A 55,210-nucleotide genomic window follows, 5' to 3' on the forward strand; every position below is an offset into this window, starting at 1 on the left:
CGCGCGGCAAGCTCGCCAAACAGATCGCCAAGCTGGATCAGGAGATCGAGGCCTACGGGAAGGCTTGCGAGGAGAACGATGCCGCGGAAGCCAAGCAGCGCCCCGAGGGATCGGGGGGCGGCCCCAAGGGCGGCGGCGATGTCGGCGACAAGATGAAGGAGCTGATGGCCCGGCGGGCGCGCGCGCAGGCCGATCTTGAGGCGATCGAGAGCGGTGACAAGGGGCAGGTGTCGACGACTGATTCCGATGCGCGGCTATTGAGCAAGGGCGACCAGACCATCGCCGGCTACAACGTCCAGAGCGTCGTCGACGACAAGCACAAGCTGATCGTCGCCAGCGAAGTCGTCAACCGCAGCGATGCTGGGCATCTCCACATGATGGCACAGGCGGCCAAGGAGATCCTCGAAGTCGACACCCTGCAGATCCTGGCCGATACCGGCTATTACAGCAGCGCAGACATCAAAGCCTGCGAGGATGACGGCATCACGGCCTATGTGCCGCTGAACGACACCAACGGCAAGGTCGAGAAGGAGGGTCGCTTCCCCCGCAAGGATTTCCGCTATGATGCCGCGACCGATACCTACCGGTGTCCGGCCGGCCAATCGCTGCATCCGACGAAGAAGCCATGGACTAACGTCAGTGGCCGGATCGAATACCGCTATTTCGGCTCAACCAAGATCTGCGGCAGTTGTCCATTGAAGGCATCCTGCCTCTCCCCAAAGGCAACGTCCCGCAGCGTCAGCCGCTGGGAGCACGAGGATGTTCTCGACCGTCATCGCGAGAGAATGGCAGGCGAAGCCGCCGCTGACCTGATGCGTCGTCGCTCCGCCATTGTCGAGCACCCCTTCGGGACACTGAAGTCTCGCGCCGGCTATCAGCACTTCCTGGTTCGCGGCTTCGACAAGGTCCGCGGGGAATGGAGCCTGATGGCGCTCTGCTACAACTTCACGCGCCTGCTCAACATTCTAGGCCTCGACCGGTTCTTGGTCTGCCTCGCAGACAAGCTGCGCATGACTCACGACCGATGCTTCGTCGCCCTTGCGGCCGCTCTGCACGCGATTCAGCTCGTCTCCCCGCGATTTCAGGCTAGATTCTCGCTATCGCTCGTGATCACGCCGGTGCGGGCGGTCCCAGACCCATAATCAGGATTCTTGCCCAGCCTCGTCGGGCAAATCGGGGCGATCGTCTCGCTCAACCCGCCTCATGCAGAGGGACGTACGCGTCGTCACGATACGTGGAGGTGGGCCGCGGTGGACGTGATGGCTGCGCCCGACGAGCGCCGGCCGTCACGTACGGTGAAGTCGTGATGTCCTGACACCCCGAAGCTGGTGTCACGCGCGTACTGATGCGAAAGCGCAGCGCGCGCAATGGTGGCCAACAAGCCGGCGCGCCAGGGAGACCACGTATAAGCCGTCAAACCATGCGCGCAGGGAAGGCCGGGATGTCTCCGCCGAACCTGTGGTTCTGCCGCGTGCTTTTTTGTTGCACGCGGACCATGGGAGCGGCGAGCTCCCGGCCTTTCCTGCCCCTCTCGATATCAGACGGGGCTCTCACGATGCATCCCTCGCGCACGCCGTGCGGCGAGACCGTGGAGTCATGAGCAGGAGATAGACAATGTCTGGCTGGACGATTGCCGCCGAAACCACTGTCATCGCCCGACTCCGCGGGCGACGACGACTGTTGTGAATGATCGACACCGGTCGACCAATCCAGCAGCTACCGCATCGAGATCGCCAGCCCCGACAGGTCGACATTGGCCAACAGGCCGATCTGCTCGCCCGACAGCTCCAGCACCGCGCCCTTCTGGTTGGTCAGCACGATGCCGCGCACGCCGCGGCCGACCGCGAGACCGGCACCGGCGGCGCCATAGACACCCTCGACGTCGGACGGGCGCCAGATGTTGCTGACGCGGCCGCGCAGCACCGTGCGCGAGCCGCCGAACACCAGGCCCCAGTCGAGGCCGCCGGTCGACAGCGGATAGGCGCGGCCGTGGAAGTTCAGCACGCCGCTGCCGCCGGAGCCGCCGATGATCCATCCCGCCTTGTAGATGGTCAGCGTGATGAAGCCGCCATCCGCATGCGCCGTAGCCGGCAGGACGGCGCCGCAAGCGGCCGTCAATGCCACCAGCAGACCGCGAAGCGAGGATGCAATTTTCATGGATGAACTCTCCAGCGACGTGAATGTGGGATGCGCGAACCTGAGGTCATTCGATGGCCACGCATGATGATCGTGTCCCACCAAGCGAATCGATCGGGCCGAATTTAGCCCTTTGCGCGGCAGCACGCATGCGCCGCCGCTTCTGTGTCGGAAATGCCCGCCATCGCCCTCGCCCCGCGGCCGGCACGCCATCGGCCGACCGGCGCCGTTGCGAAATGGGTCGAGACATCAGCGAAACCAAGGCCATTTCGGGGTATTCGCCGTCCGCGCCGCGGCCGGCAGCCGATGTTAAGGCGCCATTAACCTTGTCCGACCACGGTGATTTACGGGCTGGGTGTTCAGTTGGTCTCCGATGTTTTCGCGTCGCCTTCAGGGCCGGCGCGGGCGTTGATCGGGAGGAGTTATGTCTCAAGAGTTGTCAGCCGATACCGCAAGTCCCACACTCGTTCCCCTCGTCATGCCGCCTTCGCCCTCTGCGGCGGAGGTTCTGCCGCTGTTGATCGGCACGCCATTGTCCGAGATCGAGCGCGAGCTCATCGTTCAGACCCTGGCGCGCTGCAACGGCAATCGCACCCATGCCGCGCGGCTGCTCGGCATGCCCGTGCGCACCCTGCGCAACAAGATCCGCGGCTACACGGCCGACGGCATCGCTGTGCCGGCCTATACGGCCTGATCCAACGACGGCCGCGCGATATCCCATCGCGTGGAACTCATCAGGATGCGGCGCCGATTGATGTTGATCAATCGGCCTCGCAGCCCTGCTGCAATTGCTGCCATTGTCGCGGCTCTGTTAGGCTTCGTCGCGAATCAGCGATATGTAGCGGAGTTGCGGTAGTGGCGAGGAATCCGGCCGGACGCGGCCTGCAGGGCCCCGTGGGTCCACGTGGCCCGCAAGGGCAGCCCGGACGGCGCGGACCGGACGGCCAGCGCGGCAAGCCGGGTCCGGACGGCAAGGCCGGTTCGCCGGGCAAGCCGGGTCCGCAAGGCCCGCGCGGCGAAGCGGGGCCGCAGGGCAAGCCCGGGCCGCAGGGACCGGCAGGCCCCCAGGGGCCGCGCGGCGAAGCCGGTCCGCCGGGCACGCTGCCGACCATCGACCAGCTGATGCCCTGGCTGGAGCAGATCTTCGCGGCCTATGACGACTACAAGCGCACCCGCGATCGCGAGGCGCACGAGCGCGAGGAGGCCCTGGTCGCGGTGCGCGACATCTTCGCCGCCACCACCCATGACGATGCGCTCGACGAGGCGTTCGAAGACGACGATCCACACGAGATCGACGTCCCGAAGAAGAAGAAAAAGAAGCACAAGAAAAAGAAGAAGAAGCACGCCATCGAGGACGACGAGGGGTTCTGATCGTCCCGCGGCGGTGCGTGCAGCGCCGACCGGCGACGGCCGGCCTCAGCGCGGGCCGAACCTGACGGCCGATCGCTCGCGCGCCTTGGCCGCCTCGATCTCGCGGTCGCGTGGCGGCGCCTGGGTCTGCAGCGAGGTCAACAGCCGCCGCGCGGCGTCGGCGACCTCCTCGACCGCACGGGCGAAGGCGGCCTCGTTGGCCTGCGACGGCGCGCTGAAGCCGGAGAGCTTGCGCACGAATTGCAGCGCCGATGCCTGGATTTCCGCCTCGGTGGCCGGCGGCTCGAAATTGAACAGCGTCTTGATGTTGCGGCACATGGCGGGGCCAATCCGGTGCTGAACCAAATCATCGAACGTGCTATCATGCCCCCGACGCGGCCGGAAGAGCCGCGCATCAGCAGGGGAAACACATGCTTCGACCGTTTGCCGCCGTCCTCGTCGCCTTGGTTGTTTTTTACGCTCCGGCCCGCGCCGCCGACTATCCCGCCCCGAAGCAGGGCGATGTCGTCATCAAGGATTTCAAGTTTCACACCGGCGAGACGCTGCCGGAGCTGAAGCTGCACTACACCACCGTCGGCGAGCCGACCGGCCAGCCGGTGCTGGTGCTGCACGGCACCGGCGGCTCGGGCGCCAGCATGCTGGGGGCGACGTTCGCCGGCGAATTGTTCGGCAAGGACCAGCCGCTCGACGCCGCCAAGTACTACATGATCATTCCCGACAGCATCGGCCACGGCCAATCCTCGAAACCGTCGGACGGGCTGAAGACCAAGTTTCCCGCCTATGACTATGCCGACATGGTCGATGCGCAGTACCGGCTTTTGACCGAGGCGCTGGGCATCAAGCACGTCCGGCTCATCATCGGCAATTCCATGGGCGGCATGCACAGCTGGGTGTGGGCGACGCGCTATCCCGACTTCATGGACGTGGCGGTGCCGATGGCCTCGCAGCCGACCGAGATGGCGGCCCGCAACTGGATGCTGCGCCGGATCATGCTGGAGACGATCCGCAACGACCCGGACTACAATGGCGGCAACTACACGGCGCAGCCGCGGATGATGAAATACGCGGTCACCGCCTACGGGACGGCCACCGCCGGCGGCACGATCGCCTACCAGACCGCGGCGCCGACGGCGGCCAAGGCCGACAAGATGGTCGAGGAGCGGCTGGCTGCGCCGATTCCCACCGACGCCAATGACTTCATCTACCAATGGGACTCCTCGCACGACTACAATCCGTCGGCCGATCTCGACAAGATCAAGGCGACCGTGCTGCTGATCAATTCGGCCGACGACGAGCGCAATCCGCCGGAAACCGGCCTCACCACCGAGGCGATGACACGGGTTGCGAACGGCAAGGTTCTGCTCATCCCGGCCTCGGCCGAGACGCGCGGTCACCTCACCACCGGACAAGCGAAGTTCTACGTCCAGGCGCTGCGCGAATTGCTCGCCACCGCGCCGCAGCGTGGCATGTAGATCCCCTGAAGGAAGCAGACGATGCGCAGGATGGTGCTGGCCGCCCTCACGATGGGCTCACTCGCCTGCGCAAGCGTCGCGTTCGCCGTCGACAATGGCCAGTTCGAGAACGTCCCGCCCGATGTGCGCGCCTGGTTCAAGAGCGTGATCGCGCCCAATGGCGTGCCGTGCTGCGACATCTCCGACGGTCATCGCACGACCTACGACGTGCGCGACGGCACCTATTGGGTGCCGATCGAGGGACGCTGGATGGCGGTGCCGGAGCGCGCGATCATCCGCGACCGCGGCAACCCGATCGGCGAAGCCGTCGTGTGGTACGTCCATCACCGCGGCGACATCGTCATCAGCTGCTTCGTGCCAGCCGATGCCGTTTGAGATGAGCCCCGCGAGGCCAGCTCTTGGTCCGATGCCATGACGACAGCGCTTCACGACGACAATGTGCGCGCGATCATGCGCTGGCTGATGGCTGCGTTCTACGCGGCCGCGGGCATCGCCCACCTCGCGATCCCCGAACCGTTCCTGCTGATAACACCGTCCTTCGTTCCGTTTGCCCCACAGGTCATCCTGCTCACCGGCCTGTGCGAACTCGCCGGCTCGGTTGCGCTGGTGACGAAGCCGATGCGTCGCTGGGCGGGGATCGGACTTGCGGCCTACGCCGTCTGCGTCTGGCCCGCGAATTTCAAGCATGCGATCGACGCGATCGACCTGCCCTATCTCGGCAGCAGCTGGCTCTATCACGGCCCGCGCCTGGCGTTTCAACCCGTGCTCGTCTGGTGGGCGCTCTACAGCGCAGGGCTGACCGACTGGCCATGGCATCGGAAGGCCTAGCGCGTGCCGCGGCCGGCTGCGAACATATGACGGCGAGAGACGCTCTCGAGGGAGGACAGCCATGACCCATTCTGCCAGTGCCGATCTCGATGCGATCTATCCGAAGCCGCAGGAGCGCGTGATCGCCAAGGTCCGCCCCGCGCTCGACGTCCACAGCCGGAAGTTCATCGCGATGTCGCCCTTCTGCGTGATGGCGACGTCAGGCCGGGACGGCAGCGTCGATGCGTCACCGCGTGGCGGCCATCCCGGGTTCGTCCACATCGACGGCGATCAGCGCCTGCTGCTGCCGGACCGTCCCGGCAACAACCGGCTCGACAGCCTCCGCAACGTCTCCGAGGGCTCGGCGCTGGTGCAGCTGATCTTCTTCGTGCCCGGCATCAACGAGACCTTGCGCGTCAGCGGCACGGCAGCACTGTCCACCGATCCAGACCTGCTCGCGCGAATGGAGGAGTTCGGCAAGCCGCCGCGCATCGTCATCAGCATCGGCGTGCAGGAGGCCTATTTTCACTGCGGCAAGGCGATCATGCGCTCGAAACTGTGGTCGCAGGAGGCGCAGGTTCCGCGCTCGGCCATGCCGAGCATCGGCGAGATCATCCACGATCAGACCAGCCTCGGCGCGCCCGAGCCTCAGGACATCACCGACGCGCGCTGGCGCGAGCAGCTTTGAGATGCGACCCCTTCGCAGCTGAACGTCAGCCAGGAGTCATCGGTGTCCCTGTACATCCGGCATCGACGCGCTCGATTCGTGAGCGCGCCCGTCCTCGCGCCTTGATGCAGGTCAACAGCGGCGGAGACGGCAACACCTAGTTGTCAATGTGTCGATCTCAAAACCTTAGGACGACATCGGTCAATGTCCGCGCCCGTTAAGGCCGCCCCTCATTGCTGGCCCGCTCGCTTCGCCGGCGCAGTCGTGCTGCTGGCCCTGGCCACCGCGCCGGTCGCGGCCTCGGCCGAAGATGTCAAGCTCTCGGCCGAGCAGGCCCGCAATCTCGGCGTCCGCGTCGCCCATCCGGTGTCGAGCCGGACCGACAGGACGCTGCCCTATCCGGCGCAGATCGTGATTCCGACACCGCAATTGTGGGTCGTCAGCGCGCCCGTTTCCGGCATGGTCACCAATCTGGCCGTCGCGCGGGGCGATCGCGTGACGATCGGACAGCCGCTGCTGACCCTGGAGAGTCCGAGCTACGTGTCGCTGCAGCGCGACTATCTGCATGCCGTCGCACAGGAGATTCTCGCCGCTCAGCAGCTGAAACGGAATGCCGATTTGTTCGAGGGCAAGGCCGTCCCGCAGCGCGTGCTGGAATCCAGCCAGGCCGAAGCACGCCAGGCCAGCATCCTGGCCGCCGAGCGACGCCAGATGCTGCATCTCAGCGGCCTCTCCGACGATGCGATTGCGCGCCTGACCAATGAGGCCGCGATCAGCGCAACGCTGACGGTCAACGCGCCGCAGGCCGCCTCCGTGGTCGAGATCGCGGTGTCGCCGGGGCAGCGGCTGGAGCAGGCGGCGCCGCTGGTGAAGCTCGCGCGCCTCTCGCCGCTCTGGGCAGAGATCGCCATTCCAGCCACCAGTATCGGCGCCATCAAGACCGGCGCGACCGTCGACATCGACGGCTACGCGACGCCGGGCCGCGTCATCCTGGTGTCCGAGACGACCGACGCCGCGACCCAGACCATCCTCGTCCGTGCCGAGTTTCCCAACAATGGCGACCTGCATTCCGGACAGACCGCCGCCGCCCGCATCGGCTTCATCTCGGCGGGAGAGAGCGCCTGGGAGATTCCTTACAGCGGCCTGGTCAGGCGCGGCGAGCAGACCTCGATCTTCGTCGCGATCGACGGCGGCTTCCGCCAAGTCCCGGTGAAACTGCTCGCAGAAGACCAGGATCACGTCGTCGTGTCCGGACCGATCACGGACAAGGACGAGGTCGCCATCGGCGGCATCTCGGCGCTCCGCGGCATTGTCTCGCGGTTCGGACAATGATGCTGCAGCGGCTGGTCGCATTCGCGCTGTCGCAGCGGCTGTTCGTCGTCCTGAGCGTGCTGTCGCTGATCGGCGCTGCGGCCGTGTTTCTGCCGAGCCTGCCGATCGACGCCTTTCCGGATGTCTCGCCGGTCCAGGTCAAGGTCATCATGAAGGCGCCGGGGCTCACGCCCGAGGAGGTCGAGCAGCGCATCACGGTCCCGATCGAGCTCGAGCTGCTCGGTCTTCCCAACAAGAAGATCCTGCGCTCCACCACCAAATATACGCTGGCCGACATCACGGTCGATTTCGAGGACGGCACCGACATCTACTGGGCGCGCAATCAGGTATCGGAGCGGCTGTCGAACATCTCCCGCGACTTCCCCGACGGCGTGAGCGGCGGCCTCGCCCCGATCACGAGTCCACTCGGCGAGATGTTCATGTTCACGATCGAGAGCCCCGAGCTTTCGCTCGCCGAGCGGCGCAGCCTGCTCGATTGGGTGATCCGCCCGGCGCTGCGCACGGTTCCGGGCGTCGCCGACGTCAACGCACTGGGCGGCCATGTGCGCGCGTTCGAGATCGTGCCGCGCACCGACGCGCTGGCGGCCCGCGGCATTTCCTACGATCTGTTTCGCAAGGCGATCGAGGCCAACAGCCGCAACGACGGCGCCGGCCGCGTCAACCAGGGCGAGGACAGCGCGCTGGTGCGGATCGAGGGCAGCATTCGCAGCATCGACGACATCAGAGCGATCGTCGTTGACACGCGCGACGGCATCCCCATCCGGGTGAGCGACGTCGCGCGGGTCAGGATCGGGGCGCTGACGCGCTACGGCGCGGTCACGGCCGACGGCAAGGGCGAGACGGTCGAGGGACTCGTGCTCGGGCTGCGCGGCGCCAATGCCGGCCAGCTCGTGCGCGACGTCCGCACGCGGCTGGAGCAGCTGAAGCCGGCCCTGCCCGCCAGCGTCAGCATCAACGTGTTCTATGACCGCAGCAGGCTCGTCAATCGCGCCGTCGGCACGGTGGTGCGGGCGCTCGGCGAAGCGACGGTGCTAGTCGTGGTGCTTTTGCTTCTGTTCCTCGGCAATTGGCGCGCCTCGCTGGTGATCGCACTCAGCCTTCCGCTTGCGATCATGATCGCATTGCTGGTGATGCGCGCCGCCGGCATGTCGGCCAACCTGATGAGCCTCGGCGGGCTTGCGATCGCGATCGGAATGCTGATCGATGCGCTCGTGGTCGTGGTCGAGAACATCGTCGGCAATCTCGGCAAGCACGATCCGGGACGGACGACGCCGCTGATCCACATCGTGTTCCGTTCGGTCTGCGAGGTGCTGCAGCCGGTCGCCTCGGGCGTGCTGATCATCATCATCGTGTTCGTGCCGCTGCTGACACTCCAGGGACTGGAGGGCAAGCTCTTCATTCCCGTCGCGCTCGCCATCATCTTCGCGCTGGCCGCCTCGCTGCTGCTCGCGCTGACGGTGATCCCGGTCGCGACATCGTTCGCGCTCAAATCCGCGTCGCACGAAGATCCGCTGCTGATCCGCGCGGCGCAGCGGGTCTACGCCCCCGCACTGGCATGGGCGCTCGGCAACGAGCGCAAGGTCATGCTCGCCGCCATGCTGGGCCTGGTCGCGGCCGGCTATGGCTACAGCCAGCTCGGCAAGACCTTCATGCCGACCATGGATGAAGGCGACGTCATCGTCAGCGTGGAGACACTCCCGTCCGTCAATCTCGATGAATCGCTGGCCATCAATGCACGGCTGCAGACGGCCTTGATGAAGGTGCCCGACATCGCCGGCACCATCGCGCGCACCGGCTCCGACGAACTCGGTCTCGACCCCATGGGCCTCAACCAGACCGACACGTTCCTGGTGCTCAAACCCGCGGATCAACGGCAAAGCGAGAACCGCGAAGCCCTGCTGCAGAAGCTTCGCGACGTGCTGACCGGCTTTCCCGGAATATCGCTGAGCTTCACTCAACCCATCGACATGCGCGTGCAGGAGATGATCAGCGGCGTGCGCGGCGACGTCGCCGTGAAGATCTTCGGTCCGGACATCGCGACGCTCAACGACATCGCTGCAAAGCTTTCAGCAATCCTGGCGAGGATCGATGGCGCGGAGGACGTCTACACGACGCTGAACGAAGGCGCGCAATACTATACCGTCGCGGTCGACCGGCTGGAGGCAGGCCGCCTCGGCCTCACCGTCGATTCCATCGCGGCCTCGCTGCGCACCCAGATCGAAGGACGCACGATCGGCACCGCGCTCGAAACCGGGCGGCGGACGCCGATCCTGATCCGCGGCAGCGAGACCACGCGCGAGGCGCCGACCCTGCTGGCGATGCTGCCGCTGACACTGGCCGGCGGCCAACACGTGGCGCTGTCGCAGGTCGCGCACATCCAGCGCATCGATGGCCCGGTGAAGATCGACCGCGAGGACGGCAATCGCATGAGCGTGGTCCGCAGCAACGTACGGGGGCGCGACATGGTGGGCTTCGTGCAGGCGGCCCAGCAGAAAGTCGCGGCCGAGCTGAAGCTCCCGGCCGGCTATCGGCTGACCTGGGGCGGGCAGTTCGAAAACCAGCAGCGGGCCGCAGCCCGCCTCTCGATCGTGGTCCCGGTCGCGATCGGCCTGATCTTCGTGCTGCTGTTCACCACCTTTGGCTCCATCCGCCAGGCCCTGCTGGTGCTGGTGAACATTCCCTTTGCTCTGATCGGCGGCGTCTTCGCACTGGTGTCCACAGGCGAATATCTGTCGGTCCCGGCATCCGTCGGCTTCATCGCGCTGCTCGGCATTGCCGTCCTGAATGGCGTCGTGCTGGTGTCCCATTTCAACCAGCTCCGTGCGCACGGCCTGTCCGAGCAGCGCATCGTCGTCGAAGGCGCGCGGCGCAGGCTGCGTCCCGTGCTGATGACGGCCAGCATCACCGCGCTCGGACTAATTCCGCTGCTGTTTGCCTCCGGGCCCGGCTCGGAAGTCCAGCGTCCCCTGGCGATCGTCGTGATCGGCGGCCTGTTGTCGTCGACGCTGCTGACCTTGATCCTGCTGCCGATCCTGTATCGCCGCTACGGCGCAGCCGCAAAGGAGCCGACATGACGAGCCGGACGGCGTGCATGACGCTGATTGCTCCGCGCGCGCTCCGCGAGGAGCTGTTCGACTACGTCAACGAGCAGACGGATGTCGTCACGGGCTTCACGGCCTCGGATGCCGCCGGACACGGCGCGCGCGTTCGGCTGCGCACCGCCGCGGAGCAGGTCAAGGGACATGCCGACGAGGTCGTGGTGCGGATCGTGCTGCAGGAAGAGGACGTCGAGCGGCTGCTGGAGCGGCTCCGGCGCGCGTTCGCCGGAACCAAGCTGGTCTATTGGGTCGTGCCCGTGACGGCCTTCGGCACTATCGACTGAGCGCACAGGACCCTGGGGCGGTCTTGGCCGATCAGGCGAAGGCACGCGATTCGAGGCTCGCAAGGGAGCCTTGAACCGACTTTGCTCGACGCCGCCCGACGGGAAGCCGTCAGTGCTCGCTCTCGAGCCCGCCGACGTGCTTCTGGGTGTAGAGTTCCAGGCCGATGCGGCCGATCAGGTCGAGCTGGGTCTCGAGGAAATCGATGTGATGTTCCTCGTCCTTCATCAGCCGTTCGAACAGATCGCGCGACACGTAGTCCTTAACGCCGTGGCAATAGGTTGCGGCCTCCTGATACAGCGTCCGCGCGCCGATCTCGGCGGCGAGGTCACACTCGATGATCTCCTTGACGTTCTGGCCGATGCGCAGGGGATCGAGCACCTGCATGTTCGGGAAGCCGTCGAGGAAGAGGATGCGGTCGGTGAACTTGTCGGCGTGCTCCATCTCCTCGATGGACTCCTTGCGCCAGACCTTGGCCATTTCCAGAAGGCCCCAGTTGTTCAACAGGCGATAGTGCAGCCAATACTGGTTGATGGCAGTCAGCTCGCTGCGCAATCCCTTGTTGAGATATTCGATGACCTTGGGGTCGCCCTGCATGGATAAGCTCCGAAAAAGTTAGAGGCCGCAGGGGCTCAATAACAGGTTCGAAGTGCGGAGACGACCCCGTTCCGATCCATTTTTGGGGCAAAACAGGCGAGAATGAAGGCAAGAGCGCTTCAGCAGGCGGCCAGCGCAAACCGGCTCTGCAGATCATCCTCGGCCGCCTGGACGGGCGGATGACCGTGGGCATGGGCGTGCGCGCAGCCGGCCTTGCAGGCACGCGCACAGGGACCGAGGGCCTCATCGATGATCGTCTTGATCGTGCGGGCGCAACGACCGCATTCCGCGCTGCAGCCAAGGCAGCCGTAGACCTGCTTGGGGCTCCGCGGCAACTCGTCCGCGGATTTCACCGCGTTGCGGATGTCGTGATCGCTGATGACGTTGCAGGAACAAACAATCATGAGAAACCGGCCAATCGTCCTTGGTCAGCTATCGATAGTCATCCGCACCTACCCGCGCAAAGGGAAAACGGCGCTTTTGAAGCTATTCCAATCTCCTGATCCATCTAGAACGGATCCAACAATGCGATGTTGTCGCAGATCAAGGCCGCGGCCGAACGGCATTCGACGAGTAGCAACTCAGTCGCCGCCGCCCCCGTCACCTCCTCCACCGTCGCCACCGCCATCGCTCCCGCCGCCCATCGGATTACCCATTACGTCGATCGAGGTATCCGAAAACCAACTTGTAAAACCGAAGCCCTGGCCGGAACTCGATGAGCTGCCGAAATCGGCGCCGGTGCCATCCGGGGACCAGCGACGGCGGCTCCGGCGCCGATCGGCACGAACCAGCAGCGCGTAACAGACCGCCGAGGTCAAACCGACGGCGACGACGATCGTCATCGTACTCGTCATGACCGGTCAAGTTTTGTGCATTGCAGCATTAGACGCGATCTCGACATGGGTCGTCCAGGGGGGCGAGCCCGTTCATTGATCATTCAAGCGGGATATGGGAACGTGCCGCATGGCGCGACACGCCATCTGCCGACCCGGAGTGAGTGAGAGGTTAAGGTCATGAAGAAGACTCTTGCGGCCCTTGCCGCCGTCGCAACGCTGTCGACCGCAGCGCTGGCCCCTGCTCCTGCGGAAGCGCGCGGTGGTCGTGTGGCTGCCGGCGTCGCAGCCGGATTGCTCGGCGGCGCTCTCATTGGTGGCGCGATCGCTGCGGGGAGCAATCCCTACTACTACGGGCCCGGCTACTCCTATTCCCCCGGCTACGCCTATGGACCCGGATATTCCTATTACGGTGGGCCGGCCTATGTCGCCGATCCGGGCTATGCCTGCTATTGGCAGCGCCAGCGTTTCTGGGACGGCTATGGCTGGCGAATTCGCCGCGTTCGGGTGTGCGAGTGATCGTTCACCTTCATTAATTCCATGACCTTGCACCGGAATTTTGGGAACGGGCGGTCGTCATGGCCCTAAAAAACCGTTTTTCCGTCGCATCAGGTCGGACAGAGTTTACGAAGGGTTGACGGATTCTCGTGTTTTCTCACGGTGCTGACGGCCCTCGATCGTGCGTTCAAATCACCCACCCGGCGCCCCCGCGGGCGCTTTCCAGGAGATCTCGGAACATGAAGAAGATCCTGACCGCAGTGCTTGCGGTTGCGACAATCGCAGGTTCGCTGAGCGTGACGTCACCGGCCGCAAAGGCCGGTGACGTTGGTGCAGGCGTGGCTGCCGGTCTGATCGGCGGCGCACTGCTCGGCGGCGCGATCGCCTCCAGCCGTCCCGCCTATGGCGGCCCGGTCTATGTCGAAGCCCCCCCGCCGGGCCCGCCGCCGTGCGTGTGGCGCCGTGAGCGCTATTGGGACGGTTATGGCTGGGTGTCCCGCCCGGTTCGCGTCTGCTACTGATCCAGACGACGCATCTCGATGCAACAAGCCCGGCCAAGCGGCCGGGCTTTTTGCTTTAGTCCCTCTTCCTTGGAGATGAGCGCGTCAGCGAGCGGCGTCGATGGCCCGCAGCACCGCTTCGCTGGGCCAGCAATCCACCTTCAAGCCGGCCTTTTTCTGAAAGGCGCCCAGCGCGGCGCGGGTCTGCATGCCGGCCTTGCCGTCCAGCTTGTCGCCGTACAGGCCGAGACGCGCCAGGCCTTTTTGCATTGCCTCGACGGCCTTGCTGCGAAGCTGTTTCGACGCCGACCAGGGCGTGGCGAACGAGGCCGGGCTCGTCATGCGATCGGCGAGATGGCCGACGAACAGCACGTAGAGATCGGAAAAATTGTATTCCTTGATGACGAAATAGTTCGCCGTCGTCAGGAAGGCCGGGCCGTAGATGCCTTCGGGCTGCAGCAGCGAGGCCGGCTGCTTTTGCTCGGCCGCGCTGAGGCGCTGGCCACGCACCGGGACGAAGCCGGCCCGCAGCCATTCGCCGATCGGCTTCTTGACCTCCGGCACGCCCATCGTGCAATCGACGTTCGCCGGCGGCGTGACCTCGTAGGCCCAGCGCACCCCGCTCTGCCAGCCCTTGTTGGCGAGCTGCTGTGCCGCCGAGCCCAGCGCGTCGGGCACGGAATGCCAGAGATCGACCTTGCCGTCGCCATCGAGATCGACACCGTGCTTGTAGTACTCCGACGGCAGGAACTGGGTCAGGCCGACCGCGCCGCCCCATGACGCCCGGAGATCGCGGCGCGCAACGACGCCGTCGCTCAGCATCTTCAGCGCCATGATGAACTCGGTGCGGTACTGGTCCTTGCGCCGGCCGACATAGGCCTGGGTCGCCAGCACGCGCAACGCATCATACGGCAGCGCATAGCGGCCGAAATCGGTCTCGCGGCCCCAGATCGCGAGCACGATCGGACCGGGAACGCCGAAGCGGCGCTCGATCTCGGCGAGCGCCGGACGATATTGCCGGATCAGCTTCTCGCCATGCGCAGCCAGCCGCGCGATCGAGGCTTCCTTGATGTAGTCGGCCGGCACCTGCACGAATTCGGCCTGGGCCGGTGCGCCTGTCGCAGGGCGGCCTGGCAGCAGGAGGTCGGGGAGCTTGGTGTCGGGCTCGAGGCCGGCCGTCTCGGTCTCGAACACCGCGCGCGAGACGCCCTGCTCCTTGGCCTCGGGCCAGAGCGAAGCGACGAATTGTGTGAAGGCGGCGTCCGCGGCGTACGCGACCGATAGGAACGGTGAAACTGCGAGCAGAAGCAAAGCCACGAGCGAGCGCAACAACACTGCGGCGTCCGCCTAAGCTTCTGTCAATTCGAGGCGCTTCTCCACACGCTCCAAACGTCCCGCAACACGATCAACGCGCTCCGAAAGCTCGGCGATCCGAACGTGAACCTGCCCAAGCTCGACGTGAACGTGGGCAACTTCGCGTTCAAGTCCACCGACGCGCAGCTTCACCTCGCGGACATCCTCGCGAAGCAAGTCAAGCGTCCCTCGGATGAGACGCAAATGTTCAAGGACGATGTTTTCCACCTCGGTCATCGGATAAGCCTACCACACCGCGAACAGAATGTGAACGGCTTACTTGCGCTCCCCTTCTCAATGCCCCGCCGCCTGCTTGGCATCCTCGATCGCGGCATTCGACAGCTTGTCGACCATGGCGATGCCGATCGCGGAGAGGATGAACACCGTATGGATGATGGTCTGCCACATCACCCCCGTCTCGGTGTAGTTCGACTTGCCCGATGACAGCGCGCCGGCCTCGATGAACGTCCGCAACAGGTGGATCGACGAGATGCCGATGATCGCCATCGCCAGCTTGATCTTCAGCACGCTGGCATTGACGTGGCTGAGCCATTCGGGCTCGTCGGGATGGCCCTGCAGATTGAGCCGCGAGACGAAGGTCTCGTAGCCGCCGACGATCACCATGACGAGCAGGTTCGAGATCATGACCACGTCGATCAGGCCCAGCACGGCCAGCATGATCTGCTGCTCGGAGAAGTCGAAGGCGTGCGCGAACAGATGCCAGAGCTCCTTCAGGAACAGCACGACATAGACGCCCTGTGCGATGATCAATCCGACATAGAGCGGCAACTGCAGCCAGCGCGACCCGAAGATCAGCATGGGAATGGGGCGCAGCGCTCCGCCCTTGGGGGACAGGCGCACGTCGGGAGAGGACATGATGGAATTTCTCGCGGCAGGGTTTCGATTGCGGAACGACTATCTACGCACTCGCACCGCGCATGGAAGCGACAACTGGCCGCAGCCTGGGCGCGACGCTTTGTCCCGGACGAGGGATTGCATCGCGCCTCAGGCGCATCAGCGCGTCAGCTTCTTGTACTTGACCCGGTGCGGGATGACGCTGTCCTGGCCGAGACGCCGCATCTTGTCCTTCTCGTAGTCCTGGAAGTTGCCCTCGAACCATTCGACATGGCTGTCGCCCTCGAAGGCCAGCATATGGGTCGCGATACGGTCGAGGAACCAGCGATCATGGCTGATGATGACGGCGCAGCCGGCGAAATCCTCCAGCGCCTCTTCGAGCGCACGCAGGGTGTCGACGTCGAGATCGTTGGTCGGCTCGTCGAGCAGCAGCACGTTGGAGCCGGATTTGAGCATCTTGGCGAGATGCACGCGGTTGCGCTCACCGCCGGAGAGCGCACCGACCTTCTTCTGCTGATCGGCGCCCTTGAAGTTGAACGACGAGCAATAGCCGCGCGAGTTCACTTCCTTCTTGCCGAGCAGGATCAGCTCGTTGCCGCCGGAGATCTCCTCCCAAACGGTCTTGTTGCCGTCGAGCGCGTCGCGCGACTGGTCGACATAGCCGAGATGCACGGTCTCGCCGACGGTGATGGAGCCGGCGTCCGGCTTCTCCTGCCCGGTGATCATGCGGAACAGCGTGGTCTTGCCGGCGCCGTTCGGACCGATCACGCCGACGATGCCGCCCGGCGGCAGCTTGAAGGTGAGGTTGTCGATCAGCAGGCGGTCGCCGAAGCTCTTCGACAGGCCCTCGAAATCGACGACGTTGTTGCCGAGCCGCTCGGCCACCGGAATGATGATCTGCGCGGTCTGGGTCTGCTTCTCACTGGCCTTCTTGAGCAGCTCCTCGTAGCGCTGGTAGCGCGCCTTGGACTTGGCCTGGCGGGCCTTCGGCGAGGCCGCGATCCACTCCTGCTCGCGCGACAGCGTGCGCTGATGCGCGGCGTCCTCGCGGCCTTCCTGCTCGAGCCGCTTCTGCTTCTGCTGCAGCCAGGACGAGTAGTTGCCCTCGTAGGGAATGCCGCGGCCGCGGTCGAGCTCCAGGATCCAGCTGGTGACGTTGTCGAGGAAGTAGCGGTCGTGGGTGACGATCAGGATCGCGCCGGGATAATTGCGCAGGTGGCCTTCGAGCCAGGACACCGATTCGGCGTCGAGATGGTTGGTCGGTTCGTCCAGCAACAGCAGCTCGGGCTGATCGAGCAGCAGCTTGCACAGCGCGACGCGGCGGCGCTCGCCGCCGGACAGCTTGGCAACGTCGGCATCGTCGGGCGGACAGCGCAGCGCATCCATCGCCTGGTCGACCTTGCTGTCGAGATCCCACAGGCCCTGCGCCTCGATCTCGTCCTGCAGCTTGGTCATCTCATCGGCGGTTTCCTCTGAATAGTTCATCGCCAGCTCGTTGTAGCGATCGAGGATCGCCTTCTGCTTGGCGACGCCGAGCATGACGTTCTCGCGCACCGTGAGCTTGGGATCGAGCTGCGGCTCCTGCTCGAGATAGCCGACGCGGGCGCCCTCGGCGACCCACGCCTCGCCCGTGTAGTCCTTGTCGATGCCTGCCATGATCTTGAGCAGGGTCGATTTGCCCGAGCCGTTGACACCGAGCACGCCGATCTTGGCGTCGGGATAGAACGACAAATGGATGTTATCGAGCACCTTGCGGGTCGGATAGGCCTTGGACAGACCCTGCATGAAGTAGACGAACTGGCGCGCCATCGCGTGTCCCTCGAAACCGGCCGGAATTTTCGGAAAATGGTTGCCGCTGATGTAACCGCGCGGTCCCCAAAGGGCAACCGGCGAGGCAGGCCGGGCTGCGACATTCACCGGGAGAACGCGGTCCGAGAGCCGCCGCTTGCCCGGTCCCTGGGCCCTAGCGGACGATGACGGGTGAACAGCTTGTGTGCGGCTGATCACGACAATTGCAACCATCTTTTAATTAATTCGGCGGGACACTCGGTCTCGGCGCGCAAGAACCGTGCGCCCAAGCGGCGACAAGCCGAGACGACAACAGCGAGAGCCCGTCATGGCCACCTTTACGTCAGCCTCCCTGCCCGCTCCCGCGGCAGACCGCCGAAACCGCACCGGCCTCCTCGATGAGGTCAGGGGATTCTGGCGCGAATTCGTGACGCGGGCCTTCAACCCGTACCGGCCGGAATTGCACTACATGCGTGGCCCGGGACCGGCCTGGCGCGCCAAATATGGCAGCGACGCCGCGTTCCGCCTCAAGGCCGACCTCGACTGAGCTTCGGCGCCCGGCGCTTGCGCAACCGCCGCTTGGCGCGCAACGATGTCATCCATTCGCCAAGGCGACCTCGCGCGTCGCCGTTCCCGACCGAATGGAATCCAACCGATGACGCGGCTGCGCTGTGCTATCCTCGACGATTATTACGATACGGTCCTGTCGTTGGCCGATTGGCCGCGGCTGGCCGACAAGGTGGATGTGACCGCCTTCACGCATCCGTTCACGGATGAGGACGCGGCGGCCGCCGCCCTGGCCGACACCGACATCATCTGCGCGATGCGCGAGCGGACACCGTTTCCGCGGACCCTGATCGAACGGCTGCCGAATCTGAAGCTCCTGATCACCTCGGGCATGCGCAACGCCGCGATCGACATCGAGGCCGCCAAAGCGCGCGGCATCATCGTCTGCGGCACGCAATATGCCCGCGATCCCACCGCGCCGCTGGCCATGGGCCTGATCCTGGAGCTGACCCGCAGGATCGGCCAGGAGAACGCCCGCATGCATGCCGGCCAGCCCTGGCAGGCGCTGGGCGGCGTCGAGATCGAGGGCAAGACGTTGGGCATCATCGGCCTCGGCAAGCTCGGCACCAAGGTCGCAGGCCTCGCCAAGGCCTTCGGCATGCATGTGATCGCCTGGAGTCCCAATCTGACGCCGGAGCACTGCCGGGAGGCGGGCGTCGGCTACGCCAGCAAGGAGGAACTGTTCGCGACCGCGGACGTGATCACGATTCATGTCGTGCTCAGCGACCGCTCGCGCGGGCTGGTCGGCGCGGCCGACCTCGCCCGGATGAAGCCTTCGGCCTACCTCGTCAACACCTCGCGCGCGCCGATCGTGGACGAGGCGGCGCTGCTGCAGGCGCTGCGCGAGAAGCGCATCGCCGGCGCTGCCCTCGACGTGTTCTCGGTCGAGCCGCTGCCGGTGGCGCATCCGCTGCGCGGGCTCGACAACGTCGTGCTGACGCCGCATCTCGGCTACGTCACCGAGGAAAGCTTCCGCGCCCATTACGGCCAGATGGTCGACTGCATCGCCGCCTGGCTCGGCGGCGCCGAGCCGCCGCGACGGCTGGCGTAGGGCGGACTGCCACGGCTGCAAAGCAAAACACCCTCCGCAAGGAGGGTGTTTTGATCGATCGCGAAGATATCAGCGGATGGTCACCGGCGGCGGCAGCGGCTGCACCGTCGTCGGCTGGGCGGCCGGCACGGTGGCCTGGGCCTGAACCGGAGCCTGGGCTGGCGCTGCAGCGCCGGCGGCCGCCATGTTCTTGGGCGCTGAACCGCCCGGCATCACGACGACACGGGTGCCGACCTTGACGCGTTCGAACAGGTCCGCGACGTCGTCGTTCAGCATGCCGATGCAGCCCGAGGAGACGAACTTGCCGATCGTCGACGGCTGATTCGTGCCGTGGATGCGGTACACGGTCGAGCCGAGATACATCGCACGGGCGCCGAGCGGATTGCCGGGGCCACCGGCCATGAACCGCGGCAGATAAGGCTGACGCTCGATCATCTCGCTCGGCGGATACCAGTCGGGCCACTCGGTCTTCTTCGTGATCTTCTGCACGCCGGTCCAGGTGAAGCCTTCGCGACCGACGCGGACGCCGTAGCGCATTGCCCGGCCATTGCCGAGCACCAGGTAGAGATAGGTGTTGGGCGTATCGACGACGATCGTTCCCGCCGGCTCCTTGGTGACGAAGTCCACTTCCTGGCGACGCAGGTTGGCCGGCAGCGGCGCAGGTGCCGCGTCCGGCTGCTCCTCCGGCGGCAGCGCCGCCACCGTCATCGGCCGGTCGCCGGCCAGCGCCTGCGCAGTCCCCGCAGCGACGGCACCCGGCGGACGCGGCGCACCGGCGTCGCCACCGGGAGCGCCACTGCCATACGTGCCATAAGCCTGCTGACCCGACGCCGGGCGATCGGCATAGATCACCGCCGGCGGTCCCGCCGGACGGCCATAACGCGGATCATCCGGAGACATCACCGGGCCAGTCGGGGCGGCACCGTAGACCTGAGCATTCGCCGGGCGTCCGTAGCGCGGATCGTCGGGCGACAAAATCGGACCGGTCGGCGCGGCGCTATAGACCGGAGCATTGGTCGGACGGCCATAGCGCGGATCATCGGGCGAGATCACCGGTCCGGGCGGCGGCAAGGCCGCCGAGGTGCCGGGCGCATCCTCGTCATCGAGCGCGTCGAAATCGGGCCCCTGCCCGCGTGCATCGGCCGGGTACGGCGTCGGCGCCGGTGAATATGCGCCGGGGGCCGTCTGATAGACCTGCTGTGCCTCAACAGACGAAGTTGCCGCCACGCCCGCTGCCGCGACCGCGCAAACCGTCAGGATTTGTCTGATCATCATTGCCCTTGCAATATCCCCAAGCCGCCGATTGGGACCTTTGCCATGCCAGATGGCCGAAGATAGCGGCGCATTCAAGACAATTCCGGCCAGAGCGGTCCGACTTCGGCAATTTGTGATCATGTCTCCGTCGTTGCACGGAAGTCTCACGCTGCCGAAAAAGTGCAGCAGAGCCGTCCAGGACCGCATTGATGCCGCGATTTGACGAGCGGGCGGGAACGCTTGCGGTATTCTGACTTCAGCCTGATTCGCGATGCACGGCAGAAGCCGGCCTCGTCGCGAACGCGGCCATTCCCTGTGATCACCGCGTTCCCTACTGGCTCTTGAGGTCTCGGCAGTCCCGCTGCCGCGGCGAGAGTTCCGTCAATGCTTCCCGGCTTTCGTTTTCTGGTCGCCGCGATCGTCTTCTCCATCTCTCTCACCATCTTCGGCATGGGCGCTGCGGCCCTGTTGCGCGCCGCCCATGAGCAGTTCGCCAGCAACTCGTCCTGGCGCTCGACTCAGGCATCGGGCTTCACGACGTTCCTGCCACCGGCCGACCCCGCGCCGGTGCTCGCCGTGCTGCGGGTCGAGCCGATCCCGGCACCGCCGCCGACGGTGCTCGTCGAGGTCCCTGCGGCCGAATCGCAGGGCACGACGACGGCCGCCATCGCGGAGCAGGCCGAGGCCTCCCCTGTCGCCGATGCCACGGCAGTGCCGACACCTTCGCTGCCGGCCGACACCGTCGACACCGCCAAGCTGTCGATGTTGCCCCGCACGGCCGCTGCAGCGGACGACCGCATCGAGAATGTGAGACCGGATCGCAGCACGGCAGAGGCAACCGCCGCCGCCGTCGACAAGGCGACGGACAAGCCCAGCATGGACACCACGTCGGAGCCCGCAGCCCCCGCCGCACCACCGGTCTCGAGCGACGTGGCGGTGGCCCCGGTCAGAGCCACGCCGCCGGCCCCTCAGGTCCTCGCCAGCGCGGACCCGATGCTGACCACGGCGCCCCCTCCGCCACCCGCGCCGATGCCGACTGTGGCCGCGCTCGATCCCATCGCCGCCAAACTCGCTGCTTTGGCCGAACAGCCGCTCCACCAGGACCGGCACGTCGCCAGCGAGCACCGCGCGTCGGTGAAGGTCGCGAGCGTGCAGTTGCGCCGGAGCATCCTCAAGAAGCGCCAGGCCCGCGAAAAGCAGATCGCGGCGCGCCGGGCGAAGCAGCGGCGCATCGCGCAGCGGGCCCGGTCGGCGCAGCAGGCTGCGGCTGCTCAGCAGCAACAGCAGGCCTTCCCCGATCCGTTCGCACAGCAGCCGTTTGGTCAGCCCCAGGCCGTCGGCCAGCAGGCCGCCGGGCCGCGCACGCGATAGAGGCGTCGACGATCAGGCCGGCCCGGTCGCAACCGGCGGGCCGTTCTCGACGCCCCATTCCGACCAGGAGCCGTCGTAGAGCGCGGTGTCGCGGATGCCGAGGCGGTAGAGCGCCAGCGTCAGAACGGCTGCCGACACGCCGGAGCCGCAGGATGTGACGACGGGCTTGGCGAGATCGACACCTGCAACGGCGAACGCCCTGCGCAGATCGTCCAGCGGCTTCATCACGCCGGTCGCGGCGTCGAACAGCTCGGCATAGGGCAGATTGCGGCTGCCGGGAATGTGACCCGACCGCAGTCCGGCCCTGGGCTCGGCGACCTCGCCGGCGAAGCGCGGCGCCTGGCGGGCGTCGACCACCTGCTCCGCGCGAACGGTGAGATTGGCGACCATCTGCTCGACGTTGCGCACCCGCGCTGCGTCGAAGCTCGCGGTGTAGGTTCCCGCGGAAGGTGTGACCTCGCCGCCATCGACCGGCCGCCCTTCGGCCATCCACTTCTTCAGCCCGCCATCGAGCACGCGCACGTCGGCGTGTCCGAACGACAGGAACATCCACCACGCGCGCGGCGCGGCAACCCAGCCGCCGGCATCGTAGACCACCACGGTATCGCCATTGCTGATACCGAGCCGGCCCGCATCGCGACCGAACTGCCCGGCGCTCGGATACATATGCGGCAGCGGACTGGAATGGTCAGAGACCGCGTCGACATCGAAGAACACCGCGCCGGGAATGTGCGCCTTGAGATAGTCATCCTTCGGCAGCGGCAGCACGCCGGGCATCTTGAAGGTCGCATCGAGCACCTTGACCTTGGGATCGCCGAGATGCGCCGCAAGCCAGTCGGTCGAGACGAGAGGGTCGGTGGGGGTGGTCATGCGCAAGAGCTCCAGGCCGCCAATTCGGTCGTCATCGCCGGACTTGATCCGGCGATCCATCTTCTTCAAGCGATGGACACGCGGGTCAAGCCCGCGTGTGACGCTCAGGTTCAATCCTTCGTCTTCGGCGCCCAGGCCTCGACCGGCCCGCCGGCCTCGCGCCATGCCGCAAAGCCGCCGCCGATATGGGCGACCGGTTTCAGGCCCATGTCCTGCGCGGTCTTGGCGGCGAGCGCCGAGCGCAGGCCGCCGGCGCAGTGGAAGACGAAGGTCTTGTCCTGCTGAAACACCGGTTTGGCGTAAGGACTCTGCGGATCGATCCAGAACTCCAGCATGCCGCGCGTACAGGAGAATGCGCCGGGAATCTTGCCTTCGCGCTCGATCTCGCGCGGATCTCTGATATCGACGATCACGACATCGTCACGCTTTGCCGCCTCGATCGCGTCAGCCGCCGAAAGCGTTTCGATCGCGGCATTGGCTTCGTCGAGCAGCGCCTTGATGCCGCGGCTGATGGTCTGGGGCATTCTCGAACCTCCCTGCTCCGTCGTTTCGAAGCGCCGTCTAGGCTCCTCGTCATTCCGGGGCGGTCCGCAGGACCGAACCCGGAATCCAGAGCTGATCAACCAACGTCGAGATTCCGGGTTCGGTCGCTGGCGCGACCGCCCCGGAATGACTGGACGGCTCTACCGCACCAACTCCTTCATCGCCGCTTCCAGCCCCTCGATCGTGATCGGATACATGCGCTCGGAGAAGATGCGGCGGATCAGCGTGGTGGATTCTGAATAGTCCCAGTGCTTCTGCGCGACCGGATTTAACCACACCGCGTGCGGATAGGTGCGGATGACGCGATCGAGCCACACCGAGCCCGGCTCTTCGTTGACGTGCTCGACCGAGCCGCCGGGGACCATGATCTCGTAAGGCGACATCGAGGCGTCGCCGACGAACACCACCTTGTAGTCATGAGGATATTTGTGCAGCACGTCCCAGGTCGGCGTGCGATCGGTGAAACGTCGCTTGTTCTGCTTCCAGACGCCCTCATAGAGGCAGTTGTGGAAGTAGAAATATTCCATGTGCTTGAATTCGGTCTTGGCGGCAGAGAACAATTCCTCGACCTGCGCAACGTGGGAGTCCATCGAGCCGCCGATGTCGAAGAACACGAGCACCTTGACCGCATTGCGCCGCTCGGGCCGCATGTGAACGTCGAGATAGCCGTGGTTGGCGGTTTCGCGGATCGTGGTGTCGAGATCGAGTTCGTCCGGCGCGCCCGTGCGGGCGAATTTGCGCAGGCGGCGCAGCGCCACCTTGATGTTGCGAATGCCGAGTTCAACATTGCCGTCGAGGTCCTTGAACTCGCGGCGGTCCCAAACCTTGACGGCGCGGTTGTTGCGGTTCTTGTCCTGGCCGATGCGGACGCCTTCGGGGTTGTAGCCATAGGCGCCGAACGGCGAGGTGCCGGCGGTACCGATCCACTTGTTGCCGCCCTGGTGACGCCCCTTTTGCTCTTCCAAGCGCTTCTTCAACGTCTCCATGAGCTTGTCCCAGCCCATCGCCTCGATCTCTTTCTTCTCCTCCTCGGTGAGGTACTTCTCGGCCAGCTTCTTCAGCCACTCCTCGGGAATCTCGGCCTTCTCCATCGCGTCGAGCAGGCTTTCCAGCCCCTTGAACACGGTGCCGAACACGCGATCGAATTTGTCGAGATTGCGCTCGTCCTTCACCAGCGCCGTGCGCGACAGATAGTAGAAGTTCTCGACCGAATGCTCGGCGAGGTCGGCATCGACGGCCTCCATCAGCGTGAGATATTCACGCAAGGAGACCGGGACCTGCGCGTCGCGCAGCGCTGTGAAGAATTGCAGGAACATGGCCATTAGATCGCGCGGCCGGAACGGCGCGTCAAGGGCCGCCCCGCGTGGTCCGGCTGGACCGGCTCGCTTTTTGCTCTACAATCCCGGGAACGATTGATGGAATGGGGGCTTTCATGGGTATCATTGCGGCACTGATCATCGGCGCGATCGCGGGCTGGCTGGCCGGCCTGATCGTGCGCGGTGCCGGTTTCGGCCTGATCGGCAACATGGTCATCGGCATCATCGGCGCGCTGGTCGCGAGCTACGTGCTGCCGGCGCTGCACATTGCGCTCGCCAGCGGCACGCTGGGGGCCATCCTGGACGCCACGATCGGTGCCGTCATCGTGCTCGTGATCCTCGCGCTGATCCGGCGCGCTTGATTATTTCCCCTTCCAATGGCAGCCATCATCTCAAAGCCGCAGTGGCGGTCGCCGCTGCGTAGCCACTCAACACAAGTTCGAACGATGAGCGAGACGCAATGAAATTTACCGGCACCCAGGACTACGTCGCCACCGATGACCTGAAAGTGGCCGTCAACGCGGCGATCGTGCTTGAACGCCCGCTGCTGGTGAAGGGCGAGCCGGGGACCGGCAAGACCGTGCTGGCCGAGGAAGTCGCGAAAGCCGTCAACGCGCCGCTGCTCACCTGGCACATCAAGTCGACCACCAAGGCGCAGCAAGGTCTCTACGAATACGACGCCGTATCGCGGCTGCGCGACAGCCAGCTCGGCGACAGCAAAGTGTCCGACATCAAGAACTACATCAAGCGCGGCAAGCTGTGGGAGGCGTTCACCGCCCCGCAGCGCCCGGTGCTGCTGATCGACGAGATCGACAAGGCCGACATCGAATTCCCGAACGATCTGCTGCTCGAACTCGACCGGATGGAATTCCACGTTTACGAGACCAACGAGACCATCAAGGCGAGCTTGCGCCCGATCGTCATCATCACCTCCAACAACGAGAAGGAACTGCCGGACGCGTTCCTGCGCCGCTGCTTCTTCCACTACATCAAATTCCCCGACCCGGACACGATGGGCCGCATCGTCGACGTGCACTTCCCGAACATCAAGAAGCGCATGGTCGAGGAAGCCTTGCGCATCTTCTTCGAGGTCCGCGACGTGCCGGGCCTGAAGAAGAAGCCATCCACGTCCGAGTTGCTCGACTGGCTCAAGCTGCTGCTCAACGAGGACATCGGCCCCGAGCAGTTGCGCGAGCGCGATCCGCGCAAGCTGATTCCGCCGCTGCACGGCGCGCTGCTCAAGAACGAGCAGGACGTGCACCTGTTCGAGCGATTGGCTTTCCTCAGCCGGCGAGAGGTCTGACGATCGTGGCCTGATCGGACGGCCCCGGCGGGCACGCTCCCCCGGTCAGTTTCTGACCATCCGCCCGAGCGCACGCATGATCCTAAAGACCGCGATCGGCTTCTCGCAACGAAGGATGTTCGAGAACCGATCCGGAATGATGGACTCGTCGTAGCCGGTCGTGAACACGAAGGGGACGCCGCGTTCGACCAGCCGGTCCGCCACCGGAAATGCCATCTCGCCGCGCAGATTGACGTCGAGAACGGCGCCTTCGATCCGCCGCTCGCGCGCGATCAGGGCAAGCGCATCGGGGACGGTTCCGACCGGGCCCAACACCATCCCGCCGATACCGCCGAATGCGCAGCGCAACTCGTCGGCAAGCATGTATTCGTCCTCGACGATGAGGATATGGCGGTCGCGAAGCGCGCGCTCAGGCATGCTCATCGAGCTCCGGCATCGTGAGTGGGACGGCGATTCCAATCGTGCAACTGCAACGTCGGCTGCGAACGTTGATGAGGGTCTCACTGCCGAACTGAGGGGGCAAGGCCTGCTCGATCACTCGCTCACTCGCTGCCCTTTTCCACCACATCGTAGCGTGAGACGTGAGGATGCGCCAAGCACCAACCTTGCATTGTCGACAGCGGCGGCGTGGACAGCTGCAATTTCGAGTTCCACGGGTCGGGAACCATCCACAGCCGATCCGGAACACGGGACAAGCCGGCACGAATGCTCGACGCGCCGGCTCCGGCTTGTTAAGCGCCAGCCTCTGCGGCAAGCGGGTTTGAGTCGGGGCACATGACGGTTGCAATCGAGATGGGGCAGACGGCGGCGGGATCGCCTGCGGCCCTGGACCTCGAGGAACTCCTAGCGACCCGCCTCCTCGTGCAGGGCAATTCCGGCTCCGGCAAGTCGCATCTGTTGCGCCGGCTGCTTGAGCAGAGCGCGCCCTGGGTGCAGCAGACGATCATCGATCCCGAAGGCGATTTCGTCACCTTGGCCGAACGCTTCGGCCATCTCGTGATCGAGGCCGAGGACCACACCGAGCGCGCCCTGCAGGTCGCCGGCGAGCGCGCGCGCATCCATCGCGTCTCGACCGTACTCAATCTCGAAGGCCTCGACGCCGAGAACCAGATGCGGCGTGCCGCCGCCTTTCTCAACGGCCTGTTCGAGATTTCGCGCGACCATTGGTACCCGATGCTGGTCGTGGTCGACGAGGCCCAGCTGTTCGCGCCCGCCGTCGCCGGCGAGGTCTCCGACGAGGCGCGCAAGGCCTCGCTCGGCGCGATGACCAACCTGATGTGCCGCGGCCGCAAGCGGGGGTTGGCGGGGGTGATCGCGACGCAGCGGCTGGCGAAGCTTGCCAAGAACGTCGCGGCCGAGGCCTCGAACTTCCTGATGGGCCGCACCTTCCTCGACATCGACATGGCCCGCGCCGCCGACCTGCTCGGCATGGAGCGGCGCCAGGCCGAGGCGTTCCGCGACCTCGAACGCGGCCAGTTCATGGCGCTCGGCCCCGCGCTGTCGCGCCGGCCGCTCGGCCTGCGCATCGGCCCCACCGATACCAAGCCGCGCAATGCGACGCCGCGGCTGACGCCGCTGCCGGAGGCCTCGCTGGAGGACGCCCGGGCCGTCATCCTTGCCGCGCCGCCGCCCGAGACCACCGCGCGGCCGCAGCGCAAGCCGCAGCCCGAGCTGCTCGACCAGTTGATGGCGGCGAAGTCCGCCGCGCTCGAATTCCGCCCGGAGCCGCCTCCGCCCGAGGTCAGCGAGGAGGAGCTCGCCGAGCGCCGCGCCCGCGTCGAACGCGTGCTGCGCGCGGTGCTGGCCGAGCCCGACGCCGGCTTCCGCGCCGTCGGCGTGCTGTACCAGGAATTCGTCGTCCGCTGCCGCATCGAGGGGCTCGGCACCGCGGTGCCCGATCTCAACGAGTTCCGCCGCATGCTGACCCGCGCCCGCGCCGGCCTCGGCGGCGATGAGGCGGCCGACGACGCCGGCTGGCAGGACGTCACCTTGCGCGCCTCGCTGCTCCCTGAGGACATGCAAGGCGTGTTCATGATGATCGCCCGCGCCGCCAAGGACGGCCGCCCCTGCCCGAGCGACGCCGCCATCGCCCGCGCCTACGGCTCGCATTCGCTGCGCCGCGCGCAGCGCCTGCTGACCTATATCGAAGACCAGGGCCTCATCGTCTGCCAGCTCGACGGCGCCGGCCGCCGCATCGTCACCCTGGTCGAGCTCGCCTGGGCCACGGCGCCCGGCGATCCCAACGCCGACGACGCTGCACCCGAAGGCCTCGTCGCTTCGTCGTGAGGATGCGCCCGGATCGCTCCGGGCGCCTCCCGATGTCGTCCGCGATCAGGTCGCGGCGATCCTGCCCATCGCCGGATCGCTGATGCTGGGCCGGCCGTTCTCGACGTGCCCAGCGAGCTGCCAGTTGAAATTGGCATCGCTATCCGCCGTGACCGTCAGGTCGTACCAGCCATGGGTCTGACGCAGGCGAACCTTGGTCTCCAGCCGCTGGCCGCGCTGCAGGCGATGCCGCTCGCTGCGTCCCGAGTAGTTGTCGGTCAGCGTGACCACGCAGCTCGCGCCCTTGTTGGTGAGCGCCACCGCGAGGCTGCGGGCGTCGTCGCCTTCATCCCAGTCGCACATGTGGATGGTGTCGACGTCGACCAGCGCCGAGGTCGAGACGACGCCGCCCTTGAAGTGCCGGAAGAAGCCGTTCGGGCCATGGACCGACAGATCATACTGGCCGGCGCTGGCCGCGAGATCCCACACGCCGTTCAGCGACTTGCCGGCCTCGACGGTGTAGCTCCACGGGCCGGTCGCGGTGTTGCCGGACCGGACGTGGAAGCAGACACCCGCCTGCCCCGGGTTGACGAAGCGGATGCCGAACTTCTTGTGAGCCGCGTCGGCATCGCCGTCAACGCGCAGATCGTAGGGCAGCGCGCGCGCCGGTCGGATGCCCGGCTCCTGCTGCGGCATCACCTGCTTCGCCGGCGGCACCGGGTGATAGTCGTCGAAGCGTGCGCCCGAGGTGATGTCGGCGACCGGCGGCTTGTAGCCGGCCGTGCTCGGCAGCGGCGCCATGCCTTCGTTCGGCGAGGTGAAGTTGAACGCCGAAGTGAGATCGCCGCACACCGCCCGCCGCCAGGCCGGGATGTTGGTTTCGAACAGATCCCTGGCATGCCGATGGAAGCGCTGCTCGATGAAGCGGATCACCGAGGTGTGGTCGAACACCTCCGAGCACACGAAGCCGCCGCGCGACCACGGCGACACCACCAGCATCGGCACGCGAACGCCGAGGCCGTAGGGACCGGCAAGATGATTGGCATCGCCGGCGAACAAATCACTGGTGACGTCGACGGTCGACTGTCCATAGGCCTGCGACATCGCCGGGTACGGACCGACGACGTGGTCGAAGAAGCCGCCGCCCTCATCGTAGTTGATGAGCAGCGCGGTCTTGCTCCACAGCTCCGGATTCGAGGTCAGGATGTCGAGCACCTTGGAGATGTACCAGGCGCCCGGCCCCGGCAGCCAGTTCGGATGCTCGCTGAAGGCTTCGGGGGCTGCGATCCACGACACCTGCGGGAGGGTGCCGTTGCGGACGTCGTTGCGCAGACCATCGAACAGGTTCTCGAAGGTGCCGCCCTTGGCGATGTTGCTGCCGCGCAGCGCCTTCTCGTACAGCGGGCTGCCCGGCTGCGAGTTCTGATACTGGTGGAAATACAGCAGCGAGTTGTCGCCGTAATTGCCGATCCACGGATTCTCGGTCCAGCCCCAGAAGCCCGCCGCCGTCAGACCGACGCCGATGTCCTGATAGACCTTCCAGGAGATGCCGGCCTTCTCCAGCCGCTCCGGGAACGTGGTCCAGTCGTAGCCGGCCTCGGCATTGGTGATGACCGGTCCGCCGCCCTTGCCGTCATTGCCGTCCCAGCCGGTCCACAGATAATAGCGGTTGGGATCGGTCGGTCCCATCACCGAGCAGAAATAGGAATCGCAGATCGTGAACGCATCCGCGAGTGCGTAATGCCAGGGCAGATCCTGCCGGTTCATGCAGGTCATCGTCGTGGTGCCCTTGTTGGCGATCCACTTGTCGTAATTGCCGTTGTTCCAGGACTTCTGGCCGTCGTTCCAGCCATGGGCGACGTCCTCGACATAGACCTGGCCGGCATTGTCGACGCGGAACGGCATCACCGAGCCTGCACCGTTGGGCTGCTGCCATACCGGATTGCCGTTCGGCAGCTTCACCGCGCGCGGATCGTTGAAGCCGCGGACGCCGCGCATCGCACCAAAATAGTGATCGAAGGCGCGGTTCTCCTGCATCAGCACCACGATGTGCTTGACGTCCTCGATGCTGCCGTGGCGGTTGAACGCCGGAATGGCGTGCGCGCGCTCGATGCTCTGGCTGAGCGCTGCGGTGGCAGCCGAGGCTCCGAGCAGGCGCAGAAACTCGCGCCGGTTGTGCGCGATGGTATTCGACATCTCGTTCATTCCCCAAGTGATGACGGTGTCGAGCGACTTAGGTCGGCGCGTTAACAGCCGCGTGACCGCGCGGTTAAGGCTGTATGGCAAGGTTTTGACAGCGGCACGCGGAAGGGGCCTCGCGGCCGCCCTCGTGCGTGCGCCGGGGCGGTTCCGCGCGCCGCGATTGCCCTTGCGCCGGAGATGAAAAGCTGAATGATCCGCTTGGTTTGAGGCGACGAAAGCTTCCGGCTGGCCACCGGCCGGGCGCCTCGCGCCGTTGAGGATGGTGTGCCAATGCCGACGTTGACGCAGCAAGGGCCGGGCCTCCAGGAGGCGCCTGGATGGGTATGGCTGCATGTCGCGTCCAATGCCCTCATCGCCGGCGCCTTCTTCACGATCGCCATCGTCGTCGGCATGTTCCTGTTGCGGCGCTGGCATGACATCATGTTCCGCGGCGTCTTCATCGCGATCACGTCGTACGGCGTGGTCGGCGGCATCGGACGCCTGCTCTCGCTCGCCGCCCTGTGGGTGAACGTCGGTGCCGCCACGGAGGTCTTCGACGGCCTGCTGGCGCTGATGGCGGTCGCCCTCATCGCCGCAATGCTGAAGATGCTGCCGCAGCTGCTCGTGCTGCCGACGCGGATCACGCTGCAGAAGGCCTATACGCAGCTCGAAGAAGAGATCAGGCAGCGCCGCGCCGCCGAGGCCATGGTGCAGCGCTTCCAGGAGATCGAGGCCAACGAGGCCCAGGTCCGCCAGGCGCAGAAGATGGAGGCGATCGGCCAGCTCACCGGCGGCGTCGCCCACGACTTCAACAACATCCTGACCGTCATCACCGGAACGATCGAGATCCTCGCCGAGGCGGTCAAGGACAAGCCGCAGCTCGCCGGCATCGCCGGGATGATCAGCGCCGCCGCCGAGCGCGGCGCCGACCTGACGCGGCATTTGCTCGCCTTCTCGCGGCGTCAGCCGCTGCAGCCGCGCGCCACCGACGTCAACGCGCTGGTGGTCGACGCGGCGCTCCTGCTGCGTCCGACGCTCGGCGAGCAGATCGAGATCGAATCGATGCTCGGCCATGACAGCGCGCCGGCGCTGATCGATCCGAGCCAGCTCTCGACCGCGATCCTCAATCTCGCGCTCAACGCGCGCGACGCCATGCCCGACGGCGGCAAGCTGATCTTGGAGACCAAGAACGTCACGCTGGACGAGCACTATGCGCGGCTGAACCGCGACGCCAAGCCGGGGAACTACGTCATGATCGCAGTCAGCGATACCGGCGAGGGCATTCCAGCTTCGCTGCTCGACAAGGTGTTCGAGCCGTTCTTCACCACCAAGGACGTCGGCAAGGGCTCGGGCCTCGGGCTGAGCATGGTCTACGGTTTCGTCAAGCAGTCCAACGGACACGTCAAGATCTACAGCGAGGAGGGCCACGGCACCACCGTCAAGCTCTATCTGCCGCGCGCGACCGCCGCGCCGGAGCGGCCCGCCGTCGAGCCCGGCCGCCCGACTGTCGCGCGCGGCGACGAGACGGTCCTGATCGTCGAGGACGACGCACTGGTCCGCGACTACGTCGTCGCCCAGGTGCGCCGTCTCGGCTATCGCACCCTGTCCGCCAGCAACGCCGCCGAGGGCCTCGCGCTGATCGACAGCGCGGAGCGCATCGATCTGCTGTTCACCGACGTCATCATTCCCGGCGGCATGAACGGCCGCCAGCTCGCCATCGAGGCCGAGAAGCGGCGGCGTGGGTTGAAGGTGCTCTACACCTCCGGCTACACCGAGAACGCGATCGTGCATCACGGCCGCCTCGACGCCGACGTACTGCTGCTCGCCAAGCCATATGTCAGCGCCGATCTCGCGCGCATGATCAGGACGGCGCTGGAGGCATGACGCTGACCTGGATGAATGGACGCTCGCTTGTACCAGCATTCGGACCGCATTCGCTGTCGTCCCGGGCAAGTCCGGCGACGCGCCAGCGTCGGCGGGCGCCGACCCGGGATCCATACGCCGCGGCTTATGTGGCTGGGCGAGCCTGTTTGACATCGTGCCTCGCACATCTCCCTGGGGGTATGGATCCCGGGTCGGCGCCGATGCAGCGCTGGCGCGCCGCTTTGGATTGCCCGGGGCGACAGCGAAGGTTTGGGTGGGTCTTCGTCATCGAGACACGCTCTCACGGTCCCGCAGCACGTCGTGCCCGGGTGATGCAGCAGTCGTGTCCCTCTTGAAATATGAGAGGGCGCGAGGAAGGCCGGACCTCGGCTGAGGCCCGTGGCCCGCCTGCTCAAAAGAATGCAGGCGGCAGGTACCACAGGTACAGCCGGACAGACCCGGCCTTCCCCGCGCGATGGTTTTACGGTGTCCTTCGTGCTCTCCCTGGGGATCGGCGTTCTTGCCCCCATCGTCCGCGCGAGCCGTCACAGCATCACTCGCGAACTTGACCTCAGCGTCGAGAGGCCAGGACCACACGACTTTGCCGTCCGCGCCGACTGCGCTCGTCTGGCACAGCCGTCACGTCCATCGCAGCCCACCTCCACGTATCGTGACGACGCGTACGTCCCTCTGCACGAGGCGGGTTGAACGAGACCATCGTTCTGATTTGCCCGACAACACAAGCGTCCGCATGTGCGGCAAAGTAACACGACGGGCAATTCCCGCATGGCGGCCCGCGGAAAGTGCCCGTCATGCCGACGTCGCCGGCGCTCCGTCCATTCGCGGATCGAAGAGATTTCGACTGAGGATTCAGCTTACAAGAGTGACGTCGGCGGAGTCATGCCGAAGCGCCGATGACGACAGCCTGAGACTTTCCGACGGCGTCTCGCCGTAGATCTTTCGATATTCCCTGGCGAAGTGCCCTGGATTGCGGAAGCCACAGCGCAGGGCGATGGCCGTGACCGTGTCACCCGCCTTCGGACCGCACAACATGCGGCGTGCATGTTGAAGCCGAGTGAGCCTGATCTTCTCGCCCAGCGAGATACCGTTGTTCGCGAAGTACTGATAGACCCCGCGGGGACTGATGCCGTAGCGGCTCGCGAGCTGTTCGATCGAGATCTTCTGATTCCAGTTCGTCTCGATATGATCGAGGATTCGTCGGATGGGCTCCGGCGCTTCGCTGTCGCGATCGCGGTGAGTCGAGGTGACATCGATCATCGAGCCGACGAGGTGAGTATACCGTTCGGAGGAGCTGTAGACGCAGGTCCCCATGCCGCGAACCCAGCGCGTTCCACCATCTTCATCGACCACGCGGTAGTCGCGCGTATACCCGGTTCGCTTCGCGATGGCATGAAGGATGGCGGTCTCGAGCCCGTTCCGGTCATCCGGATGCACGTGGCTCAGCATCTCGCTCAGAGACGATGGCACGGCCGTCGCCGCATCCGGCCCGCCGACGCCGGTATCGACGATCAGGTTGAATGTGGACAGCCCGGCCAACTTCTCTGCAGTCGCGAGCTGGCTCTGCAGGATCTTGGTCGCCGTGATGTCTTCGAGCACGGCGCAGAACCATCTCGGGTTACCGGCGGCATCCCTGACCGGATTGACGATCACGCGAGTCCACACCACGGTCCCGTCCTGCCGAAGGTAGCGCTTGTCGATCTGATAGGTCTCGATCTCACCCGCGAGCAGCTTTTCGTGCTGCAATCGATTCCGTTCCCGATCCTCTGGGTGCGTCAGGTCGAGGAAGGTCAGTCCGGAGCTCTCGATCTGCTCGACCGTGTAGCCGACGATCCGGCAACACTCCTTGTTAGCAAAGCGGATATGCCCCGTGGCGCTGTCGACGATCGACAGGCCGATGCCGAGGCTGTCCAGAAACACCCTCGGCATCTCGATGATCTCGGCAATGTCCTGCTCTGGCATACCGCATCCGATAGTTCTGGCGTGCCCTCAAACTACCCGCGGGAACCATCGCGATCTTGATTCAGGACAACTCAGTTCCGCTGATATCCGATCCGAGCGATGAGATGAAGTGGCCACGCCTGCAGAATCGGAGCAGCTTGTGCAGATCGCCGACTAACCAAATCTTACGGAGGAGATGATACATTGAATAAAGCCCGCGCTTTTACGGGATTCTGAATTCAGGAAGCGCTCTGCTCCCCGTTTTGCGCTCGCAGCAACCGCTGGGAGACCACGGAAAACTACGGGGTCGGCGCAACCGCTGCTCACAGGAGATCATCATGTTTGGCCGCAAGAACAACCGCGCATCCTTCGCTGCGCTTGCCGCAAATACGATCACGGCGAAAGTGATGGTCGCCGATGAAAACCTCAACATCGTCTACATGAACGAAGCCGTGACCTCGCTGTTGCGCGAAGCTGAATCCGATCTGAGGACGCAGCTGCCGAACTTCCGCGTCGACGGTCTCGTCGGAACCAACATCGACGTGTTCCACAAGGACCCGTCGCACCAGCGGCGCATGTTGAAGGCCCTCGCCGCCGAGCACCGGGCCACGATCAAGATCGGCAAGTGGACCTTCGATCTGGTCGCGCAGCCCTTGAGGAATCCCGACGGTTCCCGCGCCGGGACGGTGGTCGAGTGGTCCGACGCGAGCATACGCTTGCTGAACCTCGACTACAGCGCCCAGGTCGCGGCGATCGGCCGATCGCAGGCCGTGATCGAATTCAACATGGACGGTACCATCACGACCGCCAACGACAATTTTCTCAATACACTGGGATATACCCTGCCGGAGATCCAGGGCAAACATCACAGCATGTTCGTTGCGCCGGACGAGCGCAACGGCGCCGCCTACCGCGAGTTCTGGGCCGCGCTGAACCGGGGTGAATATCAGGCGGCCGAATACAAGCGGATCGGAAAGGGCGGTAAGGAAGTATGGATTCAGGCGTCCTATAACCCGATCTTCGACGAGAAGGGCAAGCCGTTCAAGGTCGTCAAGTTCGCCACCGACGTGACCGCCCAGAAACTTCGGAATGCCGATCTCGCCGGACAGATCGAGGCGATCGGCAAGTCGCAGGCGGTGATCGAGTTCAAACTCGATGGAACCATCGTCGACGCCAACCAGAATTTCCTCAACGCTCTCGGCTACACACTCCCCGAGATCAAGGGCCGGCATCACTCGATGTTCGTTGATGCAGCGGAACGGGAAAGCGCGGCCTATCGCGACTTCTGGGCCGCCCTGAACCGCGGAGAGTATCAGTCCTCGGAATACAAGCGGATCGGCAAGGGTGGTCGCGAGGTCTGGATTCAAGCGTCTTACAATCCGATTCTCGATCTCAACGGCAAGCCGTTCAAGGTCGTGAAGTACGCCTCCGACGTGACCAAGCAGGTCCTGGTACGGATGGGCAACGAGCGCGTCCGCGGCATGATGGAGTCGGTCGCGGCCGGCGCGGAGGAACTGAACGCCTCCGTTCGCGAGATTTCCGAGGCCATGACCAAATCGCGTGAGACGGCCATGGGCGCGGCCGACCGGGTTGCCTCCGCCGACTCGCAGGCCAAGCGCCTCAGCGATGCGACACAGGCGATGAGCGGCATCGTCGAACTGATCAGCAACATCACCGGCCAGATCAATCTGCTGGCGCTCAATGCCACCATCGAGTCGGCGCGCGCCGGCGACGCCGGCCGCGGCTTCGCCGTGGTCGCTTCGGAGGTCAAGAATCTCGCCAATCAGGCCAAGGCCGCCACCGACAAGATCGGCGCGGAGATCGCCGGGCTGAATGGGATCTCGAGCGAGGTCGTGAACGCGCTGAACGAGATCAAGACCGAGATCCAGAACGTCAGCGAATACGTCACCTCGACCGCGGCTGCCGTCGAAGAGCAGAGCACCGTCACCAGCGAGATGTCGTCCAGCATGCAGCGGGCAGCTGCCGAGGCGCAGGCGATTGCCGGCGGCAAGGCGTAGGCATCGCAAGGATGGCACGTCCTGCCGCGGACGCGACGAGGATCAATCCCTCGTCGCGTCCGCGATCACGTTGGGGTCATCGAAGTTCCAAGCTCGACGCTTAACTCTCTCCGCACGGTGATGGCCTGACACCGTGCCGCCTGCGCGGCTGAAACCGCTTCAGCGCGGCGAAGCCCGGCCGTCCGCGCTGTTCAGCATCCTGGGAAACACGTGGATGCCCGGGACAAAGCCCGGGCATGACGACGTGGAAATAGGCTCGCGAACGACTCAGATTGTCATATGCGGCAGGCCTGCCACGTCCGGAGGCGCGCGCGCTTCACGTTCCTCGCGGATGAATCGATTCCGACGCGGCAGGCCCTCACGCCGACAGGCTCTCCGCCACCGGCGCCTTGCCCAAGATCAGATCGGCGGCCTTGTCGCCGATCATCAACGTCGCGGCGTTGAGGTTGGCGGAGATCATGCGCGGCATGATCGAGGCGTCGGCGACGCGCAGGCCCTGCAGGCCGTGCACGCGCAGCCGATCGTCGACCGTGGCCCAGGTGGACTCCGCCGGGCCCATGCGGCAGGAGCAGCCGGGATGGAAGGTGGTGGTGGCGCGCTGCGTCGCCGCCGCCAGAAGCTCGTCGTCGCTCGAGACCTTCGGACCGGGAAAATCCTCGTAGGCGTAGTATGGCGCCAGCGGTGCGGACGCCAGCAGCCGGCGCGCCAGCTTCATGCCGGCGACGACGACGCGGCGATCGAGCTCGGCGGTGAGATAGTTGGTCTGGATCAGCGGCTGATCGAACGGATCGGCTGAGCGCAGCCGCACGTAGCCACGGCTCTCCGGGCGTTGCTGCCACGAAGCCACCGTCATGCCGGGCTCGTCCTCGAGCTGGCCCTGCACGCCCTCCTTGTAGCTCGCCGGCGTGAAGGTGAGCTGCAGGTCGGAACTCTCGGCGGTCTCGCCGGAATGCCAGAAGCAGTAGACCATGGTCGGCGACAGCGACAGGATGCCCTTGCGCGTCACCGCCCATTTCAGCGCTTCGCCCCACAGATTGAGGCCGCGCGCGAGCTCGTTGACGGTCTTGATGTTCTTGACGCGCGCCACCGTGCGCGGCGCGTAATGGTCCTGCAGGCCGTCGCCAACGCTGCGCAACGCATGGCGCACCTCGATGCCGTGCTGCTGCAGCAGCTCCGGTGCGCCGATGCCCGAGAGCTGCAGCAGCTGCGGCGAATTGTAGGCGCCGCCGGACAGGATCACCTCTTTCCGCGCGCGAACCTCGACCGGCACGCCGCCGCGCCCGCCGCGGCTGTAGCGCACACCGACCGCGCGCTTGCCCTCGAGCATGACACCGGTGGCATGCGCATGGGTCCGCACCTCGACGTTCGGCCGCTTGCTCGCGGGACGCAGGAACGCCGTCGCCGAGGAGACGCGGCGGCCGTTCTGGATGGTGCGCTGGACGTAGGACACGCCCTCCTGGAGCGCGCCGTTGTAGTCGTGATTGCGCGGAATGCCGAGCGACACCGCACCGTCCATGAAGGCCTCGCACAGCGTGTCCTTCCACTCCATCGTGGTCACGACGAGGTTGCCGTCGCGGCCGCGATACTGGTCCTCGCCGGCGCCGATGCGCTTCTCCATGCGCTTGAAGTGCGGCAGCACGTCGGAATAGCTCCAGCCGCGATTGCCCATCTGCGCCCAAGTGTCGAAGTCCTGGCGCTGGCCGCGGTTGTAGACGTGGCCGTTGATCGAGGACGAGCCGCCGAGCGTCTTGCCGCGCGGCGCGTAGATGCTGCGCCCCGCGGTGTAGGGCCCCGGCTCCTGCTGGTAGCCCCAATTGATGCTCTTCATGTAGAAGGTCTTGATGAAGCCGGCCGGCAGATGGATGTAGGGGTGCCAGTCGCGCGGACCGGCTTCCAGCACGCACACCGTGACCGAGGGATCCTCGCTGAGGCGGCTCGCCAGCACGCAGCCGGCCGAGCCGGCGCCCACGATCACGTAGTCGAAAATATCCATCTCGTCCGTCGTCCCGGTCTCGTCGTCATCCGCCGCATGGCGCGGCAAGCGGCCATAGCGCGATCAGCGCGGCTTGTCATGCAATTGGTAGTCGAGATGCGCCCGCACCGTCGGCCATTCGGCCGCCGTGATGCTATAGACGACGGTATCCCGCAAGGTGCCGTTCGGCGCGATCTGGTGGCTGCGCAGAATGCCGTCCTGCCTGGCGCCCAGGCGCTCGATCGCACGCCGGCTCTGGTGGTTGAAGAAATGGGTGCGGAATTCGACCGCGATGCAGTCCATCGCCTCGAAGGCATGCGCCAGCAGGAGCCGCTTGCACTGCGTGTTGAGCGCGCTGCGCTGCACCCGCTTCGCAGTCCAGGTCGATCCGATCTCGACACGGCGGTTGGCGGCATCGACGTTCATGTAGGTGGTCATGCCGGCGACGCGTCCGTCGGCGTCGAGCACCGTGAACGGCAGCATGCTGCCGGCGGCGAACAGGCCGAGCCTCCGCTCGATCTCCCTGGCCATGGTCTCGGGTTTCGGAACTGCGGTGTACCACAGGTTCCACAATTCGCCGTCGCTGACGGCCTCGACCAGCCCGTCGTGATGATCTGGAGACAGCGGCACGAGGCTGGCCTGCTGCCCGCGGAGGGTGACTGGTTCGAGAAAGGGCATCTGACACTCCTTCCCCTCATCCTGACGAGCAGCGCGCAAGCGCTGCGTCTCGAAGGATGAGGCGGGGCCTCATGGCTCGAGACGCGCCTGCGGCGCTCCTCACCATGAGGGGCAATTGCGAGAACGGTCTACGTTGCTCGTTATCATCCGCGCCGCGTCATGACGATGCCCAGTTGTCCCTACTTGTTCAGAAAATTCAGCGGAAGGCCGGGCCGTGGCCAGTCCATGGCGACCAGCTCGCCCTTGCCCGACAGCGTGATGTAGGCCGTCTTCAAATCGGGACCGCCGAAGGCGATGTTCGTCGTCACGCGGTCGCCGGTCGGGACCTGCTCGACCAGGGTGCCGTCCGGCGCGATCACGCTGATGCAGCCGGAGACGAGCGTCGCGACGCAGACATTGCCATTGGCCTCCACCGCGAGCGAATCGAACATCTGGTAGCCGCCGAGGCCGGCGATGGGACGGCCGCGCTCACCGCGATAGATCACGTCGCGCGGCTTCACCGTGCCGGGCTCCGGCACGTCATAGGCCCAGAGACGCGCGGTCGGCGTCTCCGCGATGTAGACGGTCTTCTCGTCCGGCGACAGGCCGATGCCGTTGGCCGGCAGGATGCCGTGCACGGCCTCGACGATCTCGCCCATGCCGGGCTTGAGATAATAGAACGCGCCGACATCCATGTCGCGGGCGCGGCGCTTACCGAGATCGGAGAACCACAGCCCGCCGTGGCGGTCGAACACCAGGTCGTTCGGCCCGCGCAGCTCGTGTTCGCCGCAGCGGCTCACCACCGTCTCGATCGCGCCGCTCTGCAGATCGACGCGCTGGATCGAGCCGCCGAGATAATCCTCGGGCTGCGGCCCCGGCATGATCATCTTGCCGGTCGGAATCCAGGAGAAGCCGCCATTGTTGCAGATGTAGATCTTGCCGTCGGGGCCGAGGGCTGCGCCATTCGGTCCGCCCGGAATCTGCGCCACGACCTCCTTGCGGCCGTCGGGATGAACCCGCGTCAGGCGCTTGCCGCGGATCTCGACCAGCACCACCGAGCCGTCGGGCATCACGACGGGGCCTTCCGGAAATTCGAGATCGGTGGCGAGCACGCGCATGTCAGACATCGGACGGACCTCCCGCTTGTCACGCCGCGATGCGGCGCCTTGTTGTTGTTATGCGGGAGTTATCGCAAAGCCGGCCCGGCTTGCCAAGCAAGCGGCCGACCGCAGGACTGCAGAGCAGCCTTGCTGCGACAGCCGCTTGCAGCGTGTCGACGCAAGTCGGTGCCGCGCGCGGTTCAGCGGATCACCGGCAGCCAGATTTCCAGGCCGCCATTGCCCGTAACGGGATCGAACCGCTGATCGTAGCGCTCGAAGTTCGGCGTGTCGGCGACCGTACAGCCCGACTGCGGCAGCCAGCGATTCCAGATCGTGTGCACGGTCCGGCGGATCGACGAGATGTGGCCGGCATGGGTGAACACGGCAAACGTCGCCGCCGGCACCCGCACGCGGCTGAAGGAGCGCGGCAGGTCGGAAAAATCCGCGACTTCGACACCCGCGATGTAGTCGAAATTGCCGGAATCATCGCCGTTGCAGCAGACACCGTAAGCCACCGTCCCGCGACGCGCCGGAACGTCGTGCATGATGTCGTTGAAGCGCCGCCACAGCGCTGGTATGCCGGCGCCGTTTTCGAAACTGAAACGGTCGCCGAGGCCGGCGACGAGCAGCGGCTCGGCGTTGACGAAGCGCGGGGCGGCGAGCTCGTCGAGTGGTGTCTGGTCCATGAGGATCGGCTCCTGCAGTGCGAGGCCATCGAGACGCGCATTGGCGCGGACCGCTTCCGGCGTCACGCCGAAGCGATCGCGAAACGCACGCGTGAATGCTTCGTGGGAGCCGTAGTCCGCCTCCAGCGCCAGACTGAGAATGTCGGGCGCGCCACAGGCCAGCGCGCGCGCCGCTTCGCTGAGACGGCGCAGCCGGACGTAGCGCATCACCGAAACTCCGGTCGCCGCAGCGAACGCACGCACGATGTGAAAGCGCGACACGCCGGCCACGCCAGCGATCTCATCGAGCGACAGCGGCGCCGACAGATGACTCTCGATATACCACAGCGCCTTCTGAGCCGGGTCGGTGGACACGCCTGTCTCCTGACGAAGCCGCCCATCCTCTGTGGAGACGGCGACGGCCGTTTGATCGTTATTGCGCTGCGTACCCCGCTATTTTCCGCTCGGCTTCGACGGCGCGGCATCCTTCGCCGCCGGCGCATCGGCTTTCTTCTTGAGCTCGTCGGCAAGCTTCGCCTGGCCGGCCTTGAGCTCATCGATCGCACCCTGCTGCGCGATCAGCGCCGCCTTGAGCGCCTGGATCTGGCGATTTGCCGCATCGAGCTTCTGTTGCTGATCGAGCGTCTGCTTGGTCATCGTCTTCTGCAGGAAGTCGATGTTGCTCTGCAGGCATGACGTGCGGCGATCCATGGCTTTTTCCGCAGTGCAGATCTCGATGCCAGGAATATCCTGCGCATGAACGACGGTGCTCACGCACATTGCGAGCACACCCGCGACAACGGAGATTCGCGCGGCAACGACGATTCGCATCACAATTTTCTCATTGGCTGGCCAAACACGTGATTTTGCACGGAACGGGCGGTGTTTTCGGATTGATACCATACTGAGACCTCAATCGCGCATTGAAGTTCCGGCTGGGACCCGTTTTTAGGGAGATGGACAGAATGGCGACGCGCGAAAAACGGTTGGCGCAATTCGACGGCAGCGGAGAGCCACCGCCCGGGCAGACGGTGGAGGTGCTGTGCGAAGATCACAGCGGCACCTATCAGCTTCCGTTTCCCTGCTTCTTCATTGACGGCAAATGGCACAACAAGGAATCCGGCGGCGCGCTCGAAGCCACCGTGATCGGCTGGCGCTTCCCGCGCCCGCGTTACGACGAGCGCAATGGGCGCCGTCCGCAACCGAGCTTCGTCGCCGCTCGCGCGTCGTCCTATTGATCATACCGGGCCCTGAGTTCGGCTCAGGGCCAATCTTGCCGCACAGATATACAGATATGATGTCGAATGGGGATCGACGACGAACGGGATTCATCAGCGTCGCCGGGTGGGCCACCGAAGCACGATCGTTGCAGCGATCAGCGTAGGGCCGAAGCATTGCCGTGTTTCAAATCATGACGCCGCTGGCGAGGGGCCTTAATCCCTGGAACGCGACCGGAACGAATCACGTCCGAATCGAACGTCGGGCCAGGTCCGGCATCTGTTCACCCCAACATGTCGGCCACGGCGACCGCGACCCACCACATGCTGAAACGACACGCCCGGCCGCGGGGGATGCGACCGGGTGAGAGGTTAACAATGGGGATCGGCGCAGTGCGCGCGTCGCCGCTCAGGTCCAGGGCGTGACCGGCGGCACCTTGTCGGTGGCCGGCGGCATCTCGACGGTCTTGAAATCGGCCGGGCTGACGATCTCCATATATTCCATGTCAGGGGAATAATCGTAGAGATAGTGCACGATGCCCGGGCGCTGGTGGACGACGTCGCCCGCCTTCACCAAGGTCGGCTTGTCCTCGTACATGAAGCGGGCCCAGCCCTTCATCATGATGACGATCTGGAAATCGCAATCGTGCCGGTGCCAGCCGGTGCCGTCGACCGGCGGACAATCCGGATTGGCCTTGACGAGATGGCAGATGACCTGGCCGCCGGTGGCGTCGGCGATACCGAGATCACGATAGAGGAAGAAGTCGCGCAGGCCTCCGCCCGTGTAGTCGGTGTCTTCGGGCTTGACGTGCGAGAACTTGGTCACTGCGGCATGCTGGTTCATCACGGCCTCCACCGGTTGATCGCGGCATCGGCAACCTCGAGGCCCATCGATCGGCCACGCTGGCCACCACGCCCGAAAGCCCGTTGTGCCATGCGAAAACCGCGCCACGCCCTGCAACCATCGGCCGATGGCGCTGCCATCGGGGTCCGAACCGGTTGTGAACAACAGGCTTTTGCGATGCTGCGCCGACAGCGGCGCCAGCGTGCGGGCTCACGACGATCGCCCAGCCGGCGCTGATCCGGCTTCAAATTGGGCAGCGTCTGCCCGAGGCATAGGCCGCCGCCCGGCGGCAAGATTGCTAATACTCGACCTCGAGCTCCTCGATCTCCTCCGGCTCGGTCTTGGCCGCCTCGATCCATTCGCCCATCTCCGGCATCGCCATGATGAGGTCGGCATAGGCCTTCAGCTCTTGCGGCAGCTTCACGTCATAGGTGACGAAGCGCGTCACCACCGGCGCATACATGGCATCCGCCATGCCACGCTGGCCGAACAGGAACGGACCTCCCGACTTGTCCAGGCAATCGCGCCAGATCGCCCAGATGCGGTCGATGTCGGCCTGCGCCCGGGTCCAGACTTTGAAGCCCGGGAAATGCCCCTTGAGATTGACCGGCAGCGAGGCGCGCAAGGTGGTGAAGCCGGAATGGATTTCGCCTGAGATCGAGCGGCAATGCGCGCGCTGGATGCGATCGGCAGGCAGCAGGCCGGCTTCCGGGAAGGTCTCGTTGAGATATTCCCCGATCGCCAGCGTGTCCCAGATGGTGGCGCCGTCGTGCCGCAGGCAGGGCACCAGGATCGAGGACGACAGCAGCAGAATCTCGGCGCGCGCGGACGCATCGTCCGGACCGACGATCACCTCGTCGAAGTCCAGCCCGGCGAATCTGGCAAGCAGCCAGCCGCGCAGCGACCATGACGAGTAGTTCTTGCTGCTGATGGTCAACGTCGCTTTGGCCATGTCGCCCTGCCCCTTGTCGCTTTTCGTTCGGCCGCCGTCCGATCTCGGCTGATGTCGCCGGCTCAGGATCGGGTCGGGAGCCGGATACTCCAACGATTTCACGCAGCAAGCGACATGCCAGTTTTTGAGGCACGACTCGCCGCCGCTGGCTCCGATATTGCATGTGTCAAGTTGGAGTGACGGACAGGACCCCCATGGCGCTGCTGTATCAAGCCTACCAGAACCACATGGACCTGACCGAGCCGTGGCGCCAGGGCGCAGCAGCGGCGTTACGCTACCTCAACCTGATCCCATCAGGGCTCTCAAGCCGCGCCATGCGGCGGCTGTCGGCGGCGCTCGAACTGATCTCGCGCTCGGCGATCACTTACGCCCGCCCGGCCTATGGCATCGACAGCGTGATGGTCGGCAATCGCGAGGTCGCGGTCACCGAGGAAGTGACGTTCAAGACCGCGTTCGGCTCGCTCCTGCACTTCAAGAAGGACGGCGCTCCCGATCAGCCGCGGGTGCTGCTGGTGGCGCCGATGTCGGGCCATTTCGCCACCCTGCTGCGCGGCACGGTGAAGACGCTGCTGCAGGACCACGACGTCTACATCACCGACTGGCACAATCCGCGCGACATTCCGCGCGACCATGGCCGCTTCGGGCTGGAAGATTACACCGATCATCTGATCACATTCCTCGGACAGCTCGGACCACGCCCGCACATGGTCGCGATCTGCCAGCCGTCGGTCTCCGCATTGGCGGCGACCGCCGTGATGTGCGAGGACAACCACCCGTCACGACCGGCGACCCTGACCCTGATGGCCGGGCCGATCGATACGCGGCTCCAGCCGACAAAGGTCAACGACTTCGCCAAGAGCAAGCCGATCGACTGGTTCGAGAACAATCTGATCCACTACGTGCCGTTCCAGTGCAGGGGCGCGTTTCGCAAGGTGTATCCCGGCTTCGTGCAGCTCACGGCGTTCGTGTCGATGAACCTCGAACGCCACGTCAAGCAGCACATGGATCTCGCCAACCATCTCGCCAAGGGCGAGGTCGAGAAGGCCGAAACGATCAAGACGTTCTATGACGAATATTTCGCGGTCATGGACCTGCCGGCCGAGTTCTACATCGAAACGGTGCGCGACGTGTTCCAGGAGCATCTGCTGCCGCAGGGCAGACTGATGCATCGTGGCCGCCCGGTCGATCCGAAAGCCGTGCGGCGGATCGGCCTGATGACCGTCGAAGGCGAGCGCGACGACATCTGCTCGATCGGCCAGACGCTGGCGGCGCAGGACATCTGCACCAATGTGCGCGCCTATCGCCGCGTGCATCACATGCAGGCGGGCGTCGGCCATTACGGCGTGTTCAGCGGCAAGAAGTGGAATAACGAGATCTATCCGCTGCTGCGGGACTTCGTGCACGTCAATTCGTGAAACGGCCGCGCTGCGTACGTTGCAGCGTCGCCGACGGCGTCTCGCCGAACTTGTCACGATAGGCCCCCGCCATCCGCCCGAGATGGGTGAAGCCGAGCTCGAAGGCGAGGTCGATGATGCGCGCCTCCGGCGGCGCTGCCATCAGTTGCGCATTCAACCGGGCGAGCCGGATGTCGAGCAGCATGTCGGAGATCGACATGCCGAAATGGCGGCGGAAGCCGCCTTGCAGCGCACGGATTCCAACCCCTGCCGATGCCGCGAGTTGCGCGAGATCGAGCGGTTCGCTCGCGCGCGCATCGAGCAGATCGCGGGCCCTGCGAACGGCGCGAGGCAGCGTTTCGATCTGTCCGGAATGCAGCCGTATCGCCTCCGACAGCCCGTCGCCCGGCTGCTGGAACAGAATGTCCAGCAGCGTCTCACGCCAATTCGCGGCCACGACGGCGGTTGGCCTGCGCTCGCCGCCGAGGCTCTCGGCGAGGTCGGCGAGTGCGAGCATGTGCGCCCGGAGCCGTGAACCGTGAGGGGCCGACAGCGCGATCGAGGGCTCGAACTCGACCGGCTGCACCGCGCGTCCCGACAGCGCCGCAGCACGTTGTTCGACCAGACGACGGTCGAGCAGCAGGATGAGCTGGGCGCAATTGTCCCAGACCATGCGCGTCGACAAGGTCGGCGACAACAGGGACGCAACGCCATCCGGCCGCGTCGCGACCTCGCGCGCGGCGGTGCGGATGTTTGCTGCCCCTGCGAAGGGGATCTGAACCAGGAAGAACCGGTCGAGGCAGCCGGGATCGATGGCGACCTCACCGCCATAGGCGACGTAGTTGATGGAGAAGCCATCGAATGCCGCGCAATTATGCAACGCGAGGAAATCGCGCGCAGTCCCTGCCTTCGGCTGCAGCCCGTGCGGACAGAAGATGCGACCTATTTGTTCAGCGGCTTCATCGACATCACGCGTTGCAACACGGCCATAGGCGGCGAGCCGCGGCGCCCCCGGCACGTTCCAACTACGATCGATGGCTGCACCTGCAGTCATGGTCTCACATCGTCCGTCGAAATCGTTTGAAACCTATAATAATTAGCATCTGGCGTCGAGGGATTCGTTTTCTGGATAGACACCGCGCCGCGACCTGCTCGATCCTCACCTCGTGTGCAGCAAGGAGATCCGCCATGACCACACTCGAAAAAGGCATCACCCGCGCCGGCACCGGCTATGCCGGCAAGACCTGGAATATCCTGGGTCAGGTCTACTTCCCCAAAGCCGTCACCGAGTCCACTTTCGCCTTCGAAACCAACAGCGAGCCCGGCCAGTTCGTCCCGGTTCACGTCCATCCCACGCAGGACGAATTCATCCTGGTGCAGGAGGGGGTGCTCGACCTCAAGCTCGACGGCGTCTGGGTCAAGGCGCATGCCGGCGATCTTGTCCGGATGCCGCGCGGCATTCCGCACGGCTACTTCAACAAATCCGACAAGCCGGCACGCGCGCTGTTCTGGGTGTCGCCGATGCAGAAGCTGGAGGCGCTGTTCAACATGCTGGACAATCTCGCCGACCCCGCCGAGGTCGTGCGGATCTCGGCCGAGCACGAGGTCGACTTCCTGCCGCCCGAGGCCAACGACTAATCGGCGGCGCCGTCCGCCGTCGGGCGCAACCTCATCGTTGCAGTGCGGCGCGCGATCAGCGCGATCGGTTCTGCACGCCCTGCAGCATGAGCGGGTGCATCACCTGAACGGCTTCTGAGCGGCGAGGCTCTCCCCGCCGTGATATCGACGCTGGCCGGTCCGCCGGCGTCACCTGCTGCGGTCGCGCCGGGCGACCTGCCTCATCATCAAGTTCTTCAGCGAGCTCCAGCAGCGCGACCGGCGACGGCTGTCCGCACGTGGCTGCGCGCTCGGCAACAGGAGGTCCCATGATCACTCGAAAGAACGTCTGCGTGATCGGCGCCGGCGTCTCCGGCCTCGCAGCGGCCAAGGCATTCGCCGCACGCGGCCACAACGTCTGCATCGTCGAGCGCAGCGCCGACCTCGGCGGCGTCTGGGAGCCGGCGCGCTCCTATCCCGACGTGCAGACGCAGAGCCCGAAGGAGCTCTATCGCTACACCGACAAGGCGATGCCCGACAGCTATCCGGAATGGCCGAAGGGACCGCACGTCTATGCCTATCTGGCCGACTACGCGAAATCCCATGACCTCGTCCAGCTGATGCGGTTGAACACGACCGTTCTCTCGATGCAACGGCGGGGCGACGGCCGTCCTGGATGGACGCTCGACCTGAAGACAGGGGATCGCGCGAGCCGCGAGGATTTCGATTTCGTCGCGGTGTGCACCGGACAATTCAACGAGCCGCAGACGCTCTCTCTTCCAGGCGTGGATCAGTTCAAGGCCGCCGGCGGCGAGATCATGCACTCGTCGACATACAACGACGCCAGTCTCGCCAAGGGCCGCAGCGTCGTCGTGCTCGGCGGCTCGAAATCGGCCACCGACATTGCCGTCAACGCCGTCCGCTCCGGCGCGCGCTCGGTCACGATCGTGTTTCGCGAGCCGGTGTGGCGCCTCCCCTACTTCATCGGCGGCCTCATCAACTTCAAGCGCATTCTCTACATCCGCGCGCAGGAGCAGATGTTCGCGAGCTGGGGCATCAGTCCCCTCGCCCGCCTTGCGCATCGGTTGGCCAAGCCTCTCGTTTGGGCCAATTGGCGCGGCCTCGAGAGCCTGCTCAAGGCGCAGCTCAAGCTCGCCAAATGCAACATGGTGCCCAAAGAGAGAATCGAGGACGGCGTCAACTGCTCGGTGCCGATCGCGACGCCCGACTTCTTCCCGATGGTCGCGGACGGCCGTATCAAGGCGGTGCTGGGCACCTTCGATCACTACGAGCCGAACACGATCGTGGCCAGCAGCGGCGAACGAATTCCCGCCGATGTCGCCGTGCTCGCCATCGGCTACAAGCTCGGCGTTCCCTTCCTGTCGGACGCCGACCGCGCCAAGCTGGTCGATCCCGACGGACAATACCGCCTCTATCGGCTGATCGCCAATCCCGACCTGCCCGACATGGGCTTCGTCGGCTTCAACTCCAGCTTCTGCACTGTGCTCTGCGCCGACATGGCGGCGCACTGGCTGGTGCGCTACGCGGACAAGCAGCTGGCGCATCAGCCTGATGATCGCGAGATGCGCGACAACATCGAGATGATGCTGCACTTCAAGCGCGTCGAGCGGCCGGCGGCCGGTGTGTATGGCGGACTATGCGTGGCGCCCTATCACTTCAAGCATTTCGATGAGCTGCTCGCCGACATCGGTGCGACGCGACGGAAGAGAAATCCCCTGGCCGAGATGTTCACGCCGCCCGACGCGGACGCCTATGCCGGCTTCCTTGCGTCGGCCCCGGCCTATCAGGCCGGGTAAGCTACGTGGCCGCGATGCGGTACGCCGCATTGCAAACACGGCAGCGCCGCAAGCGAGGCTGAAGACAGGCGTTGGCCTGCCCCGCGCCGACACGCATCCGGCTCTCGTGCCGGATGCGTGACCGTGCACAGGCTGGTCTTCGTTGCAGGGCCGGGCTATCCAAGCGCTCTCCAGCCGTCTGCCTCGGAGCCTGCCATGGCCTTCTCCACCCGCCTCCGCACTCTCGGCCTCGCCGTCACGGCCACCATTCTCGTATCGACCGCAGCTCAGGCCGCAGAGATCCACGTCATGATCTCCGGCGGCATGACGGCGGCGTTCAAGTCTCTCGTACCCGAGTTCGAGCGGCGCTCCGGCCACAAGGTCATGATTGCCTATGGCCCGTCGATGGGGACGACGACGAATGCGATTCCGGTCCGCCTCGAGCGCGGTGAGCCCGCCGATGTCCTGATCATGGTCGGCTATGCGCTGAGTGAACTCACCACCAAAGGCAAGGTGATGCCCGACAGCCATGCCGATCTTGCCAATTCGCCGATCGGCGTCGCGGTGAAGTCGGGCACACCGCACCCCGACATTTCGAATGCCGACGCCGTGAAGCGCATGCTGATCGCCGCGAAGACCGTCGCCTATTCGGACAGTGCCAGCGGCGTCTACGTCTCGACCGAAATGTTCGACAAGCTCGGCATCAAGGAAGAGATGAAGGGCAAGGCGCGGATGATTCCCGCCACTCCCGTCGGCGAGATCGTGGCCCAGGGCGAAGCGGAGATCGGCTTCCAGCAGATCAGCGAACTCAAGCCGGTGAAGGGCATCGACATCGTCGGACCGCTGCCGGCCGGCCTGCAGAAGCTCACGGTGTTCTCCGCCGGCATCGCCACGGCCGCGAAGGAGCCCGAAGCGGGCCGGGCGTTGATCAGGTTCCTGAAATCACCGGATGCGCGTCATACCATCACCGACAGCGGCCTCGATCCGATCGTGGCGAAATCGCCCAATTGACCCGCTCGCATCGGCGTCAAAATGACGACTCTCCCTCGCATGATGCGCAGGGAGAGTGCAATCACCACAGTTGCGAACAAGGTTGGCGGGTCACTGCGTGAACAGCGTGGATTCGCTCAGATGGTTGGCGCCATAGGCCTTCTTGAGCAGGCCGTTCGCCTTGGACTCGGTTATGAACTTGGTGACGAAGGCCAGCGACTGCGGATGCTTCAGCGGCACTGCGACCGCGGTATCGGTCTTCTTGAAGGTCTCGCTGAGAACCTTGGTGCCTGGAATCTGCTTTGCGATCAGCAACAGTTGATCGCGCGCGAGCGCCACCGCATCGATCTCGCCGGCGCTCAGCAGCGCGTAGACTTCCTCGTAGGACTTGAAGCCGGTGACGGTCGCCTTCTTCAGGAACCCCTTTGCACTGCGCATGACCGTCGTGTCGTTGATGGCGGCGACCTCGTGGCCGGCCTCGTCGAGCGCGGCGACATTGGGGATGTCGAGACCGGCGCGAATGATGAACGTCGTGTCCACGGAATCGTAGACCGGACCAAAGGACATCTTGGTTTCGCGTTCGCCATCCTTGGGCAGGAACGCGACGTCCCAGGCCGTCTGAGCGGCATCCTCGACGATCGCGTTCGAATTCGGATGTTCGACGAACTCGACGGGCACGCCGACCTGCGCGGCCATGGCCTTGCCGAGCTCGACGGGGACGCCCGCATAGCCACCGTCCGACTTGACGCACCAGAATGCGCCACCGGCAGGACCGACCGCGATGGCGACCCGGAGCTTGCCCGTTGGCGCGATTTCTTCCTTCAAGCCGGCTGCGAATGCAGTATTGCCGACAACCGTGACTACCGCAGCTGCCAGGGCTGCATCACGCAGCCAGCGCCAGAACGCCATGGCCCTCTCCCATCGAATTGCAAGTTGGATACAGATCGCACCTTGCCGGGAGCACCGTTAAATACAGCTTACTTCGCATACGCAATGCGGCGTGCGGCGCGCAAAACTTACGCGCCGCAATTACCAATTCAAATAACTCGATACCAAAAACCGATTAAGCATAACTTAAACGCAGCGACGCACCCAGACGCCGTTGACCAGCACGGTCCGGCACGCCGCGGCAGCCACCGGCGGCTTGCGCACGACCACGGCGCCGCCCGCGCCGGCACAGCCGGCACGAACGACGCCGCGTGCGCAGACGACGGCATTGGCGTCCGACATCGACACGAATGGCATCGATACCAGGACGACAAGGCCGCACAGGGTCGACAAAGTCATACGTAAAAGAATGCTGCGCATGGCAAACTCCTGACAATCATCATTTGATTATTGAAATATCCACCCTGCCTGAAATTTGCCGTGAACCACGCAGCCTGGCAATTGTGACAATTTGGGTGGATGCGACGGCCGCACATTTTCGTGCGTTCACCCTCGATCCCCCGGATTGCCGATGCCGCTAACGATTGGCGGCAAACTGCGCGAGCATCCCCTTGCAGCCCGGCGACAAGCCGCCGGCATTGGCTGCGAGACATTGCGCAACCCGGCCGCCGCCCGGCTCGACCCCGCTGCAGAAGGCCCGCGCATCGGAGCCGCAGGCGGCCCTGACGATGCGCAATTCCTCCAGCGGCCGCAGCGGTCGCAGCACCATGGCGGGCGCCGCCGGCGGACGCGCCGCTGTCGCCGGCGCGGCAGTTATCGTTGCGGGTGCGGGTGCGGCTGCCGCAGATGCCGGCGGCTTCACCGGCTCCGGCTTGACGGCGGCCTTTGCTGGCGCGGCAGGCGCCACCGGCTGCGCTGCGGCGGCGGGCTTCGGCGCCTCGGCGGCCGGCCTGGGCGCCTCGGCGGCCGGCCTGGACGCCTCGGTGGCGGCTGGCGCCCTGGGTGCCTCCGGCGGCTCCGCCGTCGCGGTCGGCTTGGCCGTGGCCGGCGCTGCTGGAGCCGGCTTGGTCTCGGCAGCAGGCTTCGGCTCCGCCGCCGGCTCGAGCGCCCTCACTGCTGTCTGGCAGGACGACGAGAGACTCGCCATGTTCTTCTGCAGGCACTGGAAGGCCGCAGTGCCTCCCGGCGGAACGCTCATGCATTTCGACATGTAGTCGGAGCGGCAGGCCGACTTGATCGCGTTGCGCTGCGCATCGGTTTGCGCCGGCGCCTGCGTCGCGGTGAAGCCGGCAACGGCAGCCATCCCGAGCAGCAGCATCGTTCGATAGCGATTGATCATCGGTCGATCCTCGAGGTCGAATTGAATCTGCCGTCGCCACCGGACCAGATGCGCGACGGCCAATGGGGCTCGTCAATATGCATGCACGTATCAAGCGTCCCCTGCCGGCGCGAAGCCGTCGGGAATCTCCTGATCGCAATGGCCGCGCACGCTGCGCCGGCTTCACGCGCTTTGGCAATTGGGGAAATTTGGGTGGATCCACACCAGCGGTGGATTTGCGGCGGTCGCGCCATCGCGTTACGCCGCCGACCGCTCGTCGTCATGGCTACTCAGCCGGCGCCTCCCGCAGCATGGGCCGCGCCGCCGGAAGTTCCGGCGGCAGGATCAGCGCGGCTGCGATCGCGAGCAGCGTGAGTGCGGCGAAGGCTTGCAGCATCGTGACGAAGCCGCCGCGCTCGTACAGCCAAGCGACGAGGCCGACAGAGGCGCCGGCCGCCGTGAAGCCGATGAAATAGCGCACGGCATAGGCGCGCGAGCGCCATTCCTCCGCGGTGTATTTGCCGACCATGGCGTCGTTGACGGTGACCTGACCGAACGCACCCATGACGATGCCGATCGATGCTGCGATCAGCGCCCAATCTCGGGCGTCGGCGGCGAGGTAGAGCAGCGGCGCCAGCACCAGCGACAACGGCAGCGCCACCGCCTTCAGGGGATGGCGATCGAGCACCCGCCCGATCGTGTACTGCGTCATCGCGCCGAACACGTAGACACCGGCCGCGATCACGCCGAGCAGCGCCGGGCTCTGCGTCAGCCCCGCCAGCCGCTCCGCGAACAGCTTGGGCAGCGCAACCGTGATCGCATTGAACGTCGTGGAGATCGCGATCACCACCAGCAGCAGCGCCAGCACCACGCGCCACATCTGCTCGCGCGCGACGCGGGCCTGCGCCGCCGCCTGCTTCGAGCCGCGGCGGTCCTCATGCGCGACCAGCATCGCGAAGACAACGCCGATGCCGATCGTGATCACGCCGGGCACGATGAAGGTGAAGCGCCAACCGAGATATTGCCCGACGACGCCGGTGACCAGCGCCGAGGAGGCGACGCCGAGATTGCCGAACACGCCGTTCAGGCCCATGTCGCGGCCGAACCGGTCGGCATAGGACACCAGCATCGCGGTCCCCACCGGATGATAGATCGAGGCGAACAGGCCGATGGCGAGCAGCGCCTCGCCGAGTTGCGACGGTGTCTGCACGAGGCCGACCGAGATCATCGACAGGCCGATGCCGAGGTAGAAGATCAGCATCATGTGGCGGCGGCTCCAGCGGTCGCCGAGCCAGCCCGTCAGCAGCGACCCGGCGCCGAAGGCGATGAAGCCGGGCGTCGCGTAGGGCAGCAGGTCCGCATAGGCCATGCCGAGCGCCGGACCCATGATGATGACGGCGGCCGCGAAGATCAGCATCGCATAATGGTCGATGAAGTGGGCGGCGTTGACGAAGCCGATCACGCGGCGGGGGCTATTCATGGACTCTCCTGGATTCCCGGACAAATCGGTTATACTGCCTCGCCCTGACGAGAAGGCGCCAATGACCATCGTGGAAACGCCATTGAAGGCGCTCGGCGCCGACCGTGTGACGACCGAGGCCGGCGTCCACCTGATCGCGCGCAGCTATCGCAAGGGCATCAGGCTCGATCCGCACATGCACCGCGAGTCGCAGCTGATCTACGCCTCTGCCGGCACGATGCAGGTGACGACGCCGCGGGGGCGCTGGCTGGTGCCGCCGGATCGCGCGGTGTGGGTGCCTGCGCGCCACGCCCATGCTATCGACATGCTGGCGGACAGCCAGATGCGCACGCTGTATTTCGAGCTCAACTGGCTCAAGCGGGAGACGCGCGGGCATCAGCTCGACCGCGAGTTCGTGGTGCAGGTGTCGCCGCTGCTGCACCAGGCGATCCTCGCGCTGTTCGACGCCGGCGGCGGTCCCGCGCGCGCCGCGCTGCTGGTCCGCCTCGCGCTCTTCGAGCTGCGCCGGGCCGAGGATTCCTCGACCTTCATCCCGCTGCCGCAGGACCCGCGCGCCCGGCGCGCGGCTCAGCTCGTTCTCACCTCCCCCGCGAGCGAGGAGGATCTGGCGACCTTGGCGCGCAAGGTCGGCAGTTCCGCGCGCACGCTGTCGCGCCTGTTCGCCGCGGAGACGCGGCTCAGCTTCAAGGCCTGGTGCCAGCGCGCCCGGATCGCGGCCGCGATCGAACGGCTGTCGACCGACCGTCATCTTTCGGTCAAGCAGCTCGCCGCCGATCTTGGCTATGCCAGCGTGCCGGCGTTTTCGCATGCGTTCCGCCAGGTCACCGGCCGGACGCCGACCGAGTTCGCCGAGCAGAGCGTCGAGTGACGCCGCGCATGCGCGCCGCGACGGCGGCGTTGACGATTTGTGATGATTGAATGTGGCCACCTTTGACATAAATCAATGTAACATTGGCGCTAACGCACTCCCCGAGGATTAGACCGACAGCAGATGGCCAACGCCTTTTTTACCGACCTGATCGCCACGATTTCCGAGCGCGGCCGGACGCTGCTGCGCGGTGGCAGCCCCGCCGTCGACAAGCATGACGCGAAGAGCCTGACCGAGCTGTGCGAGGCGCTGGTGTCCGGCGCCGGCGAGGCATCGGGCACCGCGATGGCCCGCGACGTGCTCGACGGTTATCACGACCTCGACGCCGAGGGACGCAAGGCGTTCTTCACCGCGCTGGTCCATGATTTCGGCCCCGACAAGGCCAAGCTCACCAAGGCGATCGAAGACTGGCGCGCAGCGCCGTCCGACCAGGGCGCCAGCGCGCTGCATTTCGCCTCCGAGCCGCGCCGGCAGGAGCTGATCCGCCGTCTCAACCGGGCGCCCGGCGGCACGCCCGAGCTGGTCGCGATGCGCACCGACCTGCTGGACATGCTGAAGGGCAATCCGGAACTGGCCGCGCTCGATAGCGACGTCGTGCATCTCTTGAGTTCGTGGTTCAACAGGGGGTTTCTCGTGCTGCGCCGGATCGACTGGTCGACGCCTGCCAACATCCTGGAGCAGATCATCCGCTACGAGGCGGTGCACGAGATCCATGACTGGGACGATTTGCGCCGCCGCATCGATCCGGTCGACCGCCGCTGCTACGCCTTCTTCCATCCGGCGATGCCCGATGCGCCCTTGATCTTCGTCGAGGTCGCGCTGACGGAGACGATCCCGGGCGCCATCGCGCCGCTGCTCGCCGTCGACCGTGCGCCGGTGCCGGCGGACCGCGCCCGCACCGCCGTGTTCTATTCGATCTCCAACACCCAGCGCGGCCTGGGCGGCATCTCGTTCGGCAACTTCCTGATCAAGCAGGTGGTCGAGGAGCTCAGGCGCGAACTGCCGAAGCTCGACACCTTCGTCACGCTGTCGCCGGTGCCGGGCTTCATGGGCTGGCTGAAGCAGACCAATGATGCGACCGAAGACGATCGCAACGTGCTCAAGCTGCTCGACGAGCCGCGCTGGATCGAGGACGCCGGCATCGCGGCCGAGCTGCGCGCCGTGATCGAGCCGCTGGCGGCGCATTATTTCCTCAAGGCGCGCACGCCGAAGGGCAAGCTGATCGATCCCGTCGCCCGCTTCCATCTCGGCAACGGCGCAAGGCTCGAGCGCATCAACTGGCTCGGCGATCTCTCGGCCAAGGGCCAGCGCGAATCCGCGACC

General features: G+C 65.5%; 55 protein-coding genes (2 of these 55 cut by a window edge). 27 read left to right on the forward strand and 28 right to left on the reverse strand.

Annotated elements, in window-relative coordinates:
• Positions 1–1,142, forward strand: partial view of an IS1182 family transposase gene (locus ACQR1B_RS17060; protein ID WP_434831094.1) — the 3' portion only. 478 nt of this gene lie to the left of the window's left edge; only the last 1,142 of its 1,620 coding nucleotides appear in the window; the start codon falls outside the window, past its left edge; its stop codon occupies positions 1,140–1,142.
• Positions 1,143–1,716: 574 nt separating this feature from the next.
• Here the strand turns inward: ACQR1B_RS17060 and ACQR1B_RS17065 are convergent.
• On the reverse strand, positions 1,717–2,157 hold the full coding sequence (locus tag ACQR1B_RS17065) for a hypothetical protein (protein ID WP_434834568.1): 441 nt from the start codon (positions 2,155–2,157) through the stop codon (positions 1,717–1,719).
• A 403-nt stretch (positions 2,158–2,560) separates the two neighbouring features.
• Between ACQR1B_RS17065 and ACQR1B_RS17070 the strand changes: the two genes are divergently transcribed.
• Positions 2,561–2,830: a helix-turn-helix domain-containing protein gene (locus ACQR1B_RS17070; RefSeq protein WP_434834567.1), complete on the forward strand. Its 270-nt coding sequence runs from the start codon at positions 2,561–2,563 to the stop codon at positions 2,828–2,830.
• A gap of 161 nt (positions 2,831–2,991) precedes the next feature.
• Complete coding sequence (locus ACQR1B_RS17075) at positions 2,992–3,507, forward strand: collagen-like protein (protein ID WP_434834566.1); 516 nt, start codon at positions 2,992–2,994, stop codon at positions 3,505–3,507.
• A 45-nt stretch (positions 3,508–3,552) separates the two neighbouring features.
• Here ACQR1B_RS17075 and ACQR1B_RS17080 read toward each other — a convergent pair whose 3' ends face one another.
• A complete protein-coding gene (locus ACQR1B_RS17080; protein WP_434834565.1) occupies positions 3,553–3,825 on the reverse strand; it encodes a DUF2277 domain-containing protein in 273 nt (90 codons plus the stop codon).
• 92 nt (positions 3,826–3,917) lie between these two features.
• Between ACQR1B_RS17080 and ACQR1B_RS17085 the strand changes: the two genes are divergently transcribed.
• The 7 genes from ACQR1B_RS17085 to ACQR1B_RS17115 all read left to right on the forward strand — a co-directional run bounded on the left by ACQR1B_RS17085 (position 3,918) and on the right by ACQR1B_RS17115 (position 11,167).
• Positions 3,918–4,979: an alpha/beta fold hydrolase gene (locus ACQR1B_RS17085; RefSeq protein WP_434834564.1), complete on the forward strand. Its 1,062-nt coding sequence runs from the start codon at positions 3,918–3,920 to the stop codon at positions 4,977–4,979.
• Positions 4,980–5,000: 21 nt separating this feature from the next.
• Positions 5,001–5,354 (forward strand): hypothetical protein, encoded by a 354-nt coding sequence (locus ACQR1B_RS17090; RefSeq protein ID WP_434834563.1) that lies wholly within the window; start codon positions 5,001–5,003, stop codon positions 5,352–5,354.
• Positions 5,355–5,390: 36 nt separating this feature from the next.
• A complete protein-coding gene (locus tag ACQR1B_RS17095) occupies positions 5,391–5,807 on the forward strand; it encodes a DoxX family protein (RefSeq protein ID WP_434834562.1) in 417 nt (138 codons plus the stop codon).
• Positions 5,808–5,868: 61 nt separating this feature from the next.
• Positions 5,869–6,474 carry a pyridoxamine 5'-phosphate oxidase family protein gene (locus ACQR1B_RS17100; RefSeq protein ID WP_434834561.1) on the forward strand — a complete coding sequence of 202 codons (606 nt, stop codon included), beginning with the start codon at positions 5,869–5,871 and terminating at the stop codon, positions 6,472–6,474.
• A gap of 183 nt (positions 6,475–6,657) precedes the next feature.
• Positions 6,658–7,785: an efflux RND transporter periplasmic adaptor subunit gene (locus tag ACQR1B_RS17105; RefSeq protein WP_434834560.1), complete on the forward strand. Its 1,128-nt coding sequence runs from the start codon at positions 6,658–6,660 to the stop codon at positions 7,783–7,785.
• Positions 7,782–10,859, forward strand: coding sequence for an efflux RND transporter permease subunit (locus ACQR1B_RS17110; RefSeq protein ID WP_434834559.1), 3,078 nt, complete (start codon positions 7,782–7,784; stop codon positions 10,857–10,859). Before ACQR1B_RS17105 ends, ACQR1B_RS17110 begins: the two co-directional genes overlap by 4 nt.
• Entirely contained in the window at positions 10,856–11,167 is a 312-nt protein-coding gene (locus tag ACQR1B_RS17115; RefSeq protein WP_434834558.1) for a DUF3240 family protein, read from the forward strand. The genes ACQR1B_RS17110 and ACQR1B_RS17115 overlap by 4 nt, the downstream gene beginning before the upstream one ends.
• 109 nt (positions 11,168–11,276) lie before the next feature.
• Here ACQR1B_RS17115 and bfr read toward each other — a convergent pair whose 3' ends face one another.
• The 3 genes from bfr to ACQR1B_RS17130 form a co-directional block, all read right to left on the reverse strand.
• Complete coding sequence (gene bfr / locus ACQR1B_RS17120; RefSeq protein ID WP_015665016.1) at positions 11,277–11,762, reverse strand: bacterioferritin; 486 nt, start codon at positions 11,760–11,762, stop codon at positions 11,277–11,279.
• A gap of 119 nt (positions 11,763–11,881) precedes the next feature.
• A complete protein-coding gene (locus ACQR1B_RS17125; RefSeq protein WP_434834557.1) occupies positions 11,882–12,166 on the reverse strand; it encodes a (2Fe-2S)-binding protein in 285 nt (94 codons plus the stop codon).
• Positions 12,167–12,343: 177 nt separating this feature from the next.
• Positions 12,344–12,604 carry a hypothetical protein gene (locus ACQR1B_RS17130; protein ID WP_434834556.1) on the reverse strand — a complete coding sequence of 87 codons (261 nt, stop codon included), beginning with the start codon at positions 12,602–12,604 and terminating at the stop codon, positions 12,344–12,346.
• 171 nt (positions 12,605–12,775) lie between these two features.
• Here ACQR1B_RS17130 and ACQR1B_RS17135 point away from each other — a divergent pair, with 171 nt between their 5' ends.
• The gene (locus ACQR1B_RS17135) at positions 12,776–13,114 is read left to right on the forward strand and encodes a hypothetical protein (protein ID WP_434834555.1); all 339 of its coding nucleotides are present in this window, start codon (positions 12,776–12,778) and stop codon (positions 13,112–13,114) included.
• Positions 13,115–13,332: 218 nt separating this feature from the next.
• Positions 13,333–13,614 carry a hypothetical protein gene (locus tag ACQR1B_RS17140; RefSeq protein ID WP_434834554.1) on the forward strand — a complete coding sequence of 94 codons (282 nt, stop codon included), beginning with the start codon at positions 13,333–13,335 and terminating at the stop codon, positions 13,612–13,614.
• A gap of 84 nt (positions 13,615–13,698) precedes the next feature.
• On the opposite strand, the gene ACQR1B_RS17145 is transcribed toward ACQR1B_RS17140, so the two are convergent.
• From ACQR1B_RS17145 to ettA, 4 genes are all read right to left on the reverse strand, one after another.
• The gene (locus ACQR1B_RS17145) at positions 13,699–14,922 is read right to left on the reverse strand and encodes a lytic murein transglycosylase (protein WP_434875132.1); all 1,224 of its coding nucleotides are present in this window, start codon (positions 14,920–14,922) and stop codon (positions 13,699–13,701) included.
• Positions 14,923–14,940: 18 nt separating this feature from the next.
• Positions 14,941–15,183, reverse strand: a complete 243-nt coding sequence (locus ACQR1B_RS17150) for a hypothetical protein (RefSeq protein WP_315725598.1) — start codon at positions 15,181–15,183, stop codon at positions 14,941–14,943.
• A 57-nt stretch (positions 15,184–15,240) separates the two neighbouring features.
• The gene (locus tag ACQR1B_RS17155; protein ID WP_434834552.1) at positions 15,241–15,822 is read right to left on the reverse strand and encodes a TIGR00645 family protein; all 582 of its coding nucleotides are present in this window, start codon (positions 15,820–15,822) and stop codon (positions 15,241–15,243) included.
• 138 nt (positions 15,823–15,960) lie between these two features.
• Positions 15,961–17,610 carry an energy-dependent translational throttle protein EttA gene (gene ettA, locus ACQR1B_RS17160; RefSeq protein WP_434834551.1) on the reverse strand — a complete coding sequence of 550 codons (1,650 nt, stop codon included), beginning with the start codon at positions 17,608–17,610 and terminating at the stop codon, positions 15,961–15,963.
• A gap of 307 nt (positions 17,611–17,917) precedes the next feature.
• On the opposite strand from ettA, the gene ACQR1B_RS17165 reads away from it, so the two are divergent.
• Positions 17,918–18,136, forward strand: a complete 219-nt coding sequence (locus ACQR1B_RS17165) for a hypothetical protein (RefSeq protein WP_434834550.1) — start codon at positions 17,918–17,920, stop codon at positions 18,134–18,136.
• A 108-nt stretch (positions 18,137–18,244) separates the two neighbouring features.
• The gene (locus tag ACQR1B_RS17170; protein WP_434834549.1) at positions 18,245–19,207 is read left to right on the forward strand and encodes a D-2-hydroxyacid dehydrogenase family protein; all 963 of its coding nucleotides are present in this window, start codon (positions 18,245–18,247) and stop codon (positions 19,205–19,207) included.
• Positions 19,208–19,276: 69 nt separating this feature from the next.
• Here the strand turns inward: ACQR1B_RS17170 and ACQR1B_RS17175 are convergent, their stop codons facing one another.
• Positions 19,277–20,482, reverse strand: coding sequence for a L,D-transpeptidase family protein (locus tag ACQR1B_RS17175; RefSeq protein ID WP_434834548.1), 1,206 nt, complete (start codon positions 20,480–20,482; stop codon positions 19,277–19,279).
• A gap of 363 nt (positions 20,483–20,845) precedes the next feature.
• Here ACQR1B_RS17175 and ACQR1B_RS17180 point away from each other — a divergent pair, with 363 nt between their 5' ends.
• Positions 20,846–21,832: a hypothetical protein gene (locus tag ACQR1B_RS17180; protein ID WP_434834547.1), complete on the forward strand. Its 987-nt coding sequence runs from the start codon at positions 20,846–20,848 to the stop codon at positions 21,830–21,832.
• A gap of 12 nt (positions 21,833–21,844) precedes the next feature.
• Here the strand turns inward: ACQR1B_RS17180 and sseA are convergent, their stop codons facing one another.
• From sseA to ACQR1B_RS17195, 3 genes are all read right to left on the reverse strand, one after another.
• Positions 21,845–22,702, reverse strand: coding sequence for a 3-mercaptopyruvate sulfurtransferase (sseA, locus tag ACQR1B_RS17185; RefSeq protein ID WP_434834546.1), 858 nt, complete (start codon positions 22,700–22,702; stop codon positions 21,845–21,847).
• A 110-nt stretch (positions 22,703–22,812) separates the two neighbouring features.
• The gene (locus ACQR1B_RS17190; RefSeq protein ID WP_434834545.1) at positions 22,813–23,226 is read right to left on the reverse strand and encodes a rhodanese-like domain-containing protein; all 414 of its coding nucleotides are present in this window, start codon (positions 23,224–23,226) and stop codon (positions 22,813–22,815) included.
• A gap of 159 nt (positions 23,227–23,385) precedes the next feature.
• A complete protein-coding gene (locus tag ACQR1B_RS17195) occupies positions 23,386–24,561 on the reverse strand; it encodes a vWA domain-containing protein (RefSeq protein WP_434834544.1) in 1,176 nt (391 codons plus the stop codon).
• A 116-nt stretch (positions 24,562–24,677) separates the two neighbouring features.
• On the opposite strand from ACQR1B_RS17195, the gene ACQR1B_RS17200 reads away from it, so the two are divergent.
• Together ACQR1B_RS17200 and ACQR1B_RS17205 are read left to right on the forward strand one after the other, a co-directional pair.
• Positions 24,678–24,923, forward strand: coding sequence for a GlsB/YeaQ/YmgE family stress response membrane protein (locus tag ACQR1B_RS17200; RefSeq protein ID WP_434834543.1), 246 nt, complete (start codon positions 24,678–24,680; stop codon positions 24,921–24,923).
• A gap of 98 nt (positions 24,924–25,021) precedes the next feature.
• On the forward strand, positions 25,022–25,864 hold the full coding sequence (locus ACQR1B_RS17205; protein WP_434834542.1) for an AAA family ATPase: 843 nt from the start codon (positions 25,022–25,024) through the stop codon (positions 25,862–25,864).
• A gap of 45 nt (positions 25,865–25,909) precedes the next feature.
• On the opposite strand, the gene ACQR1B_RS17210 is transcribed toward ACQR1B_RS17205, so the two are convergent.
• The gene (locus ACQR1B_RS17210) at positions 25,910–26,281 is read right to left on the reverse strand and encodes a response regulator (protein WP_434834628.1); all 372 of its coding nucleotides are present in this window, start codon (positions 26,279–26,281) and stop codon (positions 25,910–25,912) included.
• Positions 26,282–26,638: 357 nt separating this feature from the next.
• Here ACQR1B_RS17210 and ACQR1B_RS17215 point away from each other — a divergent pair, with 357 nt between their 5' ends.
• Positions 26,639–28,150 (forward strand): helicase HerA domain-containing protein, encoded by a 1,512-nt coding sequence (locus ACQR1B_RS17215; RefSeq protein WP_434834541.1) that lies wholly within the window; start codon positions 26,639–26,641, stop codon positions 28,148–28,150.
• Between the two features lie 45 nt (positions 28,151–28,195).
• Here the strand turns inward: ACQR1B_RS17215 and ACQR1B_RS17220 are convergent, their stop codons facing one another.
• Positions 28,196–30,325, reverse strand: a complete 2,130-nt coding sequence (locus tag ACQR1B_RS17220; RefSeq protein WP_434834540.1) for a phosphocholine-specific phospholipase C — start codon at positions 30,323–30,325, stop codon at positions 28,196–28,198.
• Between the two features lie 396 nt (positions 30,326–30,721).
• On the opposite strand from ACQR1B_RS17220, the gene ACQR1B_RS17225 reads away from it, so the two are divergent.
• Entirely contained in the window at positions 30,722–32,194 is a 1,473-nt protein-coding gene (locus ACQR1B_RS17225; RefSeq protein WP_434834627.1) for an ATP-binding protein, read from the forward strand.
• Positions 32,195–33,043: 849 nt separating this feature from the next.
• On the opposite strand, the gene ACQR1B_RS17230 is transcribed toward ACQR1B_RS17225, so the two are convergent.
• The gene (locus ACQR1B_RS17230) at positions 33,044–34,153 is read right to left on the reverse strand and encodes a PAS domain-containing protein (protein WP_434834539.1); all 1,110 of its coding nucleotides are present in this window, start codon (positions 34,151–34,153) and stop codon (positions 33,044–33,046) included.
• A gap of 317 nt (positions 34,154–34,470) precedes the next feature.
• Here ACQR1B_RS17230 and ACQR1B_RS17235 point away from each other — a divergent pair, with 317 nt between their 5' ends.
• On the forward strand, positions 34,471–36,150 hold the full coding sequence (locus ACQR1B_RS17235; RefSeq protein ID WP_434834538.1) for a PAS domain-containing protein: 1,680 nt from the start codon (positions 34,471–34,473) through the stop codon (positions 36,148–36,150).
• A gap of 358 nt (positions 36,151–36,508) precedes the next feature.
• Here ACQR1B_RS17235 and ACQR1B_RS17240 read toward each other — a convergent pair whose 3' ends face one another.
• The 5 genes from ACQR1B_RS17240 to ACQR1B_RS17260 all read right to left on the reverse strand — a co-directional run bounded on the left by ACQR1B_RS17240 (position 36,509) and on the right by ACQR1B_RS17260 (position 41,324).
• Positions 36,509–38,143 (reverse strand): GMC family oxidoreductase, encoded by a 1,635-nt coding sequence (locus ACQR1B_RS17240; protein WP_434834537.1) that lies wholly within the window; start codon positions 38,141–38,143, stop codon positions 36,509–36,511.
• 63 nt (positions 38,144–38,206) lie between these two features.
• A complete protein-coding gene (locus ACQR1B_RS17245) occupies positions 38,207–38,800 on the reverse strand; it encodes a GNAT family N-acetyltransferase (RefSeq protein WP_434834536.1) in 594 nt (197 codons plus the stop codon).
• A gap of 179 nt (positions 38,801–38,979) precedes the next feature.
• Positions 38,980–39,906, reverse strand: coding sequence for an SMP-30/gluconolactonase/LRE family protein (locus tag ACQR1B_RS17250; RefSeq protein WP_434834535.1), 927 nt, complete (start codon positions 39,904–39,906; stop codon positions 38,980–38,982).
• A gap of 173 nt (positions 39,907–40,079) precedes the next feature.
• Positions 40,080–40,919: a GyrI-like domain-containing protein gene (locus tag ACQR1B_RS17255; RefSeq protein ID WP_434834534.1), complete on the reverse strand. Its 840-nt coding sequence runs from the start codon at positions 40,917–40,919 to the stop codon at positions 40,080–40,082.
• 78 nt (positions 40,920–40,997) lie between these two features.
• Positions 40,998–41,324, reverse strand: coding sequence for a hypothetical protein (locus ACQR1B_RS17260; RefSeq protein ID WP_434834533.1), 327 nt, complete (start codon positions 41,322–41,324; stop codon positions 40,998–41,000).
• A gap of 185 nt (positions 41,325–41,509) precedes the next feature.
• Between ACQR1B_RS17260 and ACQR1B_RS17265 the strand changes: the two genes are divergently transcribed.
• Positions 41,510–41,782, forward strand: coding sequence for a hypothetical protein (locus ACQR1B_RS17265; protein WP_434834532.1), 273 nt, complete (start codon positions 41,510–41,512; stop codon positions 41,780–41,782).
• 388 nt (positions 41,783–42,170) lie between these two features.
• On the opposite strand, the gene ACQR1B_RS17270 is transcribed toward ACQR1B_RS17265, so the two are convergent.
• A complete protein-coding gene (locus ACQR1B_RS17270) occupies positions 42,171–42,605 on the reverse strand; it encodes a cupin domain-containing protein (RefSeq protein WP_434834531.1) in 435 nt (144 codons plus the stop codon).
• 298 nt (positions 42,606–42,903) lie between these two features.
• Complete coding sequence (locus ACQR1B_RS17275) at positions 42,904–43,557, reverse strand: glutathione S-transferase family protein (protein ID WP_434834530.1); 654 nt, start codon at positions 43,555–43,557, stop codon at positions 42,904–42,906.
• A 194-nt stretch (positions 43,558–43,751) separates the two neighbouring features.
• Between ACQR1B_RS17275 and ACQR1B_RS17280 the strand changes: the two genes are divergently transcribed.
• The gene (locus tag ACQR1B_RS17280) at positions 43,752–44,972 is read left to right on the forward strand and encodes a polyhydroxyalkanoate depolymerase (protein WP_434834529.1); all 1,221 of its coding nucleotides are present in this window, start codon (positions 43,752–43,754) and stop codon (positions 44,970–44,972) included.
• Here the strand turns inward: ACQR1B_RS17280 and ACQR1B_RS17285 are convergent.
• Positions 44,962–46,005, reverse strand: a complete 1,044-nt coding sequence (locus tag ACQR1B_RS17285) for an AraC family transcriptional regulator (protein WP_434834528.1) — start codon at positions 46,003–46,005, stop codon at positions 44,962–44,964. The genes ACQR1B_RS17280 and ACQR1B_RS17285 overlap by 11 nt on opposite strands.
• Before the next feature lie 134 nt (positions 46,006–46,139).
• Here ACQR1B_RS17285 and ACQR1B_RS17290 point away from each other — a divergent pair, with 134 nt between their 5' ends.
• From ACQR1B_RS17290 to ACQR1B_RS17300, 3 genes are all read left to right on the forward strand, one after another.
• On the forward strand, positions 46,140–46,589 hold the full coding sequence (locus ACQR1B_RS17290) for a cupin domain-containing protein (RefSeq protein WP_434834527.1): 450 nt from the start codon (positions 46,140–46,142) through the stop codon (positions 46,587–46,589).
• 287 nt (positions 46,590–46,876) lie between these two features.
• Positions 46,877–48,364, forward strand: a complete 1,488-nt coding sequence (locus ACQR1B_RS17295) for a flavin-containing monooxygenase (RefSeq protein ID WP_434834526.1) — start codon at positions 46,877–46,879, stop codon at positions 48,362–48,364.
• A 195-nt stretch (positions 48,365–48,559) separates the two neighbouring features.
• Positions 48,560–49,354 carry a substrate-binding domain-containing protein gene (locus ACQR1B_RS17300; RefSeq protein WP_434834525.1) on the forward strand — a complete coding sequence of 265 codons (795 nt, stop codon included), beginning with the start codon at positions 48,560–48,562 and terminating at the stop codon, positions 49,352–49,354.
• Positions 49,355–49,444: 90 nt separating this feature from the next.
• On the opposite strand, the gene ACQR1B_RS17305 is transcribed toward ACQR1B_RS17300, so the two are convergent.
• The 4 genes from ACQR1B_RS17305 to ACQR1B_RS17320 form a co-directional block, all read right to left on the reverse strand.
• Positions 49,445–50,242, reverse strand: a complete 798-nt coding sequence (locus ACQR1B_RS17305; protein WP_434834524.1) for a transporter substrate-binding domain-containing protein — start codon at positions 50,240–50,242, stop codon at positions 49,445–49,447.
• Between the two features lie 165 nt (positions 50,243–50,407).
• Positions 50,408–50,641, reverse strand: coding sequence for a hypothetical protein (locus tag ACQR1B_RS17310; protein WP_434834523.1), 234 nt, complete (start codon positions 50,639–50,641; stop codon positions 50,408–50,410).
• A 157-nt stretch (positions 50,642–50,798) separates the two neighbouring features.
• Positions 50,799–51,560, reverse strand: a complete 762-nt coding sequence (locus tag ACQR1B_RS17315; RefSeq protein ID WP_434834522.1) for a hypothetical protein — start codon at positions 51,558–51,560, stop codon at positions 50,799–50,801.
• A gap of 265 nt (positions 51,561–51,825) precedes the next feature.
• Entirely contained in the window at positions 51,826–53,019 is a 1,194-nt protein-coding gene (locus ACQR1B_RS17320; RefSeq protein WP_434834521.1) for an MFS transporter, read from the reverse strand.
• 61 nt (positions 53,020–53,080) lie between these two features.
• On the opposite strand from ACQR1B_RS17320, the gene ACQR1B_RS17325 reads away from it, so the two are divergent.
• Entirely contained in the window at positions 53,081–53,887 is an 807-nt protein-coding gene (locus tag ACQR1B_RS17325) for a helix-turn-helix domain-containing protein (RefSeq protein WP_434834520.1), read from the forward strand.
• Between the two features lie 123 nt (positions 53,888–54,010).
• A protein-coding gene (locus ACQR1B_RS17330) for a malonyl-CoA decarboxylase (protein ID WP_434834519.1) crosses the window boundary here: on the forward strand, positions 54,011–55,210 show its 5' portion. 150 nt of this gene lie beyond the right edge of the window; the window shows 1,200 of its 1,350 coding nt (coding positions 1–1,200); the start codon lies at positions 54,011–54,013; the stop codon falls past the right edge of the window.

Source organism: Bradyrhizobium oligotrophicum, from assembly GCF_051168495.1.
GTDB lineage: Bacteria > Pseudomonadota > Alphaproteobacteria > Rhizobiales > Xanthobacteraceae > Bradyrhizobium > Bradyrhizobium oligotrophicum_A.

Excerpts from the sequence above, each read along its gene's own strand:
- ACQR1B_RS17240 (WP_434834537.1), bottom strand. The coding sequence starts at position 38,143 with ATGGATATTTTCGACTACGTGATCGTGGGCGCCGGCTCGGCCGGCTGC.
- ACQR1B_RS17285 (WP_434834528.1), bottom strand. The coding sequence starts at position 46,005 with ATGACTGCAGGTGCAGCCATCGATCGTAGTTGGAACGTGCCGGGGGCG.
- ACQR1B_RS17305 (WP_434834524.1), bottom strand. The coding sequence starts at position 50,242 with ATGGCGTTCTGGCGCTGGCTGCGTGATGCAGCCCTGGCAGCTGCGGTA.
- ACQR1B_RS17235 (WP_434834538.1), top strand. The coding sequence starts at position 34,471 with ATGTTTGGCCGCAAGAACAACCGCGCATCCTTCGCTGCGCTTGCCGCA.
- ACQR1B_RS17280 (WP_434834529.1), top strand. The coding sequence starts at position 43,752 with ATGGCGCTGCTGTATCAAGCCTACCAGAACCACATGGACCTGACCGAG.
- ACQR1B_RS17215 (WP_434834541.1), top strand. The coding sequence starts at position 26,639 with ATGACGGTTGCAATCGAGATGGGGCAGACGGCGGCGGGATCGCCTGCG.
- ACQR1B_RS17175 (WP_434834548.1), bottom strand. The coding sequence starts at position 20,482 with ATGATGATCAGACAAATCCTGACGGTTTGCGCGGTCGCGGCAGCGGGC.
- ACQR1B_RS17260 (WP_434834533.1), bottom strand. The coding sequence starts at position 41,324 with ATGTGCGTGAGCACCGTCGTTCATGCGCAGGATATTCCTGGCATCGAG.
- ACQR1B_RS17150 (WP_315725598.1), bottom strand. The coding sequence starts at position 15,183 with ATGACCGAGGTGGAAAACATCGTCCTTGAACATTTGCGTCTCATCCGA.
- ACQR1B_RS17080 (WP_434834565.1), bottom strand. The coding sequence starts at position 3,825 with ATGTGCCGCAACATCAAGACGCTGTTCAATTTCGAGCCGCCGGCCACC.
- ACQR1B_RS17140 (WP_434834554.1), top strand. The coding sequence starts at position 13,333 with ATGAAGAAGATCCTGACCGCAGTGCTTGCGGTTGCGACAATCGCAGGT.
- ACQR1B_RS17190 (WP_434834545.1), bottom strand. The coding sequence starts at position 23,226 with ATGCCCCAGACCATCAGCCGCGGCATCAAGGCGCTGCTCGACGAAGCC.
- ACQR1B_RS17165 (WP_434834550.1), top strand. The coding sequence starts at position 17,918 with ATGGCCACCTTTACGTCAGCCTCCCTGCCCGCTCCCGCGGCAGACCGC.
- ACQR1B_RS17265 (WP_434834532.1), top strand. The coding sequence starts at position 41,510 with ATGGCGACGCGCGAAAAACGGTTGGCGCAATTCGACGGCAGCGGAGAG.
- ACQR1B_RS17195 (WP_434834544.1), bottom strand. The coding sequence starts at position 24,561 with ATGTTCCTGCAATTCTTCACAGCGCTGCGCGACGCGCAGGTCCCGGTC.
- ACQR1B_RS17085 (WP_434834564.1), top strand. The coding sequence starts at position 3,918 with ATGCTTCGACCGTTTGCCGCCGTCCTCGTCGCCTTGGTTGTTTTTTAC.
- ACQR1B_RS17125 (WP_434834557.1), bottom strand. The coding sequence starts at position 12,166 with ATGATTGTTTGTTCCTGCAACGTCATCAGCGATCACGACATCCGCAAC.
- ACQR1B_RS17115 (WP_434834558.1), top strand. The coding sequence starts at position 10,856 with ATGACGAGCCGGACGGCGTGCATGACGCTGATTGCTCCGCGCGCGCTC.
- ACQR1B_RS17200 (WP_434834543.1), top strand. The coding sequence starts at position 24,678 with ATGGGTATCATTGCGGCACTGATCATCGGCGCGATCGCGGGCTGGCTG.
- ACQR1B_RS17325 (WP_434834520.1), top strand. The coding sequence starts at position 53,081 with ATGACCATCGTGGAAACGCCATTGAAGGCGCTCGGCGCCGACCGTGTG.
- ACQR1B_RS17295 (WP_434834526.1), top strand. The coding sequence starts at position 46,877 with ATGATCACTCGAAAGAACGTCTGCGTGATCGGCGCCGGCGTCTCCGGC.
- ACQR1B_RS17155 (WP_434834552.1), bottom strand. The coding sequence starts at position 15,822 with ATGTCCTCTCCCGACGTGCGCCTGTCCCCCAAGGGCGGAGCGCTGCGC.
- ACQR1B_RS17210 (WP_434834628.1), bottom strand. The coding sequence starts at position 26,281 with ATGCCTGAGCGCGCGCTTCGCGACCGCCATATCCTCATCGTCGAGGAC.
- ACQR1B_RS17110 (WP_434834559.1), top strand. The coding sequence starts at position 7,782 with ATGATGCTGCAGCGGCTGGTCGCATTCGCGCTGTCGCAGCGGCTGTTC.
- sseA (WP_434834546.1), bottom strand. The coding sequence starts at position 22,702 with ATGACCACCCCCACCGACCCTCTCGTCTCGACCGACTGGCTTGCGGCG.
- ettA (WP_434834551.1), bottom strand. The coding sequence starts at position 17,610 with ATGGCGCGCCAGTTCGTCTACTTCATGCAGGGTCTGTCCAAGGCCTAT.
- ACQR1B_RS17090 (WP_434834563.1), top strand. The coding sequence starts at position 5,001 with ATGCGCAGGATGGTGCTGGCCGCCCTCACGATGGGCTCACTCGCCTGC.
- ACQR1B_RS17070 (WP_434834567.1), top strand. The coding sequence starts at position 2,561 with ATGTCTCAAGAGTTGTCAGCCGATACCGCAAGTCCCACACTCGTTCCC.
- ACQR1B_RS17095 (WP_434834562.1), top strand. The coding sequence starts at position 5,391 with ATGACGACAGCGCTTCACGACGACAATGTGCGCGCGATCATGCGCTGG.
- ACQR1B_RS17220 (WP_434834540.1), bottom strand. The coding sequence starts at position 30,325 with ATGTCGAATACCATCGCGCACAACCGGCGCGAGTTTCTGCGCCTGCTC.
- ACQR1B_RS17250 (WP_434834535.1), bottom strand. The coding sequence starts at position 39,906 with ATGTCTGACATGCGCGTGCTCGCCACCGATCTCGAATTTCCGGAAGGC.
- ACQR1B_RS17300 (WP_434834525.1), top strand. The coding sequence starts at position 48,560 with ATGGCCTTCTCCACCCGCCTCCGCACTCTCGGCCTCGCCGTCACGGCC.
- ACQR1B_RS17180 (WP_434834547.1), top strand. The coding sequence starts at position 20,846 with ATGCTTCCCGGCTTTCGTTTTCTGGTCGCCGCGATCGTCTTCTCCATC.
- ACQR1B_RS17130 (WP_434834556.1), bottom strand. The coding sequence starts at position 12,604 with ATGACGATCGTCGTCGCCGTCGGTTTGACCTCGGCGGTCTGTTACGCG.
- ACQR1B_RS17170 (WP_434834549.1), top strand. The coding sequence starts at position 18,245 with ATGACGCGGCTGCGCTGTGCTATCCTCGACGATTATTACGATACGGTC.
- bfr (WP_015665016.1), bottom strand. The coding sequence starts at position 11,762 with ATGCAGGGCGACCCCAAGGTCATCGAATATCTCAACAAGGGATTGCGC.
- ACQR1B_RS17245 (WP_434834536.1), bottom strand. The coding sequence starts at position 38,800 with ATGCCCTTTCTCGAACCAGTCACCCTCCGCGGGCAGCAGGCCAGCCTC.
- ACQR1B_RS17065 (WP_434834568.1), bottom strand. The coding sequence starts at position 2,157 with ATGAAAATTGCATCCTCGCTTCGCGGTCTGCTGGTGGCATTGACGGCC.
- ACQR1B_RS17320 (WP_434834521.1), bottom strand. The coding sequence starts at position 53,019 with ATGAATAGCCCCCGCCGCGTGATCGGCTTCGTCAACGCCGCCCACTTC.
- ACQR1B_RS17290 (WP_434834527.1), top strand. The coding sequence starts at position 46,140 with ATGACCACACTCGAAAAAGGCATCACCCGCGCCGGCACCGGCTATGCC.
- ACQR1B_RS17225 (WP_434834627.1), top strand. The coding sequence starts at position 30,722 with ATGTTCCTGTTGCGGCGCTGGCATGACATCATGTTCCGCGGCGTCTTC.
- ACQR1B_RS17105 (WP_434834560.1), top strand. The coding sequence starts at position 6,658 with ATGTCCGCGCCCGTTAAGGCCGCCCCTCATTGCTGGCCCGCTCGCTTC.
- ACQR1B_RS17205 (WP_434834542.1), top strand. The coding sequence starts at position 25,022 with ATGAAATTTACCGGCACCCAGGACTACGTCGCCACCGATGACCTGAAA.
- ACQR1B_RS17135 (WP_434834555.1), top strand. The coding sequence starts at position 12,776 with ATGAAGAAGACTCTTGCGGCCCTTGCCGCCGTCGCAACGCTGTCGACC.
- ACQR1B_RS17270 (WP_434834531.1), bottom strand. The coding sequence starts at position 42,605 with ATGAACCAGCATGCCGCAGTGACCAAGTTCTCGCACGTCAAGCCCGAA.
- ACQR1B_RS17100 (WP_434834561.1), top strand. The coding sequence starts at position 5,869 with ATGACCCATTCTGCCAGTGCCGATCTCGATGCGATCTATCCGAAGCCG.
- ACQR1B_RS17315 (WP_434834522.1), bottom strand. The coding sequence starts at position 51,560 with ATGATCAATCGCTATCGAACGATGCTGCTGCTCGGGATGGCTGCCGTT.
- ACQR1B_RS17275 (WP_434834530.1), bottom strand. The coding sequence starts at position 43,557 with ATGGCCAAAGCGACGTTGACCATCAGCAGCAAGAACTACTCGTCATGG.
- ACQR1B_RS17230 (WP_434834539.1), bottom strand. The coding sequence starts at position 34,153 with ATGCCAGAGCAGGACATTGCCGAGATCATCGAGATGCCGAGGGTGTTT.
- ACQR1B_RS17310 (WP_434834523.1), bottom strand. The coding sequence starts at position 50,641 with ATGCGCAGCATTCTTTTACGTATGACTTTGTCGACCCTGTGCGGCCTT.